Here is a 56470-nt window from a genome sequence, read left to right on the forward strand (position 1 = left end):
TGCCTGCATTGACGGTGACCGCGTTGGCTTCCGCATGCTCCATTTCCGGAAATTTGCGCATGAGAGCTGCGTGCTCCTTGAGTCCCGCTTCAGTGCCGAGCATCATCTCGTGCCGGATTTTCCCAGTGTTCTTTACAACGAACTTGACCGTTTCGCCGCGCTTGACCGTCAACTGACTCGGACTGAAACGCATCAAGTCACTCATTTCGACGTTGACCGTCCGTGTGACGTTTGCGGCGTTGCCGGGTTTGCCGACGGGAAACGTTTCATCATCGCCGTGCGAATAGGCGGCGGAGGACGCGACGCAGAGAAACATCGCTGAAGTAAGCAATACGAATTTCATGTTATTCCTTCAAAAAATTGAGAAGTCACAAGGTGCTGCCGACAAGGCGAGTGAATTTCCCTGCGTCATCTCTAGCGATCACGAGCAGGACGGAGCCCTTCCACCACGAATTCGTGGCCATGCGGCTGAATGGGGTGATTGGTCATGTTCCGATTCCGCGGCCTGCGGGAAAGCACCGATGCCGCGCGATCCTGAACCTCCACTGTCGGCGATTCGCCTTCAGCAGCGAGCCAGACCCTGCTCCCCGGCCTCCGTTACCCGTCACCCCTCTCACGACACGAGTAACGGGTGGGACGTACGCCAGACTGCTAGACCGCCGTTTCCCATCCTGCTGCGCGAACTTACCGTCCGCTTGCAGTCATCTGATCGCTCCCGCGCCACGCCTGCTCAATCTGCTGGAACCGGGCTTGATTACGCGCGATGGTTGTGGCGCTGGGCGGATAATCGTTTTTGTTAGCCGGCGCGAAGCCCGCGCGCTCCGCCTGCAATAACTCCGCTCGAACCTGTGCCCGCGTCTTGCCGTCCGGATTTGGCGTATCGGCCGAGACAGAAGCTGGCTCCGCCGACTGGGGACCGGTTACGGGGTTCATGTGCGGGTACTGGTTACGCCCGGATCCGTTATGACCACCACCGCCGCCGGCGAACGCCGTGACGGCCGCCGACAGGAGCAAGGTTCCGAATACCGAGTGTTTGATCAGAATGAGATGTTTCATGATTGACTCCTTGAATAGGCAAAATCGCAATGCGCAGCGCGCATCGACGCACAAGCGACCGAGGTGCCAATGCGCGGACGAAAGCCCTGCGGCTACGACCTCAGCGTCTTATGAAAAATCGCGAAGTGTTTCAGCCGGATCCAGATGGCGCGGCTGTGCGATGCAGGCGGAGCTGGCGTCAATCGTAGGTAAGACGGCGGTCCCGTCCTGTGAACGAGGCCAACCTGAACGGATGGAATCGTCCGTCCGCAACCATCAATCGAAAACACGTCCGACGTCAGCAGCCAGGGGTCAATTGCGAAATACCTGAAACAGGATGCGAGCGGGGGGAGAAGCGGAAAGGAGAAGGGGCTGCTGCCGCGTCGGCAAGCGCGGGTGAACGGCTAGCGCAGGTATCGTGGAGCCGCCCCAAATCAGCGGTATCCAGACGAGCGGCGACGGCTTTGATCGTGTGACACGACCGGGCTGTGCCGGATTGTCGCAGTGGCCGTGCCAAACTGCGGCGGTCTGGTGATCGTGCAGGTCGCCATGTCCATCAGAGGCGATGGCCAGCACCGCTTGATTCGTTGGGGTGGAATGCCGCGTCATCGCACAGGCATACGCGGCCACCCACAGTTGGCTGAAGAACACCACAACGAGTAGCGTTACAGCACAAAACGTACGTGTGGCGTCGCGGCGCATGATAGGCTGTCAACCCGCTTGATTCGCGTTGAGTGACGCGCGCTGCAAGTCAGAGAGTGACAAAGTCGCATCCCCGAACTCGCTCGCAGCCGGCGCGCCAGACGGTTCCGTCGGGTACCCGGTTTGCCTTGCTGCCTTGTTCGTTGCTGTTGCGCACCACATTTCTTCACCTCGACTCACCGATGGAACGGAGTCCTGTCACTCCCGCGACATGCCTGTCAAAGGAGAAGCTGTCAGGTTCTTCCTGACCGCACTCGCATTGTGCTGACGGGCGACGACACGTGGCATGGGTCAACACCCTATCGATGCGGTAGGAAACCCCATCGAAGTTTGCTTGATCCTGCGGCGTTCGGACTCGGCGTCAGCCAATGGTTTGTTAATGCGGCAGCGGCTTGCAATGCCCCGAAGCAGATTGGGATAGTCGTAGCTTTTCCGTGATGCGGGAACGGCAAACAGAAGCGTGCGACTCGACGCGCAACGGCATCGCTTCAAGGCTGCATCTGGCTGGCCAGATGCAGCCGAAGTCATGTCACTCAGTGTGACAGCCGGTACAGTTCCTGATTGCGCCGAATCGTTTCGGCGCCCGGCGGATAGTCGTTCCTCCGGAATGGCAGAAGGCCGTCTTTCTGTGCCTGAATCAGTTCGGCATGAACTTCGGCACGTGTTTTACCACGCGCGCCGGAGGAATAGGTGCCGTCCGCGACGCCACCCACAGCGGTATCGTTGCCGGTCGCACCAGCAGATTGGTAGTTGGCGTCTGCAAAGGCCGGCACAGCCGCGGCGATACCGATAACAGCAAGAAGGACGGTAAGCAGCTTCATTCAATTACTCCGTTTCAGTGTTGACGGAGTCAGTTTAGGTATCGGTCTCTGACAGGACCGTGGCCACCACATGAACATTTCGTCAGATACCCACGACATGCACGACAGCGTTGCCCCCTGAGGTGAGACGTCTTCACACAGGACTCCAAAAGGATGCTGCCACGAACCTCATTGAAGTGCAGAGTGAATGGGCATAAAAAAAGGACCCGGACACAGATCCGGATCCTGTAAAAGATGGTCGTTGCCTAAAGCCAATCAAGGCCAGGTGGCGCCTTCATCGAGCTGGCGGCGATGACCATCTGCGTGGACTGAAGAGGTTCTCGGGTGCGAACTAGGACGTACCGGGCAAAGGACTGGAAACCAGGATCGCAGCCGCAACCAGCACGGTTACCAGCACCACCGACTCGACGTGCAGGACGGTGGCGAAACGCTTCAGCGGTCGCCCGGGTGACGCCGATGCAGTGTCCGTCAACGACGTCATCAGCCCGGGCATTTCAAAGAAACGGTTGTGTCCGCCAAGCGCAGCGGCGATGAATACGAAGGCAAGCTTCAGCAGCAGCACCTGCCCGTATGCCGAGTCCAGCAGATTGCCAGGCGAGTTGACGCCGCGCCAGCCGTTGTATGCACCGGTGATGAACAGGGCGATCAGCGCGAATGTCGCCGTGTCCGATAGCGACTGGATGAACGCTGCGCCATTCGTGCGCTCGTTTCCCGGCACCCTGAAGAAACGTGGCACAACCACGTAGGTCGCGACCAGCACGAGGCCGACCCACGCACTGATGGCCAGCAGGTGAATCCAGTCCGCCCACACCGGCACACTGAACACGCCGGCGTCCACCGGGTGCCCTGCGTTGCTTCGCGTCATCGCAAAGCCCGCGAGTGCGAGCCACAGCACCGGCTGCAAGCGGATGCTGCCCGCTCGCGGCGGCATCAGTGAGATGCCAGCTACGCATAACAGGAACGCTGCGCCAGCCGCCCAGGTGTGGCCATAACCGGTTCCCTCAATCATCGAGCGTACGGCTGGCCACGCGTCGGCAAGTGTCGAGTCGCTCATCAACGCGCAATGAATCCAGAACTCAAACACCGATGCCAGAAGCGCAACGATCGCTGCAACGCGAAACGCCCGCGTCAACCGGCGACTGACGCCCGCCTGCCAGGCGGACGGCGAACGGGCCAGCCACCGTTCGCTCAGCAACGCACCGACGAGTACCGCAAAGCCGAGGTTGTGCAGCGCAACGGATGCGAGCCGCAAAACGCCGAGGAAACCGTCGTTCATCACTTCACCTTGAAGGTGTATGTGCCCTTGGTCTTATGGGCATCCTTTGTCATGACGGCCCACTGCACCGAATAGGAACCGGACGACAGCTTCGGAACGGCAAGCGTCAGAACGCGCCGATTCGACGGATCGACCTTCGCTTTTTCCTTACCGACCGGTGCGCCACTTGCGTCGGTCACCTTGATCGTGCTGAAAGTGGACTCCAGGTCTTCATTGAAGGTGAGCCGCAGCGCGTCGGGTGCCACGTCAACAGTGCTGCCAGAGGCCGGGACGGCACTCTCGAGCTTGCCGTGTGCGAACGCGGCAGCCGGCACGAGCGCGATGGCGACTGCAGTGGCCAGACCCGTGAGTTGCTTGCGAGTGAATGTTTTCATGTTCTTGCGCATCCTGAATAGTCAAATTGGGTGTTGCTTGCGATTGGTCACAACACCCAGCGAATCCTTACTTCTTCTGCAGCTTCGTCACCGTCAGTGCGCCGTCCACTTCTTCGGCCACGAAATCAATCTTGTCGCCGACCTTGACCTGCGAAATCATTGCCGGGTCCTTGACCTTGAACACCATCGTCATAGCGTCCATGCCCAGGTTTTCCAGCGGACCATGCTTGATGGTCAGCTTGCCGGCAGCCGTGTCGACCTTCTTGATCTCTCCGTGCGACATGCTGTTCTTCGCGTCGCCCGCCTGTTTCGCGCTGCCTCCGCTCATGTCCGTGTTGCCCATTTCGCCAGCCGCATAGGCCGATGCCGAGATTGCCAATACGCAGCCAACTGCAATCGATACAAATGCGTTCTTCATCACTATTTCTCCGAGGGTTAAAAGACAAAACTGCACCGGACAGCGTGCCCGGCGGAATCAAAATCAGCTGTCCGGCAGCTCGCCGGTGTATTCGTAGGCGACCGTTCCCTTGGGATGCTTGAACCAGCCCGGGTCGCGATAGTCCTTGCGCCCCAATCCCTCACGAACCTTCACAACGGTGAACATGCCGCCCATTTCGAGCGCGCCAAACGGACCTTTACCGGTCATCATTGGTAGCGTGTTGTCGGGCAGTGGCATTTCCATCTCGCCCATCGCGCCACCGGTGCTGCCCATCGCCATGTAGTCAGGCACGAGCTTGTTGATGCGTTTCGCGAGGTCCTTCTGCGGCACGCCAATGAGGTTCGGTACGGAGTGCCCCATCGCATTCATCGTGTGGTGGGACTTGTGGCAGTGAAACGCCCAGTCTCCGGGCCGGTTTGCCGTGAATTCGATGGCACGCATCTGGCCGACCGCGACGTCGGCGGTCACCTCAGGCCAGCGAGCAGCCGGTGGAATCCATCCGCCGTCCGTGCCGGCGACCTCGAAGTGATAGCCGTGCAGATGGATAGGGTGATTCGTCATCGTCAGGTTGCCGAAGCGGATGCGCACACGGTCCCCGGCGCGTACCGGCAATGGGTCGATGCCCGGAAAGACCCGCGAATTCCACGTCCACATGTTGAAATCGGTCATCTCGTTGACGCGCGGCGTAAAACTGCCCGGGTCGATGTCGTACGCGGACATGATGAACACGAAGTCGCGGTCGACCTGCATGACACCGGGATCCTTCGGATGGACGATGAACGTGCCCATCATCCCCATCGCCATCTGCACCATCTCGTCGGCGTGCGGGTGATACATGAAGGTGCCGTGCTTCTCGAGCTGGAATTCGTAGACGAACGTCTTGCCCGGGGGGATATGCGGTTGCGTCAGGCCGCCGACGCCGTCCATGCCGGACGGCAACAGCATCCCGTGCCAGTGGACCGTGGTGTGCTCCGGCAACTTGTTGGTCACGAAGATGCGAACCTTGTCGCCTTCGACCGCCTCGATGGTTGGGCCTGGGGCCTGGCCGTTGTAACCCCAGAGATTCGCGTTCATGCCCGGCGCCATTTCGCGCACGACCGGTTCGGCAATCAGGTGAAATTCCTTCCAGCCGTTTTTCATGCGCCACGGCAGCGACCAGCCATTCAATGTGGCAACGGGCGTGTATGGACGACCATTGGGAGGCGCGAGCGGCGGTTGCATCGTGGCCTTGGCCATCGTAGGCGCCTCAGGCAGCGACGCAGCACCCGCCTTGCTGACCAGGGCCGCCCCCAACAATGCGGCTCCCGAGCCGCCGAGAAAATTTCGACGTGACACCATTTCATTTACCTTCGGAATCTGTAGGCGACGCGGGTTGCATCGTGGATTGCGTCGTGGGCGCGGATGGCGCTGAAGTCATCGCGAGCGGCGGCAGGCGGCCACCGACTGCCTGCTGCAGGTCGGTCTCCGCGAGCCAATAGTCCTTCAACGCGTCGATATAGCTGTTCACAGCGCCGACCTGGTCGCGCGAATCCGACAGCAGCTCGAAGACGCTCGCGAGCATGCCGTTGTAGCGAAGCAGGAGCTCGTCCGAAATGGTTTTCCGGATTGGCACGACTTCATCGCGGTAGTGCTTCGCGACGTCGTAATCGATCACATAGGCCGAATACGACTCGCGAACTTCAGACCGCGCGTTAATCGCAGTCTCGGCGACACGGTTGACCGACTGCATGTAAATCGCTTCGGCGCGCGCAACCTTCGAGCCGCCCCAGTTGAAAATGGGAATCTCGACGCTGATTTCGTAGCCCTGCTCATGGCCGTCGGACGTCGTGAAATTGTTCTGATACCCGACGTCCAGTGCGTTGATGAAACGCGTCGCCTTGCTGAGACCCAATGAGGATGCAACACTCTGCGTCTGCAGCTTCGCGGCCTGGATGTCCAGCCGGTTCTGCATCGCGAAGCTCTCGAGGTCGTTGCGCTCGGGTCGGTTCTTGGGCAGGTCAGGCAGACGGTCGGGAAGTGTGTAATGCGTCCCGGCACCCCACAGACCCATCGTCCGCGTAAGCTTTTCCCGCGCGGACACAGACTGCTGCCGCGTTTTAGCCAGTTGAGCCACTGCGTCTGCATAGAAAGCCTGCTCACGCGCGTAGTCGAGCTTGCTGAAGTTGCCGGCCTGTTGCATCCGCAACGCCAGTTCGGCCCCAGCCTCCGCCGAATCCTTCACCTGCGTGGCATATGCCGCAGCCTGCTCGGCGGCCACCGCGTTGACATAGGCCCGTCGTGCGTCAGCGGCCACTTTGAGCATCGCATCCGCCGCCAGGAGCTTGGTCTGCTCGAAGCGGCGGCTCTCGATGCGCGTCGCCAGCGGCAACGTCAGGACATTCAATAAGCCGAGCGTGAACGTGCGGTTGATGCTCAGGTCGTTGCCCCCGTGGGTGCGGCTAAAACTGAAGCCGGGGTTCGGGAGTCGTCCGGCCTGAACCAGGTCCGCTTCGGAAATGCCGAGCTCTCCGTACGAGGCCTGCAGGCCCCGGTTGTTCAGCAGCGCAATCTGGACTGCGTCATCCATGCTCAATGGCCTGGAAAGCAGTTCCTGCGTTCGCTTTGCGACGGCGTCCCGGTCTTCGTCTGTCTTCACCAGTACGGCGTCTTTCCCAAGACGCTCCGAAGCGGTCGTCGAAACGGTATTGAAGCCGCCGTCCTTCGAAAACGTCGTGCAGCCGGCGAGAAACACCAGCGCGCTGGCAACAGCAACGATGCGGCCACCTGAAAAGAAATTCGAGGTCATTTCGCCGGTCCCTCGTGTTTGGAGCTGTGTTCGTTGTTTTTAGCGTCGGCGCTGCCAGTGGGCATCGCGCCGTGGCTCATCCCTTTCATCCCCGATGGACCCGTCACGGCCTGATTGAACTCCTGCCAGGTGGGCGCTTTCTGGTCCCGGTATGGCTGGTAGTCCGCGAAGGCAGACGGCACGCTGACCGCCGGAACCAATGCGGCAGCGTCGGTCGGGTCAGGAAACGTGGTGGTGGCGTGCACAAGCGCCGGCAACAATGCCGCCGCGCTCAGCAGCGCCGTGATAAACGTTCGCATGGATTTTTCTCGTCGTCAGTCGGTGTAGTTGTGCAGTTATCGACCCGAACGGCGAACAGGTTTTTCACCGTAGGTCCATACACAAGACACCGCCCGGAGCTTATCCGCGAGCGGGTGACGAAAGCATGGCCGCAAAATGACCAAATTTTCAGACAAGCCGAAGATGACTAAAATGTCATTTTGGCGTCATTTTCGGTTCACCTTCCGTCCGCTAGGCTGCGTGCATTAGACTCGTTGTGTCTCAACTGGCGGCCAGCGCACCACCCACATAACTTGCCATGCGCATACTGATAGTTGAAGACGAGCCGAAAATGGCCTCCTACCTCCGCAAGGGGCTCACGGAAGCCAGCTACACGGTCGATACCGCCGATAATGGCAAAGACGGCCTCTTTCTCGCAATGCAGCAAGAGTTCGATCTGATCGTACTCGACGTGATGCTCCCTGAAATGGACGGTTTCGAGGTCCTGAGGAGGCTCAGGGCACAGAAACACACGCCTGTTCTGCTACTGACGGCGAGGGACGCGATCGAAGACAAGGTAGCGGGGCTCGAGCTTGGCGCCGACGATTACCTGTCCAAGCCGTTCGCCTATGCGGAGTTTCTCGCGCGCATTCGCTCACTGCTGCGGCGGGCGCCGCGCGGTGTTCGTGACATGCTGGTGATCGCTGACCTCGAAGTGGATCTCGTCAAGCGCAGGGTCCGGCGAGGGGACACTCGCATCGACCTCACAGCGCAGGAATTTTCGCTGCTCCAGTTGCTCGCCGAACGACCGGGTGAGGTCCTCACGCGCACGTTCATTACGTCGCAAATCTGGGACATGAACTTCGATAGCGACACCAACGTGGTCGACGTCGCGATCAAACGACTGCGGGCAAAGCTTGACGCGCCCTTCGACAGAAAGCTGCTGCATACGATTCGGGGCATGGGCTATGTACTGGAGGCGCGGTCTTGACTACGAAGCCCGGTGGTCCGTACTCGCTGCTCGCGCGGCTGACTCTGGCGTTTTCGGTTGTCGCAACAGTCGTCTTCGCGATGATGGGCGCCTTTCTGTATGACTCCCTTTCGGCCGAGCTCAAGCGCCGCGACGATATCGAGATTGCCGGCAAGCTAAGTCAGTTCCTGGAACTGGCGCGTGAGGCGGGGTCCACTGAAGCGATACGTGAAAGGCAGCCGGTCTTTCACGAAGTTCTGCTCTCTCACCCAGGTGTCTACCTCGCGATTCTTGACCAGCAGAACACGGTCCTGATGGGGCATCCGGACAAGCAGGCAATCGACGCGGCGTCAATCCTTGCGCATCGTCGGGCTGACGACATTCCCTATCTCTGTCTACCAGGCGGCATCGGCGCATCACGGTGCGTGGTCGGACAGGAAACACTACCCTCCGGCGAAGCGGTTCGTGTCGTTGTTGTGCGCACCGCGGCCGACCGGCACTCCTTGCTGGATAGCTACAAGGTGCATATCTGGTTTGCGGTAGGACTTGGTGCCACTCTGGTTGGGACGCTGGGCTACGCCATTGCGCTGCGAGGCCTGCGGCCGGTGAAGAGCATCGGGCGGCAAACCTCGCGCATCGAGGGGCACAACCTGAGCGAGAGGCTCGACCTCGAGGGCGGCCCAGTCGAACTCCAGGAAATTGCGATCGCGGTCAATCGCATGCTCGACCGCCTCGAGCGGACTTTCGTGCGTCTCTCGCAATTCTCGTCCGACCTCGCCCATGACATGCGCACACCGCTCGCCAACGTCATCAGTTCGTCGCAAGTCACGCTGTCACGAAGCAGGACGACCGAAGAATACGAAGCCCTCATCGATTCCAACATCGAAGAATGCGAGCGGCTGCAGCGGATGATTGAAAACATGCTATTCCTCGCGCGCACGGACAATGCGAAGCAGGTCCTGCAGGTTGCCGAGCTCGATGCGGGAAAAGAACTGCGCCGGCTGGCGTCCTATTTCCAGGGGGTGGCTGAGGAAACGGGCGCCAGTATCACCGTAGACGGAGATACGCCGCTACATGTGGACGCCACGTTGTTTCGACGCGCTGTTAGCAATCTGGTCTCCAATGCGCTCGACCACGCGTACGCGGCTTCGTCGATCGAATTACGGGCGTTTGAGCTTCCTGGATATGGCGCGGTATCGGTTACGAATCATGGCAAGCCTATCGCGCCGCAGCACATCGAAAAGATTTTTGACCGCTTCTACCGGGCGGACCCGTCACGGCATGGGTCCGCCCGGAACGCGGGACTGGGGCTCGCTATCGTGAAGTCGATCATGGAGTTGCACAGGGGAAAAGTGGATGTCGCAAGCCACGGCGAGCGGACGACGTTCACTCTGTATTTCCCCCATGTCGCGGTCGTTTGATCGGTCTGGAAACCTTGCCACAGGCCGCGGGACCGTTCGCATTCACATACGAAACATCGATGTGTCACTTTCGAGCTAGCGTCAGCGGCGCGGCTGCCCTGCTGCGGTGGTCATCTGCCGTCGGCTTTGGCGCCGGGGCACCACCGGTCGCGGTCGGTGACAGGTTTTGAAGTGGGCGATCGGGGTCTCGCCAAAGTGTCGAGCACACGGTGCAGGTCAGGGAGCCCATGGGTGATGCGGCACGACGAATGACCAGAAGTGTTCACGATGACCGGACATCGTCTTCGCCGGCCCGACGCGACACACACTGGGCGCAACGAAAACAGCGGCATTCTGCCCGGTGGACAGTTGCCGTCAGGCAGTTCGGTATCGTCCCCGCTGATGGTAACCACGGACTATGAAGAAAATAATGCGATTTCTGACCAAATCTGGATGGATCGTTGTGGTCAGAACGGATGGGCCACGATGGGTATTACCAATGCGGCTGGCGGTCGGCGTCCTGCTTCTTTTCCCTGTCGGTAGCGGCGTCCAACAACTATTCACGTTCTATGACGTTGATAAATCCGGATTGTCTTTCGGTGTGACTGCCGTCGGCATACTCCTTCGCGCCATCGAGATCTTGGCAGGGATGGCTTTCGTTGCGGGATTGGCAATAAGGCTGACTGGGTATCCGGCTGTGATAATTTTCGTTGTGCGCGCGCTGGCCAATTCTGCGAACTCATTTGCCTGGCTGCGAGATATCGTGAACGACCTGATAGTGCCCCACGGCGATTGGGGCTTCGGCGCAATGTATCTCGCCGCAGCGCTGTTCACGAGCGAGTTGCTGGTTGTCGGCAGCGGCCGATGGTCGGTTGATTACTGGCTTTCAAAGAAACTCGCGGCTATCGGGAAGCCCAATTCCAGGCCGTGAGAAAACAAAAAGAGTTTCGTTCAACAGGCTCCGCAGTCGGAACCCCTAAACTTTTTTTCTCCTTTCTAGTTAGCATTCCTGTACATACACTATCCTGCCGACGCGATTCCCTTACATGACAGAACCTATCCCGACCCTGCGACCTGTCAGCCACTCCAGACGCCGGTCTCATACGGCCGCAGGCTACCCGCCCTGCCTTGCGAAACCAGTTAACTCCAGCCGTCGAGATCTTGCGGTGTCAGAACGGGTCAGAGGAGGAAGCATGGCGTGCCCGGTACGTATCCCGCCCCGCTCAACCTGAGTGAGTTCTTAGTTGACTCGCCCTTCGGTCGTCAACCTGTCACTCCACCACCGATTGCGTGCGGTAAGTCAGTACCGCTGTCGCTACCGTGACGCCTGACAATTCCCGTAACGTTCGACGCACGCCGGGCGGACGTCTTCGCCTGCCCGGCCCGAAACCGCGCGACATAGCTGGAGGCGGCATGCCGACCGGTGGCCGGTTGCACGCGAGCAGTTCCGCATATTCGCGCCGCTGCGATGCATCGTGTGAGCCCGTCGCCGCTTTGCCCATTGCCAGCGGATAGCCGGGCGGAGCGGCCCACAACTGCACGCCAGCAGGCGGGTTGTGACGCTGCTAATCCCCTAGACATTTTCGGACGCGTAGGTTTAGCCAGCCATGGGTGGACATCAGTCACCGCCGAGCGTGCGATGCCGAATCCACCCGTCCAGCGAGAGCCGGCCGGCCCCGCGCGCCAGCAGCACCAGTAGCATCGCCGCCCACTGAATGTGGGTGGGCCATGCCTGCGGGTAGACGAATATCTCGATGACTGTCGTCATGCCGAGCAGCACCGCGGCCGTCGGCCGAGTGAGCAGACCGAGCGCCAGCAGCACGGGTGACGTGAGTTCGATCGACACGGCGATATAGGCTGCCACTTCCGGCGGCAGGAGCGGCAGGCGGTACTCGTCGGTGAACAACGCAACGGCCGTATCCCAGCTGGCGAGCTTGGTCATGCCCGAATTCCAGAACACCGTCGCCACCGCCAGCCGCAACGGGATGGCGAGGAACCAGTAAGGAATGCGCTCGAGCCAGTGCAGGATACGCCCGTACAAATTGAAGGCCGGCCCGCGCGCCGTCGACGCAATCGGGTGGTTCATGGCAACTCCGTTAGTGGTTGAACTGGCCCAGTATGCGAAGCCAGGCTAAACCCGGCAAAGCACCCTTGTCTCAGGAGACCGGCCAGCGCAGTCGTGGCATCGATGCCGGGATGATCGTCGAGGGCAGACCCCAGCGGGCATCCCGAACATAGCGCACGGGCAAAGCGCCAGACCGTCTCGTCGACGCGGTCAACCTCGACGCCCGGGATCCCGCGCTGAACCATCAGGCACGCAGGACCGCACGACAGGTCAATCGCTGCCAGCGCTGCGTCATCGTCCATGAGTACGGCATGCCAGATCAGGTCGGCGGGGTATCCGGTGCGAACCATGCTGACGGACGGGTGACGCACAAAGCGGATTCGCGCGTAGTCAGCGGCGTCGACCGAACGTAGCGACGCAATTGTCAGCACCGGCGTATCGGCCGCGTGAAGGGCGCGGCTGACGGCCCATTCGAGTCGTGCCACGTCGGGCAGGTACGGCACCGAAGCGGCCGGAGCAAACCGTTCGAGAAAGCCGGCAAAATCACCACCGAACTCATCGAGATAACTGCTGCGGGGTGGCTGCTGCGCGATGAACCCGCGCGCGGCCACGTCGAAGAATTCAACGCCCACCAGCCGGTCGACGGCCGGGTAGGACAGACGAAGCGCACGAATCAGGGTTTGCGCGAAGGTGTTCCGGTAGACCGACAGACGTTCTCGCGGGGCAATCCCGTCGGCAACGATGTGCGCCATGGCATCGACATCGTCGCGATCGACGATACTGCGCCGCACAGCATCCTGCAGTTCACGCAAGGACAGCATGATCGTTCCCTTGCGTTAAGTGTGCGAGGCAATGCGCGGCGTGCGCAGCCTCCTCGAGCAGCACGTCCAGCGCAGGAATCTGGGTGTCCCACTCGATTAACGTCGGAACCGCGCCGAAGCGGGTCAGCGCTTCGTCATACAGCGTCCAGACGGCCGGGGCGACACGCGAGCCGTGGTCGTCGATGCGCAGCATGGCGCCGGAATCGAGCGTGACGACCGAGTGGCCAGCCAGATGAATCTCCCCGATCGCGGCCGGCGGCAGTGCCCGCAAATAGGTCGACGCATCCCAGCCATGATTCTGCGCACTGACGTAGATGTTGTTGACGTCGCACAGAATCCCGCACCCGGTCCGCGCGCTGACGCCCGATAAAAATTCCCATTCCGGAATCGTCGAATGACTGAATTGCAGGTAGGTCGAAGGGTTCTCGACCAGAATGCGTCGACCCAACCGGTCCTGCGTCTGTTCAACGTGCCGGCAGACGACGTCGAGCGCCTCTTCCGTCATCGGCAATGGCAGAAGCTCGGCGAGATACGTGTGCCCGACCGCGCTCCAGGACAGGTGCTCCGAGATCAGGCCAGGTTCGATGCGCTCGCTTGCACGGCAGAGGCGCTCGAGATGCGCCGGGTCGAGCCCGTCCGCACTGCCCAGCGACAGGCCGATACCGTGAAACGAGACCGGATAGTCGCGGCGCAGCGTTTCCAGATAGCGTAACGGTGTGCCACCTCCCATGTAGTTCTCGGCGTGCACTTCCAGCCACCCGACTGGCGGACGCGTATCGACGAAGACCTGATGATGCGGGAAGCGCAGCCCGACCCCCGCTGCGGGCGGGATCGGGCCGGGCGTCACGCGCAAACTGGAATGAGACAGGCTCATGGCCGCGCTCGTCATCGATCAGCTGGGTTTCAACGCCCCGCCTGCAATCTTGCCGCACACCCCTGCCGGCAGCAGCACGAACGATTTCGTTTCGCGTGCCTGGGTGGCCTGTCCGGCGCAGGAATGGGCGCCTTCGGCGCAGTCGTTCTTCGCGACCGCATTGATCCCGTAGCATTTCTCGAGGTGATTCTTCTGCATTCTCGCCATGTTTTCCTTCACGATCGGTGGCGCATTCGACATGTCCTGCGCGCCGGCCGACCCGCCCTGCATGGCGAGTGCCAGTCCCATCGCGGCGGACAACGTGGTGGCGGCGAAAAGTCGATGGTCCATACCCAACCTCCCCAGATGAACGGCCCCGACATGAGACCGGTATCCAATACTTCGCCGGAGGCGGAAAAAGGTTACAGGGGGACAGGTCGATCAGGGACGGCACATTCGGCTGCCCCTTCTTCACCATCAGGCGAACCGGATCAGTGAAGACTGCGCAGCGTCCACGCCGGCACCAGATAGCGCCGGCACAGTGTGAGGACAGCGGTGAACAGCAGCACGCTGCCAAATTGCCAGACGATTACCATCAACGCCGCATCTTCCCTATGGAAAAGCCGCAGCCCCACATTGGCGAGCGCAGCGGCCGCGAGGCTCCCCCACAGCACGGCATAGCGAGCACGCAGACGCGCGCCGCGCCGGATCGCGAACACGATCGCCAGGGCCGGCACCGCGCCGGTCATCGCGATGGCCGGCAGACACATGAGGTCCGAGTGAAACTCCATCCCGCTTACCCCCAGGCGCACCCACTCGTCCCAGCACTGACGACCCAGAGTCGCTATCCAGAGGGCCAGCGGGGCCACGGGCGCCCACAGCTTCCAGCGCGGTTCGCCTGGAACGCACGTGACGAGCGCGGCCCAGCCAGCCACTAACGCCGTGGCCAGCGATGCCAGTTCCTGAGTCAGGAAAACCGGATCGGCAAGCTTTGCCCCGATATCGGGGCGGAGTCGCATCGCGACCACAATCAGGGCCGTGACCGGCACCGACACGGCCAGCCAGCCGATCAGACGCCAGGCAGGGGGGCGCAGGGGGCGGACCGGCTTCAGATCCCCAACGAGCGCGTCGATGAGTTCGTCTGTATTCATGTCAGGTCCTCCCGAGCAGTCGTGCGCGTAGTGCTTTCAACGCCCGATGGGTCGCCACCTTGAGGGCTGCAATGCTCATTCCGGTCGCCGCCGACGCCTCCCTGAGCGACAGTTCCCGCTGCTTGAGTAGTTCGATTGCCTGTCGCTGGCCCGGTGGCAGTGCGGCGATAGCCTTTCTCAGCGTTTCCCCGTCCACCGGAGTCTCATATTCATCATTCGCCGGTTCGAGCGGAAAGGTTACGTCGAGCGTGTCAACCGCAAGCTCTCTGCGGTTCGTCCGTGCGCGACGCCTCACGCCGTCCACGAGGCGCCGCCGCAGGATCGCCATCAGCCACGGCATGACCGGACGAGCCGGATCATAGGTATGGCGGATCACATGAAGCGTGAGCAGCGTGTCCTGCACCACGTCCTCGATATCGGCGGTGCTACCTGTTGGCCACCCCTGCCGGGCCACGCGGCGCAATAAAGGGGTTATCTCGAGGAGCAGTCGCGTGTAACTCGCCTGATCGCCAAGCTGGGCCGCAGCCATCAACGACACCAGATGTGAATCGTCTAGATGCATCGCACAGATCGTCCTCAGACATCACGATGTCAGGCGCGCCCGGGCGCCTGAATGAGCGGGCACGCGCGGGCTTCAGCTGATCGCGACGGCGCGGTCACTTCGGCAAGTGTATAACCTGGCACTTTCGCGTTCTCATGCGGCGGCCACAAGAAGATGATTTTTTCCTGATGCCAGGGCGAAGCAATCCCTAACCGGCATGGCGCGGTTCTTCGCCTCGTTGCAATGAGGCAATCAGTGGGCATGACACACTGCCCCTGCGCGAATGGCACGCGCACACGAGTTCGGCCAGCACGGCCTCCATGCGCTGAAGGTCCGCGAGCTTGTCCCGGATATCCCCGAGCTTGTGCTCAGCCAGACTGCTCGCCGCATCGCAATGCGTCCCATCTTCCAGCCTCAGCAGGTCGGCGATTTCGTCGAGGCTGAAGCCGAGCCGCTGGGCGGATTTGACGAACCGCACCCGCGTGACATCCGCCTCACCGTAGCGACGAATGCTGCCCGACGGCTTATCCGGCTCGAGCAGCAACCCCTTGCGCTGATAGAACCGGATGGTTTCCACGTTGACGCCAGCCGCCCTGGCGAAAGCGCCGATGGTCAACCCCTCACGATCGTTCTCCATACCGCTTGACTCCGTACACAGGTACGGAAGTAAGGTTACGCTACTCATCCAGAATTCGAAAGGTCAAGTGCATGGCTGAACAGGGAAACGGACGCGGGGCGCTCTTCACCAGCGGGCTGGCCGCGGTCCTCGCCTCGACCTGCTGCCTCGGGCCGCTGGTGCTGGTCGTATTGGGTTTTAGCGGGGCCTGGATCAGCAATCTGACCGTGCTCGAACCATACCGGCCGATTTTCATCGGCGCGGCACTGGTGACACTGTTCCTTGCCGGGCGGCGCATTTTCCGGCCAGCGCAGACGTGCAAACCCGGTCAGGTCTGTGCAATCCCACGGGTGCGCGCCGCGTACAAGTTTATGTTCTGGATCGTGGTCGCGCTGGTACTGGTCGCGCTCGGCTATCCCTATGTGCTGCCGTTGTTCTACTGACCGGAGGTTGTCATGAAAAAGCTGCTTGTTGCGTTCGCGGTTGCCCTCGTCGCTGTTCCGGTCTGGGCCGCGACGCAGACCGTCACGCTGGCCGTGCCGGGCATGACCTGCGCGGCCTGTCCGATCACCGTGAAGAAGGCCCTCAGCAAGGTCCAGGGTGTGATTCGCACCGATGTCAATTTTGACAGGCGCGAAGCAGTGGTCACGTTCGATGAGGCGAAGACGAGCATTGCGGCGCTGACTCGGGCGACCGCGAACGCGGGCTATCCGTCCTCGGTGAAGCAATAGGCCTCGCGGTCGGGATCAGCACGATGAGCGTGCTGACACGCATCGCCGATTCGGCGCGGATGGTTGCGGTCTGCCCGAAAGGCGCGGATAAGGTGGGGCGCCGCTGACCGTAAAAGAGAGGAGTCTTTGGATGGCCGAATTGCGAATTGACGGGATGACCTGCGCCTCGTGTGCCGCCCCTATCCGGTCCGCACTGGAGAACGTACCCGGTGTGATCTCGGCGGCAGTGTCGTATCCGCAAGGCACCGCGAGCGTCAGGACCCAGCCCGGTACGTCCGTGGATGCGCTCACCTCCGCAGTGGCCCGGCTTGGTTATCGCGCTGCGCTGGCCGAGGGGCCGTCGACGAACGCGCCGGCCGGACAGTACGACAATGCGCTGGGGTGGATCGAGGGCCATGAAAAGGCGCGCAGCGTGGCCGGCAGGCTCCGCATTGCCGTGATCGGCAGCGGGGGCGCCGCGATGGCGGCTGCGCTGAAGGCGGCAGAAAACGGCGCTCACGTGACGCTGATCGAGCGCGGCACCCTCGGCGGCACGTGTGTCAACGTCGGCTGTGTGCCGTCGAAGATCATGATCCGCGCGGCCCATATCGCGCGTCTGCGGCAGGCGAGCCCGTTCGACGGGGGCGTCAGTGCCGTGGCACCGGCGATCGACCGGCCGCGCCTGCTCGCCCAGCAGCAGGCGCGCGTGGACGAACTGCGCCACGCCAAATACGAAGGCATTCTGGACGCCAACCCGAACATCAGTGTGCTGCATGGGGAAGCGCGCTTCACGGGTACCCATGCACTCGCCGTCGCGCTCACGGCCGGTGGCGAACGCCAGGTACCGTTCGACCGCTGCCTGATTGCCACTGGCGCCAGCGCAGCGGCCCCGCCGATTCCAGGCCTGCAGGACACGCAGTACTGGACCTCCACCGAGGCGCTCGCAAGCGACGCGATCCCGAAGCGCCTGGCCGTGATCGGCTCGTCGGTGGTGGCCGTCGAGCTGGCTCAGGCCTTCGCCCGTCTGGGCAGCCGCGTCACCATCCTCGCGCGCAACGCCCTGCTTTTCCGTGAAGACCCGGCCATCGGCGAAGCCGTCACAGCCGCCTTTCGGGCGCAAGGCATCGTCGTGCTGGAGCAGACGCAGGCGAGCCGCGTATCGCACGTCGATGGCGAATTCGTCCTCGCCTCGAACCACGGCGAGCTGCGGGCGGACCGGTTGCTGATTGCCACGGGACGGTCGCCTAACACCCGCGGCCTGAACCTGGCGAGTGCGGGCGTGCAGCTCGACGAGCGCGGCGGCATCGTGATCGACAGCAGCACGCGCACTAGCGCGCCCGACATCCATGCGGCCGGCGACTGCACCAGCCTGCCGCAGTTTGTCTACGTCGCGGCGGCGGCCGGCACGCGCGCGGCAATCAACATGACAGGCGGTGACGCGCGGCTCGATCTCTCCACGATGCCCGCCGTGGTGTTCACCGACCCACAGGTGGCAACGGTCGGCTACAGCGAGGCAGACGCACATCACGCGGGCATTGAGACCGACAGCCGCACGTTGACCCTCGACAACGTGCCGCGCGCCCTAGTGAACTTCAACACACGCGGATTCGTCAAGCTCGTGGCCGAAGCAGGCAGCGGTCGCCTGATCGGCGCGCAGGCGGTGGCCCCTGAGGCGGGTGAAATCATCCAGACGGCGGCAATCGCGATCCATGCACGGATGACCGTACAGGAGCTCGCCGACCAGCTGTTCCCCTACCTGACGATGGTGGAGGCTCTGAAGCTTGCCGCACAGACCTTCTCGAAGGACGTGAAGCAGCTCTCGTGCTGCGCCGGATAACCAGGACGCAATGATGGACTTTGCACGCTACACGGCGGAACTCGTCGATCGTCTTACGATGGCCTTCCGGTCCGAAGGGCTCGAGGAGCTTTTTGTCGTGTTGTTACGCGAGCTCGCCAGGGGAAGGCCGGTTTCGCGTGGCACGCTCGCGCTGGCCCTCGACTGGCCCGTTGAACGCGTGGCAGCTGTACTCCAACAGGCCGTCAGTACCGAGTGGGATGACGACGGCAACGTCGTCGGCTACGGCCTGACGCTGCGCGAGACCGCGCACGCCTTCGAAATCGACGGCCGGCGCCTGTACACGTGGTGCGCATTTGACACCCTGTTCTTCCCCGCCCTGATCGATCGGACGGCCCATGTGGTCTCGCGCTGTGCCGCGACCGGCGTGCCGGTGGCGCTGACGGTCACGCCGACCGCGATACAGGATGTCGAACCGGCCGGCGCGGTCGTGTCGCTGTTACTCCCACGGGACACCGCCGATATCCGCGCGGCCTTCTGCTGCGATGTGCATTTCTTTGCCTCCGCCGCTGCGGCGCACGACTGGACCTCGAAACATGCTGGCGTGGACATCGTGAACGTCCACGACGCCTTCGGCGTGGGCCGCGAGCTTGCGCAACGGCTATTGCAGGCTGCCCGGCTGCGAAACACGAAGGACGCGGACCACGCGTAATTCCGCCATTTCCGGATCACCTCGCTGCTCCCGCTGGCGCGCCAGGACGAACCTGACGGGGGGCGCCATGTTTCTTCTCGACGACGCCTGGATTCGTCCCAGGCAACGCGACAGCACCCAGTACGCTCGACCGGGCGACGCGTCATTCGTCTCGCGGCGCGAGATGACTTCAAGCGTGCGAAGCAGGTACTAGGCAACTTCGAGGTCAGGAGTGCTCAAATGCCATCCGCACCTCGTCCTGTAGCGTGTATCGGACGGCGCTTGCGTCTTTGCGGGAGAGAGTCCTTGGTTTCCGTGAGAATGGGCGAGAGCATTGTCGGCGCATCATGTCAGTGCCCTCAAGGTTCGAAGGTGATGGTCCCCCTCTGCACAATAGTCGGCCGATGGATGGCGCGCACTACGCACGCGAGCAATCGACGTGCATTCCACGGGGAACATTACTGACTCCCTGATGACAACCCTGTCGCTCCGGAAGGGATTTCGGAGCGAAAGAACCGGAGGGAGCACACGGCAGCCGTTAACTCAACTGCGGCAAATACTCCCAATGCGGCCCCGAAACCGAAGCGAAGCACCTCCCCGAAGATGAGACTACCCAGACCGAAGCCAACGAACAGGGTGAAGACATTCAAACCCATGGCTTGTCCTGGTCGCTTGGCCCCGAGTGAAGTGACAATGCCCGCGAAGAGTGGCTGGGTCATGTCGTAGCCCAGGGACAGCACCATCGCCACGACCGGTGCAAGGATCAGCGGGAAATCCAAAAGCAGAACCGCAGCGCCAAGCGTGCTGAGTCCAAGCCCGATCGGCAACAGTCTGGCACGTCCCCACTTGTCCGCTGCGCGGCCGATCAGCGGCCCGAACAGGAAGCCCGGCACGCCGTAGCCGAGTAACGCCAGGCCGATCCCGACCGGCCCAAGGCCATAGTGTCGTTCGAGATACACGCCGAGCCAGGTGAAAACGCCGGAGTGGAACATCGAGTTCACAAAGACATAGCCATAAGTGCGCTGCCCCCGCGGCGTGCCAAGCAGGTTCATGTAGCCCCGAAAGAGATCGCCGAGCGTACCGCCGACCGGCTGCATCGCAGTGGCAATGATCCGGCGATAGGGCAGAAACAGCAGCAGGACAATTCCTCCCGCCGTGCCGACAGCCAGGAAAAGCCCTCGCCAGCCGATAAATGGCACCAGCATCGCGCCCAACGGCGAGCCGAAGGCCATCCCTCCCGCCATCGCGCCAAACAGCCACCCAAGCGGGCGGCCTCGCTGTTCGTACGGAAACAGCCTGGCGACGAGCACAAGGGCGAGCGGCACGACTCCGCTGGCGCCCAGGCCCGTCACGATACGCCACAGCGCGATCTGCCCGATGGAGGTCGCTGTCGCCGTCAACGCCGTAAGCGCCCCGAACGCCCCGAGGGAGGCGAACATGACGCGCTGAACACCGAGCCGATCGGCCAGAAGGCCGTAGATCAGCGTCGCGATCCCATACGGAATCAGGTAGGCCGGCACAACGAGGCCGACGGTTTGTACCGAAGTTCCGAACGTCTTCGAAAGTGCCGGTATGATCGGCGCGACCATGTACGCCTGGAAAAAAATGAAAAAAGTGGCGGCCGAGAGCATCCGAAGCAAACGCTCCCGTTCGTGATGGTCAGGGGTGGGTGGTACGACGTTATGCATGATATGGTTTTCGCAAAATCAGGTGATGGGTCTGGCCTAAACCGCCAGCGCCGGAATGACGATGAAATACGCGTTCAGCATGTACAGGCCGGCCAGCACCAGCGTGGCAGCACCGGCCACTTCGAACGCCTTCTGGTAACGCTGAAGCATGGCCAGGCTCTCCAGCCAGCCCACCGCCGCGGCGCCCAGGATGACGGGAACAGCCCGGCCCATCGCAAACGCAAACAGGAGGGTTGCGCCGAACAGCGGCGAGCCGATCCCGGCTGCGATGCCGAGCAGCACCACGAGAGCGGGCGTGCAGAACGGGCAGACCGCAACGGCAAAAGAGGCGCCGAGTACCACGGCCCCCCATCCGCTGCTGGCGCGTTTTCCGCGAAGGGAAATCGACGGCAGCGGCAGCCTGATCCAGCCGGGCCACATCAGGCCCAGCAGGATCAGTACGGGCCCGAGGACCACGCCCCACTCCCGGCCGACCAGCTTCGCTACCCAATGGCCGCCGAAGCCGGCGATTAGCCCCAACAGCGTCTGGACGATGACCATGCCCAGAATGAACAGGCCGCCATACAAGATTGCTGTTTTCGGTTCGCGCGCCTTTGTGACGTATGCGAGCGAAACCGGAATGGAGGCCAGCGCGACTGGGTTGAAGGTGAAAACAAACCCCAGCAGAAAGCCGATTCCGAGCGATGCCAGGCTCGCCTGCTCGAGCGTCGCACGCAGTGACTCAATATCCATTTAGTGCGTCCAGGGCATGTTCCATTGTTATCCTGCTCCGATGGTGGATGGGTCGCCCGGTATCGTTGCGGGGCGGTGAGTCACGTGCGTTGACGGTCAAGTCGCCGCGTCAATGCCTCGCGAAGCTGTGCGGCGCTGGGCAGTTTCGCGAAAACCAGTTCGCCATCGATCGCCATCGACGGCGGCGTCAGCACGCCCAGTTTCACGGCGTAATCCAGTTCGTCCAGCAGGTTCACGTCGCGCCAGGTCACCTGATGCTCGCCGAACGCTTCGGCGATTGTTTTCAGGCTATCCCGCGCACGATCGCAGTGGCTGCAGCCGGGCGTCGAGAAAACTTCGACCTTGATACTCATGGCAGTCGTCCGGAGTTAGTGGGAGTCGCGATGCTGGTTTGCCATGCTGGACTCCAGCGCCGCCAGAATGGGGCAGTCATCCAACGGTTGGTCTTCGGCCGTGCAGATCCCGATCAGTTCGCTCAACGCCTGCGACATCGCCTGCATCGCCCTGATCTTCTGTTCGAGCTGCAATTTCTTTCGAATCGCGAGGCTGCGCACGTCGCTGCAGCAAGAGCTGTCATCGGCCTTCAGCTCGAGCAGTTGCCGTATTTCCGATAGCGTCATGCCGCAGTGCTGGGCGTGTTTGATGAAGTCCAGGCGGCGCACCGCGTCCTCGTCATACAGCCGATAGCCGGCTTCAGTCTTGTTCGCGGGCATCAGCAACCTTTCATCCTCGTAGAAGCGGATGGTATCGGCGCTGACCTCGGCAAGCTTCGCGAGCTTGCCGATGGTCATCCCGGCGCGTTCCTGCGCCGCCTCAATCAACGGAACGGTCCGACGCCGAGACCCTGCCGCACGGTTGTCCGTTGCGGAGGGTTTGCCGACGCCAGGACGGCCGGGCTTCCTCGAATTAGTGGGTGTTCGCACGAGTGCGTCCTCCAATAGCTATGGTTGTAGCCCGCATGCCGGTTTCCAGCCAAACTTCGGTTCGTCTCAATTGCGAGGTCTTAGAGTTCAATTGACGACCCGGGTCTCGTAACCAACGTCACCCAGGCATTTCGCTAGTGCGGCCAGTTCTACCTTCGTCGTGTCAAATAGCACTTCGATACGCTGGTCAAGAGCCTGCGCACGAACCTGTCGCACGCCCTGCAGCGTGGTGAGCAGGCGCGTGACGCGCTGTTCGCATTTCTCACAGTTAAGTCGCTGCTCGCCGGTAACTTCGAGGGTGACGGATTTGAACATCGCTAAAACCCTCCATTCATGACACGGTCGCTGCGGGAGACGCTCCCGTCACGACGCAATCGCCTGGGACGGCATCTGAGGCGCGTGGCCCACCGCCCTGATTGCTTCGAAGAAATAGCCGCCGCGGCCCCACAGCGAGTTGATGAAAATCGCCGTCACGCTCGCCGCCATCGCGACCATCCCCCATACCGGATAGATCAGGCCGGTGGCCGCCGCCGGAATCCCGATGCCATTGAACAGGAAGGCAAGCGAGACGTTCTGCACGATCTTCCGGTAGCTGTTGCGGCTGACCGCATGGGCCTCGAGGACGGCGCCGAGCCGCTGGTTGAGGATGATCACGTCGGCCGATTCGATCGCGATGTCCGCACCACTGCCGAAGGCGATGCCGACGTCGGCCTGCATCAGCGCCGGCGCATCGTTGATGCCGTCGCCGACCATCGCCACGCGTGCGCGCTGCTGCAACTCCCGGATCAAGACGGCTTTCCCGGCCGGCAGCACGCGCGCATGCACCTCTTCGATTCCCGCCGCGCGGGCGAAATGGCGTGCCGCCTGCTCGTTATCGCCGGTGATCAGACTCGTGCGGATGCCGAGCGCGTGCAGGCGGCGCACGGTCTCTGCGGCGTCGGGTCGCAGCGCATCGCCGAGCGCCAGCAGACCGAGCAACACGCCATCCCGCGCAAGACCGATGACCGTCAGTCCGCTCGCTTCGAGTTCATTGATGCGCGCGTCCTGAGCCGCGAGATCCACACCTTCAGCCGCGAGAAACACCGGGCTGCCGACCATCAACCGCGTTTCACCGAGGCGGGCCCGGACGCCGTGACCCGCGACGGCCTCGAATCCTTCCACCTCGGACAGCGCGATGCGGCGTTTAAACGCTTCTTCCACCACGGCCCGCGCGAGCGGATGCTCGGAGAACGCTTCGACGGCTCCCGCGAGTGCGAGCAACTCCGCTTCTGCGCACGCCACGGCGACGATCTCGCGCAAAGCGGGGCGGCCCTCGGTCAGCGTGCCGGTCTTGTCGAATACGACGCGATTCACGCGTCGCAGCGCCTGAAAGGCCTCACCGGTACGCATCGGTACGCCACGCTCGGCGGCTTCGCCCGCGCCGCGAACGATGGACAGCGGGGCCGAGATGCCTACTGCACACGGATAGCCCATGACCAGCACGCTGAGGCCGGCAAACACGGCCCGTTGCAGATCCGGCGCGCTTCCGACCAACAGGGGACCAACGAGCCAGAAGAGCGCCGCCCCGGCCGCCGTGAACAGCACGAGCGGTGTGTACACGCGCAGCACGCGGTCCACGAGATGCAGCAGACCGGGCTTGAGGGCGCGGGCGTCTTCGACGCTGCGCACCACCTGCCTGAGAAAACTTTCTTCTCCCACCACACTGACGCGCACGAGCAGCGTGCCGTGACCGTTCAGCGCGCCACTCACCACCCGGTCGCCGGCGCGCTTTTCGACGGGTAGCGGCTCGCCGGTCACCAGCGATTCATCCACGTCCGATTCGCCTGATTCGACCTGTCCGTCGACCGGCACCCGCCCGCCCGGGCGAATGCGTACGAAGTCGCCGACGCGCACCTGTTCGAGCGGCACTTCCTGTTCCTGACCGTCCCTGACGACAAACGCCACGTCAGGCTCAAGATCAAGCAGCTTCTTGACCGCCTGCGAACTGCGGGTTTTGACGATCAGCGACAACCACTCGGAAAAGATGTGATAGCTGAGCACCATCACGGTCACCGCGAAAAACGCTCCCGTCGGATAGCCGGCGGGGTGTAGTGCCAGGCCGATTGACCCACCGGCGAGCCCGGCAAAGGCCCCGAACTCAACCAGCACGTGCTGGTTGAGGATGCCGCGGCGCAGCGCCATGACAGCCATCCGCACGATGTGCTGGCCCACGCCGAACACGAGCATCAGCGCGAGCGCGCCGGTCAGCCACGGAACGGTCGCGCCGAACGTGCCGCGCAACTTGAAATAATAGATACCGGTGCCGAACATCGCGAGCAGCGCCGTGCCGCCCATCGCGCGTTGCAGGCCGTAACCGCGCAATACGACGAAGGCAAAGGCGACGAGGCTGGCAATAGAAAACACGCACAGCGGGAACCATGCACTGTCCACCGGGTAGCCGACCAGGCCCATCGAGGCAATGCTGGCCGCGAGGGCGGTGAGGAAACGTCCACGCTCGCGTACCAGTGCGCGCTCTTCCTCGTCATAGGGGCGCAGCTTGCGCGGATCGGAGACCGTATAGCCGATGTCCTTGAGAGTCTGCAGCAGATCCTCGGCACGGGCCACGCTCGGGTCATACTCGATCAGCGCCTGTTCATGGGTCAGGCTGACGGCGACCTTCTCGACGCCAGGCCGCTTGCCCAGCGCCTTTTCGATCGTGCCGGTGCACAGCGAACAGTGCAGCCCGCCGATGCGCGCCCGGATGCGCCGCCGGCCAGGCAGAGTCGACGGCTCTTCGCTCCAGAAGTGCGGAACCGATTCACCGGACGTTACTGTAGTCATGGCGAGACCCCCACATCGAAACCTATGTGTTTCAATCTTTCCTGTACCTGCTCTCCCGTAACCCGGGCCGGATTAAATGTGACTGCGATCCGCTGCGTCTGCGCTTTGACCGTCACGTCTTGTACCCCGGACATGCGTTGAAGCGCGAAGTGAATGCGGGTCTCGCAGCCGCTACAGTGGCTTTTCTCGTCTCCGGTTACCGTGAAATCGATCCGGTGTGTCATGAACTGTTCCTTTCGGTGTGGCGTGCGGTCGAAGCCTTGCCTGGGTCGACACTCTCCTTCGTCAAATCAGGAGTAGACCAGGGTTCAGCTGTACCGCGATGTACCAATGCTAGACCTTGGAGCACACTCCAGAGTCAAGAAGAATCTTGTTCGCGCGTCAACGATGGGTTGCCTTGCTGGAGACGACTTTGACGCTGCCGGCGCTCTTGCCGCTGACGGTGATCGGCTTTTTATCTGCTGGCCCTTCTCGTGCCTCGATCTCGCCCCGGCGGCCTCTGGGCCAGCGTGTTTGGCACACCGCCGTGCTTCTCATTTGCCGCCTTGGTGATCGGCTCGATGGTCTACAGCCTGCCCTTCGCCCTGCAACCCATTCTGTCTGCGTTCAGGCGCATCGACGCGGCAACGCGGCCTCCATCCATCATCGCCAGTGCGCTTTCGCAGTCGAGGGAAACGATATGAAAAAAAAATCGGCCGGCGGCAGTCGATGCCGGCGCTGTCATCGGTGCTTTGGGTGGCCCCGTCGGTCTCCGCTGAGCAGAGTTTCGTCTGCCGCAGCTAAGGGAGGCGTTTCTGTTCACAGCGCTGGAAGCCGTCATTCTCAACAAGACGATGAACCTGGTCGTCGTCGCGTCAGCTCTGCCGTTCCGCGCGCGGGCAGTTCCGTTCGATGCGGCCTTGGCCTATGGGCGAGTTATAACCAAGTGTTGGCGGGACGCCTGCTGGGCCCACTGCTCGGTATTGTTGTTTGGCCATGAGGCCGCGCACCACGGTCCTTTGCCAGTGAGCCGTGTCGTGCAAACTGTGCTCGGGCTTGTCGCCGGTGTCATCATCGGCACGGTCGCCCTTTATGATGAGTGTTGCGGGCGGGGAAACTCTTGATTCAGCCCTCGTGCTGCTCTTCGGAATCGACCTGAAGCTGGCCAGGAGCCTGAGTGTGGTGGTCAGCTTGCCGATCATGCTGACCGGCTTCGCATGTGGGCGACCGTGAGGTAGCCGACCACCTGGCGCGGACCGTAGCCGCCCGCTCGAAACCGTCATGACAGGCTCGAAAGCAATGAGTCGATTGCGCCGCCCTCGAGCCGGTCTTGTCGTGAAGGAACCGGACGTCGCTTTCACGCGTGCCGGGCTGAAATGCTTACGCCTAACCCCATTGACATGTCATCACCCCGCTGGCAGCACATGATGTACACGACGCGCGCTCATGCCTGGGTGCAGGTATAGTTAGCTCATCGTCGGCGCTTTGCCGGCCCGGAAAGTCCAGGGAGATTTTTGTGCGTATCCACGGTGCGACGGGCACGATGACGCTCATGTCGGAGACGGACGATGCACATGAGCGCGAGACTCGAGGGTTGCGCCTGGAGGCGTCGGTAGATGGCAGAACCGTCGTGCTGACCGATATCGATTGCAGAAAACCTGGCATTCTTCGAATAGTCCGCTATGAGATAACAGCCGCCGAGTTAATCGCAGCGATTCGTGCGCGCGGAACCGAATTATTGGTTGAATCCCGTAGTCGTGAACCATAGCGCGGTGAGTCTCGCGACGGATTGAATGCGCGGTGATTTCGTGCTGATCGCCGATGACCTCGACCACGACAGAAGGCGATCCGCAATGCCAGTTCTGCTCGTTGCGATCCAGCGAGATGGCAGGAATGGTGCGCTGCCGATTTCGGTACAGCGCTAGCAGCCTGGGACGTGTGCCGTGGCGAGTGCAGGAACGCCCGGGCCCATATTGACGACGAACTGAAGGCGCTGCGGTTCGTGCTGGCCCTGACCGCCAGCACGTTCTCCCTGCGCAGGAGCTCGGCGAGCTTGACCTATCGCCGCGTTCCACATGACGCCGGAGCGGTTGACGTTGCCAATGGTTTGGACGATTTCCCTTGCGCCAAAGTCGCCGCGACGTTGCGCTGCCAGCCGCTGAAGGAAGAATACGTCGCACCCAGAACCTGTTGCGGCGACACCGCGCTCCACCCTTGGTGCTGGAAGTACCTGAAATACATTGCCGTCATGCTGTACTGGGACGGAGACCAGTATGAATTGGCGGCCAGCGCGATCCGGTAAAGCTCGTCCACCGAAGCACCTTGGGAGGCGGCCAGTTCCAGCAGGCCGAGCAGAGCCGAACCATGATTGCAATCCTGAAACAGGGTCGAATTGTCGCAACAGGGCCGGAACGATCCGGTTGCGACATCGAGGACCCGTGCCTCCTGGGAGCGGCTCAGACCAACGGTATCGATGCGGTTGAAGTACACGTAGCCGTTCGGCTCCCGACCGAGCGTCCAGCCTCCCGTGCTGGCAAACGAGGGGAGCTGGATGGCATCGATCGGGCTTCTCCCGTTGAAGCCCGTTCTCGTCGACAGCCCGAGCGCCCAGAGCAGGTGAAGCAGATGCGGCGCGGTTTCCGCACTGAGGACGATCGGTTCGGTGGATGGTGCCACGAACAGCCATTCGACCCAGGCAGGCAGAAGCTGCCCCGGAGAGGTCACGGCCCGGTATTTGTCCGGATCGAGCGCGCCGGCCGCCACCAGCTTCCGGATTGAGTCGCCGAAGACGACCTGTGTCCTGATCCCGCGGCGCGGGAGAACTTCATCCATATCGATCCGGAAGTGCGCAGACGGACTATCGGGACGGATCCCGGCGGTCACCGCACCGCAATAACCCACCCCCGCAGTCAATGCAAAGATGAAATCCCGACGCGTGAAGCCGGCTGCCCGGTGTTCCGGGATTGATTGTTTCATGGCAGAGGCCCCCGCTCTGTTCCGCCGTTGACGCCCCCTGCGCCAGCGGCTTCTGTGCCCGCTTCGACCGGCGAGTCGTATTTCTTTTCAGATATGGCCGCAGTATTCCAGAGATGTTCTGGCATGCAAACGTTCGCCACCGAGCACCCGCGTGCAGGTACTGACTACCGGGTCGGTCGGGCACTCCCCTCGTACAGAAAACTCATCGGCTTGGGGCCGGGCGCGTAACCCGTGTCGATCTGGTCGATGCTGAAGCCGCCACTCTCGATCATTTGCCGGATGGGCCGGTTCAGGTGGCAGCCGCCACTGATGCACTTCCAGGCAGGCGTCAAGCGGTTCTGCCACTTGCATACGCTCTCTTCGGGCGCGAGACCGTGCTCGGCGAATAGCAGGTGTCCGGCTGGCTTCAGTACTCGGCGCATTTCCTCCAGCGCGCGCATCGCCTCCGGGATCGTGCACAGGGTCCAGGTAGTGACGACCGTGTCAACGCTCCTGTCTTCCAGCGGGATGGCCTCTGCCGACGCGTCCAGAAAAGTCACCGGTCGCCTCGCCTGCTTCGCGTTGTGCCGCGCCATGGTCATGAGTTTGGGATCGGGCTCAAGTGCGAGAATCTCTTTCACACCCGCCCCATACAACGGCAGATTCAGGCCTGACCCCGCGCCGATCTCGAGCACCGTGCCCTCGGCGCTGCCAATGATCCGTTCCCGGTAGGGCAGAAGAAACCGGTTGCGCATCACGAAGTCGCAAAGCGAGGGCAGAATGACATTGCGATAGAGACCCATCCCGTTATCCTCATTCAGGTCAGCGCTGCAGGTCGACAAAGCGCTCGCCTTGCGACGTGTTCGCGAACACGTACCTCGTCGCCAACTTAACCCAGCGGCGCTCTGTCTCCATTCGACAACGCGAGGGGGCAGCGGTTTCACCTGCTGTCGCGTCGCCCGTTGCGCAGGCGAAGACGGGCAGGATCATGTCCGCGTCGCCTGCCTACGTTCTGTGCCCGCCTCCATGCGCATCGGGGCTGTGGCCGGCGCCTGGTCCGATACCCCAGCTGGGCATAGTTCGATTGTGTCGATGGTGGCCGAACCCGGCCGGTCGCGACGGGCAGCAGGCACTCCATTCCGGCCAGTCGCTCTGCTCGAAAGCAGCCCTTCAGGATCTGCTGCACCCCGCGCAGTCGTCATCGCGGCCCGAGCCCCTACATGGGCGGCACAACCCCATCCTTCTCCACTACGATAGGTTGCGCCACCAACGCGCCCTGCTGCGCGGGCGTCGCCACCACGAATACCGTCTAGCCCGGCGTGAGGTCGCCGCGCGTTGCCGGGGCGAAGGTCACGACCGGCACATTGGCCGGCACGGTCACCCCTTGTACGAGAGCGTCTGGTCGCGACCGCTGATGCCTTCAACGACGGCATCTACGTTCCCATTCGTCATCGTACAGTTCGGACCGAGGTCCCACGCGTAGTACCCCTCACCCGTGCCGCGGGGCGACTTCCGGGAAGAGCAGAACTTCGGTCGCGGTCAGCTTGCCGTTGGCGCCCGTCATGGCTGCCGTGCCTACAACAGAACCGGGCCTGATCCCGGACGGATTGATCGCCCTGACTGCCGAGACCGTCACGGCGGGTTTGACTTCAATGGACACGGTTTGCCCGCTGCGGCGGTGCACCTTCAGCGCATCGCCATCGAGTGCCACGGGCTCGCCACGAATGCGCTCCGGCTTGACCGTCGGCGTCTCGAGCGTCCCGCCAGCGCAAGCGAGGGTGGCCAGCGTAACGCCGAGATTCATGCGAATTGAGATGGATGCTCCGTCGATGTCGGAAGAGATAAAGGCGGACCGATCCGGCTCAGGAACCGCCGGGCCGGTTGTCCTCTGGGTTGCGGTCCGAATGTCGACGATCGCCGTAGCGGTCACCCGCCGTTGTGTCAAGGCAGATTGTTTTGTGTCAAACACGCCTGTTCATTCGCAACGGGCCTTCTTGCTGCGGAATACTGACGTGCCGCGCACGAAGCTTTTCCGATCCAGCAACGCAAGTCTCGTTCGGAAAGTCGCGTTGCGTTCACGATCCTGGGGAGGCGAATTGCTACAAGACATAGCGATCCCATCCTGCGTAATGTTCGCCGCTGCGCCTGCCGCGCGGCAGACTCAGGGCGGCCAGCACCAGTCCCGCAGCGACGCTGGTCCACGACGCAGCCAATGAAGCACCGGACAGCAACCACGGAGCAATGACCAGCCACGCACCCAGGATCACGTTGACGAATCGTAGCGGCCGTGCAACCTCGGCCGTCGCAATGATGGCGACCGTCACGACGAGCGCACCGACGGCGTGATCGTTGTTCGCCATCACACCTGTCGTTGCGAAGAGCAGACGCGTAAACATCAGCAGCACACCAATCCCGACGCTGACCACCAGCGTCCAGGGCAGGGTCGCTCCGCGTCCCATGTCGATGAAGGCCGCACGCATGGACCCGAGCTCGTCCCCGGTCCCCACGGCGCCGCCCGGCATCGCGTCGCCCATCAGGAAGGTTCGCCAGAACGGCTTGCCGGCGCGGCGACTCCAGAGCAGAAACTGTCCCATTGCCACCAGTTCGTCGAGCGCAAAGGGAATCATGACCAGCATTGCCAGGGCGGCAAGCAGGCAGAGTGTGCACCAGGTACCGATTACGATCGGCTGGATGACGATGAAGTAGATACTCACGATGCCGAGCGGAACCACCAGGATGCCGAAGAAGGTCACCATCCAGGGCATTGTGCGCCAGCGTGTACGACTTCCCATCGCGGCCATGAGGATTTCCAGCGCGTAGCTGACGGCGCCCAATCCCGCATCCGGAATGGGCCACGCTTTCGAAACAGCGGACGTGATGAGTCAGCTGGCGCGCAATGATCAGGCCGACGAGGCCCATTGCGATGATCGGCAGCCGTTGCGTCCACGTAGACGGACAGTAGGTCCATCCGGGCGGAACTGTTGAGGTATCCATCATCCCTTCCATGCTCATCCCCGGCATCATCGGCACGAGGACCGCCAACGCTATAACCAGCATGCCGATGACCAGGTCGTTGTTGTACGCTGCGGCACCTGGTGCCCAGAAAACCAGCGGCGCAAACAGTAGCCACAGGCCGACGACGGCATTTACCCATGGCGCCCAACTGGTTCTGCGCGAAAGCGACAGCGTCCCAAACAGCATTACAAGCGCGCCGCTCACGACATCACTCCAGCCGAGCATGGCAGCGCGCCATTGCGGTGAAGCAAGCCCGCGGTCGACGGTGACGTGCTGGAGCGCGGGACTGACGAAAAACGTTGTGTCGAACATTCCGAAAACGAAAGGGCTCGCGACCAACCATGCGCCCAGCCCGATGTTGACGAAATGAGTCCAGAGCGTGCGCCGATGCTCGGCCGACATCATCTCCGCGTGCTTGCGCGATGCCCGTTGCTGCGCCGCAACTTCCTGAATCTGCCGGGCTTCGACCGGGCTTTCCGGGGATGCCGCGCGTGTCTCGCCGGCTACCAGCGCCTCGTTGAGCCTGTTCTGTCCATACCATCGCGTGGGCGCGGACTTTAACGCGTCAAGGATCACTGGCAGCGAATCTCGAAGGGAATGCGCGGGCACCCAATCGAGCGTCGTCCGGGCGCGCGTCACGTCGAGCTCGTAATGATCATCCGCGAGGTCGACCATCCACGGTTTGATAAATGAATCTTCGTCGAGGACCTCGTCTTCGAACCATGCTCCGATTTTCGCGAACGGTTTTGGCACCTGCTTCGTCTCCCACGTGTCTCCGTGCAAGGTCTGCGCCACGGTCTGCTGCACTTCGCCATAGCTCATGGTGTCCGGTTCGCCCACCAGCAGGGTGAATTCAGACGGTAACGTTTTGCGTTTCTCGATCAGCCGAAGCAAAGCATCGCAAACGTCTTCCAGATGGACGAACGCCTGTCCGCGACGGATATCGCCAGGGTAAAAGTGACCCAGCACGTCGCGTTCGCGAATCCTGGCGATCTGGTGCGCCAGAAACGTGTTGCGTCCGTCGTCGTCGTAGACGCCTGCCAGACGCAACAGGACGACAGGAATGTCACCGTGCTGTTCACGGATCAGAGCCTCAGTTTCGACTTTGGACATCGGATAGGGCCAGCGCGGGTCGATCGGCGAGGATTCGGTGATGGGCTCACCCGGTTCTGTCGGCGCATGGACGAGCATGGTGCTGCTGAAGATGAACTGCTCGACTTCGAACTGCCGGAGGTAACGCAACAGGCGTTCCGTGCCCCGGACAGTTATTTTTTCGTACTCCGGATTGGGCTCCCCGGACAGGTCATAGTAGGCAGCCAGATGAATCACGGACGCGATCCGGTTCCCGTACGCGATACGCACTCTCTCAAACGCGGCGTCCACTCCTTCGTCCGACGTGAGGTCGATACAGACGCATTCCGCATCGGGGGGAGGTTGATGGGAGGCCACGCGGTCAAAACCGACTATCGTGAATTGGCCCGCGAGTCTGTTGACCAGTGCCGATCCAATGAAACCGCTGGCTCCAGTGACAATGACGACGGGCAGGTCATCCATAGCTCACTCCACGATGATGGGTGTGGTCAAGTCAAGATAGCGCCTCAGGGGCGTCATCTGGAGGTCGGCTGGACCACATCATCTGGTGAGCCGTCGGTCCATGCCCCGCAGTGCGCAACAGACCGCCTCGCGAGTTGCCAACGGGACGTTGAAACAGCAACCTGGCGGTCGCCCCGATGTGGGTCTGAATGAACAACGAATCCAAGCTCTCGAACGCGACGCCGCGAGGTTTGCGTCCCATGCATCTCGCAACGACCGTACCTGGCTGGCCCCAGGTGCGAACCACAGCAGCGAGCCGCCAGAAGAGCTCACCAGGACCCTGGCGCGGAAGCCGGCGTCAAGAGGGCTTCGCAGGCAGAACGCCGCACGTTGGGCGTTTTGCCTGCGTTACCAGTGCCAGACCTGGTCGTGGGCGGCGAAGAGTTCCGGCAATCGCTCGTGCCCGACCTTCCTGGCGCCCGGGATGACCTCATCGTCGGCAATGCCACGCTCGACAAGGTCGTCGGTCAGGACGTAGACATTGATACCCTCGTCCATCAGGGATGCGATGTCGCTCCCGATCCGCGGCGGCCGGGTCTGGTCCCAGGAACCGAAAGACAGGCCCGACGCGTCCTGCCCTTTGACCGCGTAGTTGACGGCATTCCCCCGAAGAAGCACGGACAGTTCGGCACCCGCCCCTTTCAACGCCGCAGTGAGCCACACGATCGTGTCATCCTGTTCCTCCAGCGTCGCGCGATAGGCGCTCTCCACGATGTTAAGTGCTTTCATGACCGCCTCCTCAACGTGTCCCGATAACGAGCGTGTTATCCGACGCCTGTGCCATCTTCCAGAAGTCGCCCGGCGAGCCTCTGCGCACCCCTTCCACCGCCTCACCGACGCCGCGTTCGTCGACACACAGACCACAGTTCACCCAGTCTATCCTGCCGCCGTTCCGTTCGGCTTCCCTGATCAGGGAAGCAACCACATCCTTCGGCAAAAAGTGATTCTCGTCCTCCGCGTCCCGGCGATGCACGGGATTCGGATGGGCCTGCTGCCTTGCAAACGTCATGCCGACCGCGCCTTCGTAGGCGAACACATTGACGGTATAGCCGCGTCGGGCAGCGATATCGATTAGCCGGAATGCAGTGGTGGACCGCGCGCTCTCGTACGGCGCGTCCATCAGGGCGATGGTAAGTGTCCTGCTCATGACGCTCTCCCTGCTCAGTGCCACAGCGCTTTCGCGCCGTCGGCAAGATGGTCGACCACTACATCGAGCGGCGCCGCCTCGACGCCGGCCAGCAGCCGATCGGGCGAGATACCGCGCTCGCGCAACGAGAAGTCGTCAGCGAGTACGGTAACGTCCGCGCCGACGAGCGTGGAAAATCCGGTGTCGCGGGCGCCCGCACGCACCGGCAGTACGCCGTTCTGCACCAGGAATATTGTCACCTCGTTGCCGTCGGCCCGCAGGCGTAGCGCAAGGTCGGCAAGGAACCCGACATCATTCGATTCGAACGGGTCACGCGATTCGATCAGCAGATATTTCGCCATTTCTCTGTTCTCCTTGTGATGACAGGTCGTGACAGCAGCCCATCACGGGCGCGCCTGCCGTTGTTGCAGCTGCGAAACCTGAGACGTACGCCCAATGTTCTGTTGGACTAATGGCCAAACGCAGCATGCCGAACAGTCGCGAGTGACAATCTCATTCAACAGCACTGAGGCGAGGCCCCCGACCGCCGGGAAACCGGATCGCGGTGCATGCCGGTTTCGACCGTGTGCGCTGGACACATGCCATACGGGCCGTATTTGCAATCGTTTTTCGTGCACCCGCCCCAGTAGGTCGGTTCGTTGGTGAGGCTGCGTGGCAATCGGCGGACCGATGAACAACCGCGGCAAGATCGGGCGGCCCGCTCCGCTGGCGTACGGGCGCGCAATCACAGCCGAACCCGGTTCAGCCGCAGCGCATTCATTACCACGGACACCGAACTGAAACTCATGGCCGCAGCCGCGATGACCGGTGAGAGCAACAGGCCGAAGAACGGATACAGCACGCCGGCCGCAAGCGGTATGCCGAGCGCGTTGTAAATGAACGCGAAGAACAGGTTCTGCCGGATGTTGCGCATGGTGGCGCGGCTCAGGCGCCGTGCCCGCACGATCGCCCGCAGATCACCCTTGACCAGCGTGACGCCAGCACTTTCCATGGCGACGTCAGTGCCCGTGCCCATGGCAATTCCGACGTGCGCCTGGGCGAGCGCGGGCGCGTCGTTGATGCCGTCGCCCGCCATCGCCACGATACGTCTGTCTGCCTGCAAACGCTTCACTACTGCGGTCTTCTGCTCGGGTAGCACGTCGGCGAACACCTGGTCGATGTCGAGCTTGCGGGCCACCGCGTCGGCGGTCACGCGGTTGTCGCCGGTGAGCATCACGACCTGTAGCCCCTCCGCGTGAAGCGCGCGGATCGCTTCCGGTGTGGTGTCCTTGATCGGATCGTTGACGCCGATAAGTCCCGCCGGCTCGCCATCCACTACCACGAACATCACGGTCTGGCCTTCCGCTCTCATGGTCGCCGCCTGCCTGTCCAGCGCGGCGGCACCGACGCTGAGCGCGTCCAGCAGGCTGCGGTTGCCGATGCCTACTTCATGGCCATTCACGACGCCGGTCACGCCCTTGCCCGTGAACGACCTGAAGTCGGCGACCGGCAACAGCGCCAGCCCCTTCTCCTGCGCGCCAGCGACGATCGCGCTCGCCAGCGGATGCTCGCTGGCTCGCTCGAGGCTTGCGCCGAGTTGCAACACCTGATGATCATCAAATCCCAACGCCACCATCACGGCCGTGAGTTTCGGCTTCCCCAGCGTGAGCGTGCCCGTCTTGTCCACGACCAGCGTGTCCACCTTCTGCAGGGTCTCCAGCGCCTCCGCGTTCTTGATAAGGACTCCCGCACTGGCGCCGCGGCCCGTGCCGACCATGATGGCCATCGGCGTCGCGAGCCCCAGCGCGCATGGACAGGCGATGATCAGTACCGCAACCGCGTTGATGATCGCATGGGCCATCCGGGGTTCCGGCCCCCAGCCGCCCCAGACTGCCAGGGTGATGAGGGCAGCGACGATTACGGCCGGAACGAAGTAGCCGGATACGACATCCACCAGTCGCTGAATCGGCGCGCGGCTACGCTGGGCTTCGGCGACCATGTGCACGATCTGCGCGAGCAGCGTCTCGGCACCCACCCGTTCGGCGCGCATGACAAGGGAGCCGGTGCCGTTCAGCGTCGCGCCAATTACGCGCTCGCCTGCCTGCTTTTCGACGGGAATAGGTTCGCCCGTCACCATCGACTCGTCGACCCCGCTCGTCCCTTCTGTCACCACGCCGTCCACCGGGACCTTCTCGCCCGGTCGCACCCGCAGCAGGTCCCCCGGTCGAACCTGCTCCAGCGGAATGTCCTCTTCGCGCCCGCCGTCCCGCACAATGCGCGCAGTTTTCGGAGCGAGACCGAGCAGCATACGGATGGCGGCGTTCGTATGGCTGCGCGCCCGCAACTCCAGCACCTGACCGAGCAGCACCAGCGCCGTGATGACAGCCGCTGCTTCGAAGTACACCGGCACGCTCCCGTCGGGCATCCGGATACTGGACGGGAAGACGGACGGCATCAATCGCGCCACTGCGCTGTAGCCCCAGGCGACGCCTACGCCCAGAGCGATGAGCGTGAACATGTTCAGGCTGCGGTTGACCACCGACTGCCAGCCGCGCACGAAGAGTGGCCAGCCACACCACAGAACGGCCGGTGTGGCGAGCCCAAACTCGAGCCACTGCAGCGTGTCGTGTGAGATGAGGCGCGACGCGGCGGCTGGCCAGAGATCGGCACCCATCGCCATGAGGAACACGGGAAGCGCGAGCGCGACGCTGGTCCAGAAGCGCCGTGTCATGTCTGCCAGTTCCGGGTTCTCCTCTGTGGGTGCAGCAACCTTCGGTTCGAGCGCCATGCCGCAGACTGGACAGGCGCCGGGGGCGCCGCGCACGATCTCAGGATGCATCGGGCAGGTATATTCGGCCGGCGTGACTGAAGCCAGGGCGGGAATTTCAGGTTCCAGTGCCATCCCGCACTTCGGGCAGGTGCCAGGTCCCGGCTGGCGGATCTCCGGATGCATCGGACAGGTATAGCTGCCGACTGCGTTGCCTGCCGCCGGTGCTGCCGCGCCGGACGGCGGATGCGCGATGTATCTGGCAGGATCCGCCTCGAAGCGCTGCAGGCAGTGCGCCGAACAGAAGTGATACGTCCGCCCCTGATGCGATGCGTGAGCCTCCGCAGCATTTTCCTCGACGGTCATCCCGCATACGGGATCAGTGTTCACCATGATCGCTCCTTCCCTCCTCGACGCGCTGCGTGCGTCCTGTTGTCGAAGCCGCGCGCTTCTTCCAGACGGCTGCGCTCCGGGGCGCAGCCGAACCCGTGGTATTACAGTCCGCCGCATTTACAGCACGGCAGCGGGAACTATTCTTTGCCCGCCGGTCGCCGCCCGTGCCGCGCCCGCGCCGGACTCGTCACGATGCTCCTGACGTGAACCCATGTCGTTCATCACGAGTAGCATCGACAAAGGGCACACCAGAAACAGCAAGGCGGGCTCGAGCCTGATGAGGAGGCTCCGGAATGCGGGGAAGGCGCCATATGCGACCGCGAGCGCGGCCAGGCCGACGCTGGTCGCAAGCACCGCTTTCGTGCATTTCACCGTGTGACTCCTCGCGCGATCTCCCGTTGCCTCCAGAGAGCGCCAACAGGTATGTCACGTCGACCGCAGGAACGGGATGCCCTCGGTCGCCTGCGTCATGCATGAGGCTTGCCGCCCGAGGCCCTTGCAGCGATTTCGCGAGCTTCACGCACCCGCTTGGCTCCCTGCAGCGTCTGGACCGCGGACGAACGGAACAACATCAGCATCGGCACGGAGGGCATCAGTCCTTGCCCGCGGGCCGCCGTTCGGGTTCTCGCGTGGTGCTCGAGCCTGACTCGTCACGATGATCCTTGGACGAATTCATACCTTTCATCATGAACAGCATCGACAACGGGCACAGCAGGAACAGCAGGTAAGGTCCCAGGCTCAGGACAGTGCTCTGGAATTGCGGGAATACGACATATGCGACTGCCAGCACGGCCAGCAGCCCGGCGCCGGTGGTGAGCATGGTTTTCGTGCACTTCATGGTGTTCCTCCTGTATCGATCTTCTGTTATGCCAGGAGATCGGTGAAGACGGGCACGTCATTTCGACATGTCGGGTCTGGATCCTGTCGGCATCGGCGCGGATCATGTTCTCCATCGTCCGCATCGCGTTTGGGCCGCCCGTCCATACCATGGTGGCTTCCCTGACGTTCACGGCGCTCTCTTTGCCCCTTGCAACATCCGGCCCGCGACCGGTCGGCCGGTGACACGGGTAGCGGAAGTGGCAGTTCCGCTGGGTGGCCCCATCCCGGACACCTGCAAAGGGGCGGGGCCCCATCCACGATTTCACTCTAGACGTTCCTCCAATTGGAATGTCAAGGCCTTTCAACCGCACCCAACTGCACAACAGACGAAACCATCTGAGGCTCGACGTCGTATGAAGAAAAGGTGTCGCGCCGGCAGCGCGACCTTCCTCCAGGGATCACGATGTCCGGGCAGGATGACGTCGCAACGGATCAGATTCGCACTGCATCATGCCGGTTTGACCCCAATCACGGCCCCCGCGATCAGGGAACGGGGCGGCCACCGGAAAGCATGCCTTCAGGCACCTGTTCCTAGCACCCTTTTGTCCGATTAACCGGGGTTGCTTCGACCTGGCCCGGCAAAGGCGTTTTCATCATCGCCAACCCGATGCCTTGCCGCCATCTGGCATCGCCCGCTGCCTCACTGAGCTGCCGGACACTTCAGCGTAGCTTCGAAAGAGTCGGATTTACCCCGTGGACAGTGTTTCGCAGTCCGCACCGATCGCGAGATGAGTGGTACGCTACAGATACGTCGGCGACGGAGTGACGCTGAAAAACGCGACGCATAAAACCGATCGAAAGAAGTTCGTGACCAGCCACCGTAGGCGAATCTGAACCATTCGGTTCTGATGGCCGCCGACATGGACACGAAGTACGAAGGTGCAGTGATGGTGAGGTTGATGTCCTGGGCGAAGTCGCACAACGTGAAACGCACGGGGCTGCGAGTCAGATCGCATGCGACGGGAATCCCGGGCTTCCCGTTGCGTCCGCCGCGCGCGCGCGGCATCTGGCTCGCTTTCCTGCTCGCACTGACGACGCACGCGCTGCTCGCGTTGTTCCTGTTCAATGGCATCCGCTGGCAGAGCAGAACACCTGCGCGCGCGGATGCGCAACTGTGGTCTGCGGTGCCCGACATGGCGCCGCCACACCCGCAGGCGCCGCCCGCCCCTGCCCAGCTGATCCCGCCGCCCACACACGATGAACAGGCCGACATCACGTTGCGGGAAAGGCAACGCCGGAAACAGGTCGCCGCGCCACGCGCGGCCCCGACAAAGCCTGAGCGGCAGACTGCCGGGCAACAGCAGCAGAGCCAGCTGAAACGCGAACAGGCAGAGCAGCCGCTAACCACAGCGCAGCGAATGGCCGAACAGCAAAGAGAACTGGACGTGAAGCAGATGTCGCAAATGTCCCGGGAACAGGCGAAACAGGCGGCTGAGCAGGAACGTACCGCGAGGCTCGCTGCATTGCAGGCCATGGCCGCTGAACAGCCGTCAGCGAAGGGTGGCCTCGCGAACCGCGGTACTGGCTCCGGCGGTACGGCACCGTCGGCCGATTATGCCGACAGGGTCAGGCAGCGCGTGCGGCCGAACATCATCGCGCCGGGCGCCATCGAAGGGAATCCCGTTACCGTCATCGCAGTGCGCCTAAGGCCGGGCGGGGTGCTGCTTGGCGCCACTATTCAACGCTCGAGCGGCAATGCTCAATGGGACGATATCGCGTTGCGCGCCGTCCAGAAATCCGATCCGATGCCGCTCGACGTCAACGGTCAGACGCCGGCAAGCTTTCTGATTACGCTGCAGCCGAAAGACGGAGGCGGCTGATGGCGCACTGTCTGCGGGCGCAACCGGGTGCGCCTGTCGCGCAGATCAGTCAACAATCCTGGTGCTGTTTCTCACGCATCTTCCTGTGCATGAATACAACGCTTCGTACCCAGGAATACAACGCTTCATACCCAGGATGCGGGAGTGAATGTAGCCAGTTGCGCCTCTCGCCTTCGAACGCAAGAGGGCGCGCACTGCCCAGGCTCGACTGCCGGGGCGCGGCACATCACGTCCGTCTCGAAGAAGCGGGGTTGCGCGCAAAGAAAGCCAGTCGCGTCGGCGAGTTCGTTGCAATTGCCGCCGTTGGGTGTCGGTACGCCGGGCGCGGTGGGCTCGCGACAAGACTTGCCGCACACTCAGGCGCAGCGTCCGGTGTCCGGTGGGTTGGCTCCCCAAAGCGCCTCGGCGGAAACCGCCCCTCCAAACTCGTTGCTGCCTGCGTCCCGACACTCCGCCAGCGCTTGCGCCACGCGGTCGGGAAACACCATCTAAACGCTTCCTGCGCGCCTGTATGCCCACGCCATCACGGCCAGCCCCCCCAGAATCATCGGCAGCGACAGCCACTGCCCCATCGACATGCCCAATGCGAGGAGGCCCAGAAAATCGTCCGGCTCGCGCGCGAATTCCACCGTGAATCGCGCGAGACCATAGCCGGTCAGGAACATGGCGGACGCGGCGCCCACCGGGCGTGGCTTGCGCGTGAAAAACCACAGCACAAAAAACAGTACGATGCCTTCGAGCGCGATCTCGTACAGTTCGGAAGGATGACGCGGCAGCATGTGGTACTGCGCGAACACTGCGTCGAGATTCCATCGAGACGCGAGTTGCGGATGCGCCGCGAACCATGCAGCATCGTCTTTCGCTGCGGTGGGGAACAGCATTGCCCACGGCGCCTGCGGATCAGTGACGCGCCCCCACAGTTCGCCATTGATGAAATTGCCGAGACGCCCTGCGGCAAGACCGGCGGGCACCATCGGCGCGACGAAGTCGGTGACCTGCAGCCAGGTGCGTTTGCGTTGATACGCAAACAGCACCATCGCCAGCGTCACGCCGAGCAGGCCGCCGTGAAACGACATGCCGCCCTGCCAGACCTTGACGATGTCGAGCGGATGCGCGACGTAGTAGTTCGCCTTGTAGAACAGCACATAGCCGAGCCGCCCGCCGAGAATCGTGCCGACGATGCCGTAGAACAGCATGTCGTCGATGTCCCTGGCGGTCCAGCCCTGCGCGGCGACATGTGGCAGACGCAACCGCAACCGGCCGACGACGATTGCCGCAATGAACGCCACCAGGTACATGAGGCCGTACCATCGCACGGCGACCGGTCCGAGATGAATGGCGATGGGATCGAAGTTCGGGTGAATCAGCATTGACAGGCAACCTCAAAGGCCCGACCCGGCAGCAACAGGGCTTGACGACACCATTCGCGTGACCGCCCTGACGGCAGAGATGGCAGCCCGTGGCGCGCACGCCCGCAGTTGCCTTTGCATGGTGCTGTCTGTGTCATAGGTTTCGTTGCTCAATGGCGCGTCATGCCGCTGCCCTTGAAGCCGGCTTTCCAGAGCAGCGATTCATATTGCTGCGACATCACGTAGGATTGCACCTGCGCCATAAAATCCATCGTCACCACGACGATAATCAGCAGCGATGTTCCCCCAAAGTAGAACGGCACGTTCCAGCGCAGGACGATGAATTCCGGTAGCAGGGCAACCAGTACCAGATAAGCGGCACCGGCCAGCGTCAGGCGCGTCAGGACCGTGTCGATGTAACGCGCGGTCTGCTCACCCGGACGGATGCCTGGCACAAACGCGCCGCTCCTCTTGAGGTTGTCGGCCGTTTCCCGGCTGTTGAGCACCAGGGCGGTGTAAAAGAAGCAGAAGAAGGCGATCGCCAGTGCGTACAGCACGACATAGACCGGCTGACCCGGCGAAAGCTGGCTGGCGACATCCTTGAGCCAACGCGTGTTCTCACCCGTGCTGAACCAGTTCGCGAAAGTCGCCGGGAACAGGATGATCGACGACGCAAAGATCGGCGGGATCACGCCGGACATGTTCAGTTTGAGCGGCAGGTGCGACGCCTGGCCGCCGTAGAGCCGGGTACCCACCTGATGCTTGGCGTAATTCAGCAGGATCTTGCGCTGCCCACGCTCGACGAACACCACGAAAAAGGTCACCGACACGACCAGCGCACCAATCACGATCGCCGAGAAGATAGCCATCGAACCCGTGCGCACCAGCTCGAACAGGCCGCCAACCGCGTTGGGCAGGCCCGCCGCGATACCGGCGAAAATGATGATCGAGATGCCGTTGCCCAGGCCCCGCTCGGTAAGCTGTTCGCCGAGCCACATCAGGAACATCGTGCCCGTCAGGAGCGTCACCGCCGTGGTCAGGCGGAACAGCAGGCCCGGATCGATCACGAGACCAGGCTGGTTTTCCAGCGCCACCGCGATGCCGAACGCCTGGAAGGTGGCCAGCACCACAGTGGAGTACCGGGTGTACTGGGTGATCCTGCGCTGGCCAGCCTGGCCTTCCTTGCGCAACGCCTCCAGTTGCGGCGAAACGATCGCCAGCAATTGCATGATGATCGATGCGGAGATGTAGGGCATGATGCCCAGCGCGAAGACCGTGAAGCGCGACAATGCGCCCCCTGAAAACAGGTTGAACAGGCCCATGATGCCGCCCTGTTGATGCTGGAACAGTTGTGCCAGCCGATCGGGGTCGATGCCCGGCACCGGGATGTGCGCGCCGATCCGGTAGACGACCAGTCCCAGCAGCAGGAATATCAGCCGGCGGCGCAGATCGCCGTATTTCCGGCCGAGCAAACTGGTATAGCGGGGAGTCTCAGAATTCGCCATGAACACCTCCGTGTTGCCCCGTGCGCAACTCAGCCTGCGGGCTCTGCTGTTGCCGCGGCCGGTTTGATCACTCCACCGAGGACCCGACCCGTCGCGCCTGCCACTTCAACCCTCGCGCATATGTCGGCACCGACAATGCAGGTCTGCAGCAAAGGGGGCACGCTGATCCGCGATCCGTGCTTAACCAGTGATTCTGTGGCGTGCATGGTGGTTATCCCTTGTCAGCCAGGGGTCGACAGGGGGTGGTGCGATTCCGGACAGCATCGATCCTTCACCTCGCCATTCCGTTTCGCAATGTCGGGTAATGCTGGTCGTTTGGCGTCTGCGCAGTGCCGGACCAGGTGCCTCAGGCAGTCACGCATGGCGCGAAGTTCTTCGAGGCGCCCGTTTAACGTGTTGATGTGCTCGAGCGCGAGCGTTTTAACCTCATCACTGGTGCGATCAGCGTCCTGCCATAGTCCGAGCAGACGCTGGATCTGCCCAATCGTAAAACCAACGCGACGGGCGCAACCGATGAGCCTCAGCATGTGGGCGTCCTGCTGGCCGTACACGCGATAACCGGCGGCGTTGCGCGAGGCGGGACGCAGCAGGTGAATGCTGTCATAGTAGCGAATCAGTTTGGCTGAAACGCCGGACACCCTGGCTGCCTGTCCGATATTCATGCTGCCCTCGTTCGTCCACGCGTCCCGTACAGTCCGGTGTCCGGGGGACCTCTGCTGACCCCTTACGCACGCCAGCCCCACGCGCCCATCGCCGCATGACGCCCGATAGCCGGTAGAGAGATCGGGCGATGCCGACACCTCCTTACTTCAGTTCAGCGTACAACGTTCCACCATAGGAAAGTCAAGGGCTTTCCGTGCGCCGGGATGCCCCTCCGCATCGAAAATAACGCTCAGGCGGCTGCGCGATCCGACGCGATGCCAGCGATCGGCGCCCCGCTTACTCCCCACGGTCAGATGGCACGCAACCCGTAAAACCGACGCAGGAAGAACGACCGTCCAACCGGTGACGCCATGCCACTGATCCATCTGCCGGCTGTTTCAGCTGACCTGCTGGATGCCTGCGAGCAGCCAGCCTTCTCCCCGCTTCGCTTGCCTTGACAGGGTCCACATTTCGGAAAACGGTTCGGCTGCCGCGCTCGCCGTCTCGCGAATCAATCCGTGGAAACGCACGGTCGCAAGGGACTCGTCGCCGCGCTCCTCAACGCCGACCATTTCCGCATCGAGTTGCACGACATCGGTGTGGTTCGGCGTAACGCCGCGCTGGTCGAGATCGACCTTGATCTCGGCAAACATCTCCGGCGTGGTGAATCCGCGGATCTCATCGAGGTCACCCTTGTCCCACGCCGACTGCATCCTGACGAAGTAGACCGTGGCATTGTGCAGGAACGCTTTGGTGTCGAAACCGGCCGGCAAGCCCGAGGGTTGTGCCGGGCTGACGATGCCGGGCGTCGATGACGCTTCAGCCAGCGGCGCGTTGTAGGTCCCGGTTGGGGGGGCCGCGGACGTATCCTGTACCTGCTGCGGCCATGCACCGTGCGGCGCGGACTTTATCGCTGGCCTGACGCCCTGCGTGTACCACGGCATGCCGCCAGCGCGGCGGCGGGCAAGAAGGCGAAATACCCAGACGGCGAGCATTGCCAGCGCCGCGATAATCAGAAGATTCGCCATCACTCCCGCGAGCGCACCACCCAGCCCGAAGTGCGACAGCAGCGCTGCAATGCCGAGCCCGGCGGCGAGACCGGCAATCGGCCCGAGCCAGCGGTTGGGCGATGGCTGGGGCGTGGCTGCAGGTGGCGTAGCGGGCGTGGCCTGTTGCGTGCGCGATGGCGACGTTGGCTGGACCGGCGTGCTTTGCTGGCGTTGGATCGATTGCGATTGTCGGCCGAAACTGCGGCCGCCTCCGAGCCGCGCTGCATCCGCTTCGTTTGACGCGACGACACCGATAGTGAGCACAGCGGCCATGGCGAGCACCACCACACGGTTCAGGGAAACCCACCCGAACACGCGACTTAACCGATTTGATTGTGGACTGTCCATCAAACCTCCTTGTGAGGTAACGGATTGGAACTCGACTGTCCTGACGACTACGGGATCAGGCCGCCTGCAGTTGCTGCGGCCCTCGCATGCGAGGGCTCACAGGTCATTGCTTAAGTTCACCTTACAACTTTCCACGATAGGAAGGTCAAGCTCTTTTCATCATCTCGCCGCTGTCCCCCGAAGTGGATCGCGGTGCAGCGTTGAACCGGATGGCCATGCGCGATCAGGAAGATGGGCATGTCAGCGTTGCGCATCAGGCGCCTGACGAAGCCGACGTAAGACGGGATGCAGAACTAGTCGTCAAAACACATGAAATCTCGTTGGCCGCGCGGCGGCCACAAGCGTGGTGCGCGGCGCTGGCTGACCACGTGCATGGGTCGTCGCCGATGGACTCAGCTGGGCTCCCGCCAACACTCAGATCCGGAATCATTCACTGGCCGGGACGCCTCAATCGCTCCGCTGCTCGCCATGTCCTGATGGTTCTGGAGGACGGGACGCACATGGAAACAGGGTAATGCCCTACGCAAAGACGCTTGACTTTCCAATCGAGGCAAACCCCAGACTTTGAACCATGGTCGACCCTGCGGAGATTTCCATGTACCGATGCGCGGCAGAAAGCAGGCGATGCGCGCACAACGCCTGCGTGATTGCGAACGCCGATCAATGCCGTCGACCGCGAATGCAAAAGTCGGCATCGATCTGGGCGCCGCGAGGTGTTGATGCACAGCATGCGCTCCATAGCCGTACTGGAGACCGCGACGGGTCAAGCTGTACCCGCAATCAGAGCGATCGCCCTTCTGCGGCCGGCGGTCACCCTCGAGAGCGATGGCATGTTCAGCTCGCTGGGCATTCCTGAAAAAAGTCGGGCTTGAGATAACGCCGCGGGGCAGTAACCGCCGACCTCGAGAATCCATCAGCACCCGACAACATCATTTGCGCGGCGGCGCTTCCTCCTGTCACAGCGAGGCCGGCGCGCGACAGCAGACGGATGCCATACCGAAGAAGGAAATGAATAAACCCCCTACATCACAGAGCGTCGATTGCCTGGTCATCGGTGCGGGCGTCGCGGGACTTACCGCGGCCACCTACCTTGCCCGGTATCGTCGCAGCATACAGGTCATTGACGCGGGCGAAAGCCGCGCCTCGTTGATTCCAGTTTCACATAACTGTCCGGGGTACCCGGACGGCATCGCGGGCAACGATCTACTTGCACGGCTACGCACACAAGCTTTGCGTTATGGCGTTAGCGTGACTGCTGCGACGGTGGGAGAACTTAGCAGGCAAGAGGACGGAACGTTTCTGGCGTCGACTGCGCACACCTGCATCCAGGCCAGAAAAGTGCTGCTTGCTACTGGCGTCGTCGACATCGAGCCCGCTCTTCCCGATCTGAAGGACGCCGTTCATCGGGGCCTGGTGCGCCACTGTCCTATCTGCGATGGCTACGAGGTTATAGGCAAGAGAGTGGCGGTCATCGCGCAAGACAATGAGGCTCTGAAAGAAGCCCTGTTCATTCGGACCTACACGGCTGACCTGACGCTGTTCACCCTTGGTCACAAGGGAGCATTTTCCGGCACAGATCGCCAGAAACTCGAAACAGCCGGAATTGCCGTCATCGAAGAGGGAATTCCCGCGCTGCGTATGGAAGGAGATCGGATCGCCGCCCTGCAAACTCACGGCGGCAAGGAGTATCAGTTCGATTCGATTTACTCTGCTTTGGGCGACACGGTGAGGTCAGACCTGGCCTTGGCCCTGGGCGCGAGTCACGCCCCCGACAGGACCTTGATTGTTGACCAGCACATGATGACATCCATCGCCGGTCTATATGCGGCAGGTGACGTGGTACATAGCCTCGATCAGATCGCCGTGGCTTTTGGGGAGGCAGCGATCGCTGCCACATCCATGCACGATCGTCTGAACACGGAGGGCTGGGTGGCCGGCTACCGGGACGGCGGCTGACAAGGCGCGTCCCGCCACCGATGAGTAGGCGGGTTTTTATAACCAGTGAGTACGAAAGCATCATGAACTCATGCGGAAAAGACGAAAGAGAAATTGCCTCCGGTCGCAAGAAGGTGGCCCTGATCTGCCCGACCATGTGGGACGATGCGGAACTGCCCGGCGTGCTCGCAACAACGGGCTATGAGGTCATGCCTTATGGAACGGACGTGAGTGAACACCCAGACGGGTTCGATGCCTTGAGCTTCATCGATAACGCGGTCGCCGCGCTGCGCATGGCCGGGCTGCATGGCGTCATGGCGTCGGACGATTATCCGGGCAGCATCCTCGCGGCAGCGATCGCGCAACGCCTTGGACTGCCGGGCCCGGGGTCGGGAAAAGTCCTGCTATGCCAGCACAAGTACTACTCGCGCCTGGCCCAGCGCGCCGCGGTGCCGGAAGCAGTGCCATCGTTTGCGCTCGTCCGTGGCGACGGGGGCGCCGAACAGCCGCAGATACCGATGCCCGCTTTCGTGAAACCGGTCAAATCCTTCTTTTCCATCCTCGCGCAACGTGTCGACACCCCGGACGAGCTAAGGCGACTGGCGAAAGCCGCGCGGCCGCATCTGCACAGCTTTGTCAAACCGTTCAATGTCCTGCTGCAACGCTTTACCGACTTTCCGGTGAACGGGAGTCACCTCATCGCCGAAAGGGTGCTCGACGGCGCCCAGGTCACGGTCGAGTGCTGCATGTATCGCGGCGAGTTCATGCTCGTCGGCATCACGGACTCTGTCATGTATCCGGGCACGATCAGCTTTGCCCGTTTCGAGTATCCATCCCGACTGGGAGAAACTGTTCAGCGAAAGATGTCAGCCATCGCCGGGCGTTGTGCGCTCGCAATCGGCCTCGACAACTGTTTGTTCAATGTCGAGATGTTTTATAACGAGAAAGCGAAGACGGTTCATATCATCGAAATCAATCCGCGGATGTGTCCTCAGTTCGCGGATATGATGGAAAAGGTGAACGGGGTCAACACATACGAGATCGCGCTCGCGATTGCAAGCGGTGTTCGCCCAGTGACGACGCGTAAAGGCGCGCGCTATCGCGCGGCGGTCAGCTACGTGCCGCGGCTATTCGAAGACAGGCTCGTGCGGCAGGTCCCGGATCAAACGGAAATAGACGATCTCCTCCTGCGCTTTCCCGATGCGCGGTTCAAGCTGCTGTGTGCAGCGGGCCGCCGACTTTCGTCTGAACTGCAGGACGGCAAAAGCTATCGATATGCACTGCTTAATATGGGTGGCGAGAGTCGGGCTGACGCAGTCGTTCGCTGTGAGGTCGCACTTCGAGGATTAACGTTCCGGTTCGACGATCCGGTGCAGTCACAGTCCGCGCGTGCCATTTCCGCCGCAAATCGGGAACTCACTGAACCCGACCCGACGACCATGAGCGGCTGACCTGCCTGGACGGCCCGCTCCAGCGCTTTGAGCATGCCCAGAATTTCTCAGCGCCAGCCTTGCCGAAGCGAGCAAGCCGATCAAAACCGGGCACGGCTCGTTCGTTCGACTTCGAACCCAACTTGGGTCTGGCGAGTGCCACCCCATCAGGGCATCAGGTCCGGCCTAACGCGTTGGGAGATTTGTGTCATGGCGTGAGCAATTGGCACCCCCCCTTCCTGGCGTCGTCTCAGGCTGCGGAAATGTCCTCACGCAACGCGTCCACGGTGCATGCGGTCCGGACATCCTGGACCGCCTCCCGGCGATACCTGCGAGCGGATTGTCAGGTCGAAACGTTCGCTAGAACGCGCTACGGTACGCAAATAACCCCGGCAGTCCGCCAGTCATAACAAATAGAACGCGTTGTCCAGCGTGATATTTCCCAGTTTCCACATCGTGTAAAAGGCCTGCGAACGCCTTTCCGCCATATACAGGATCAACGAACAGGCCTTCGGTTGAGGCCAGCAGACGGACCGCGTTGCGCATGCCGTCAGTAGGTATCCCATATCCATCACCCAACTGCCCGCCCTCGATTGCGACAGCGTCGTCAGAAACTGTCAGTTCGGGATCGATGAGCCTGACGGTTTGATTCGCCTTGTCGAGCGTGGCGGACCGAGCCTGGTCGGGCTGGCTATATACGGTGTGCCCAACGATGGACGACGGGGATTTGCCGAGCGCTACGACACCGGCGATCAGCCCGGCATGCATTCCGCCACTTCCGTTGGGCACGACGATATGATCAAACAACAGCCCTGAAGCGTCAGATTGCTCTGCGATTTCCACCGCACAATCGGCATATCCAAGACAACCGACGGGACTTGAACCGCCGAGTGGGCAGACATACACGCTGCGCCCTTCCGCGCGTAACGTATTCGCGCGATCTTCCGCGAACGCCAGTGCGTTAGCGGAAGCCGGAAGATCGTGGACATGGGCGCCGAGCAGGCTATCGAGCAGGATGTTTCCGTTTTCGATGTAGTCTTCGTCATAACGCGGAACCAATCTGGTCAGGACGAGCTCACATTTGAGTCCTGCCCGAACAGCTGCGGCCGCGGTAAGGCGTGCGTGATTTGATTGTCGCGCGCCCACCGTGATGATCGTATCGGCACCACCCGTGAGTGCTTCACCAATCAGGAATTCGAGCTTTCGAAGCTTGTTGCCCCCGCCACCGAGGCCGTTCAAGTCCTCTCTTTTGACAAAAATCTCGGCTCCACCGAGATACCTGCTCAAGCGGGACAGATGTTGAATGGGCGTCGGTCCTTCAAGAAGAGCGAAGCGACGAAATTTTGACAGATCCAGTCTGGAAACAGGAGGCATCGTGGCGGTCCATAAGGAGAAGTCTCGTTACCGGGCGCGCACGAATGAATGCGCCGACGGCGTGTGCGTTGCGCAGCGAGATGCTATCCGGTGCCTCGTTTGGTCGAAACAGTCGTCCAGCATTTCCCACTCTGAACGTGGGTGTCTCCCCGGCAAGCAACACGAGGACAGGAGACGGCAACGCGCCGCGTCCATTTCGGACCAGGTCCGCTCCTAGCTCCCGTTGCTCCAGTCGTCGCCGCCGCCCGTGTCGATCTCGCCACCGCCGCCGCCGCCGCTGGTGTCATTCCAGTTGTCGCTACCCTGCCCTGCGTCGATACCGGCATCGCCGTTGTGGCGACGCTCGCCCTCGCCCCACACCTCACGCTCGATGACACGGTCGCGATGACCACCGAGCAGTTGCCCAAGCAACATGCCGGTCACCAGGCTGCCCAGGCCGCCCATGCCGCCCAGCCAGCCGCCGGGTTGCTGGAAGACCACCGCGGGCCGCGCCGGCGGCCCGGCCGCCGGATGGTGGCCGAAACCCTCGGCTTCCTGCGCATATGGCGATGGACCGCTCATCGGCCCCGCAGTGGTGGCCACGGCGTCTGCCGCATTCGGATCGGGACGGCCCTCGGCACGCGCCTTCAGGCCGTTGATACGCCGGGCGAGTTCTTCGAGGCGATAGCCGGGCACCGGATTGCTGCTGTTCGACAGCGCATCGGCGAGTTCTCGCAGTTGCGTTTCGACGTCCTCGACCTCATGTTCGAGCGCTTCGTGGCCGGCTGTGACCGAAAGGCGCACGTCGAGTTTTAACGCGCGCACTGCGTTTAACAGGTCGGTCGCGCGTTTGAGCTGCGCACGGCGCTGATCGGTCGCGCGAGCGTCGTCGTTCAGGCGCGCCCGGCGCAGTGTCCACCGCACCACCAGCACGATGCTGGCCAGCACCATCGCAAGGCCGAGCCACATGCCGATCGAGGGGCCACGCCTACCGAGCGACGCAGGCGCGAGCGGGTGTGGCGTAACCGCTGCGCGGGGGGTAACGTCGGTCGTCATGCCGGCCGCCGGACTGGCCGACGCGCTACCTGGGTCTGCGCGGTTTACCTCCGCCTGCACGCGCGATTCGATCACAGTGAAACGCGAAGGATCGCGCGCAAAGCGCAACTGCGGATCCAGCGCTCGGGCCTTTTCGAGGTCGCCAAGCGCATCGGCCGGACGGCCCTCGCGCTCAAGAACCTGACCGTACAGGTAGTGCGCCCGCGCGCTGTCCGGATGAGTCTGCAGGACCCGCGCGAGTTCAGCATCGGCTTTCTGCCAGTTGCCTTGTGACATCGCGCGTTCGACGTCGCTTGCGCCCGGCAGCGCTACTGCGGCGGCCGACATCGCCAGCGCGCCGGCGGCAACGACCGTTGCGAGAAATTTCTTCATGACCACACGGAACGCGCAGGCGTCCCGTCCTTCGTGCTTCATCGTCCCGGGTCAGGTACGCGCGGGCTGCATCGGATCTTCGCCGCACGCGCCATTCCGTTCATGTTTCCCATCGCGCTGAGGAGCGCTGCCGGTCGTGTCAGGGCCGTGCAGGCGGGTCGAGCTGCTTTTTCAGGGCTTCGAGCCGGTCGTCAACCGACGGCCCTTTCGACAGCGCGACAAGGCGGTCGTCGAGCGCCTTGCCGCTCCTTTCGTCCGCCGAGTTCAGCCGCGCGTCCGAGCGCGCGTCTTGCAGCTGGACCTTATCCTCAAGCTTCCCAAAATCCTCCGTGAAATTCTTGCCACCGATGCCGCCCAGCACACTCGCTGCGGTGTCCTTCGCCTGCGCGATTTCCTGCTTCGCCTGCAGGATATTCGAGCGCGCGTTCAGGTCATTGCGGCGTTGGCGCATCTCGGCAATCTGGGCTTTCAGATGCTCGACCGATGGTTCGAGGGTCGACAGTTCCTTTACGAGCGCGTCGCGTTCCGCCTCGGCGTTCGCCTGCGCGGTCAGCGCTTCACGCGCGAGCGCTTCGTCGCCGCCTTGCAGTGCCCGTTTCGCGCCATCTGCGTATTTCTTCGCCTTGTCCGCGGCGACGTCACGTTTGCTTTGCTGCATGGCGACCTGCGCTTCGATCTCGATCAGCGAGTTCTCCGCTTTCGCCATGCTGTCATCAAGCTCGCGAACGATCTGGCGCGCATCACGCGAGGGGTCCTGGACCGAGTCTGCGGCATCGTTCAAAAGCCCGTTGAGCGTCCGCGAGATTGTGTTAAGCAACGACATGAAATCCTCCTAACAATGAATGACAGCGCAATGGTGCTCCTGCGGCGCCGACACGCCCCGGTGTTCCGGTCGCTCGTGCAGTAACTTGTCTCGCCGACGGCCCGCAGCCGGCCTATGTCCACAGACTTCCGGGAACCACCGGTCTGCGCCTATCGCGCCGCTTTCACCCCACGTGCGACACGGCTATTTCGGTCGGTTATTGCCGATCAACACATATTCACTGTAGAGCTTCCGGTTGTGGAAAGGTCAAGGACTTTTGGTGCAAACCCGTCAACTGAGGATATGCAAGCGAGTTACGAGGTAAGTCAGGGACACCCGTTTTTTCAATCCCGGCAGAGCCGAGCCCATGTCCTTAACTGGCGTCGACTCCAGTCTTGTGAGATCGCGATTTGCAGACAACCACACAGACTGGAACTTGGGTGACCAGCAGCCGTGAAACATCGTGCGACTATGATCCTAACGAGATGTGGCACGTGCGTCTGTGGCTATCAAGGTGGCAAGACTTGCGTCATATCAGTTGCGCATTGAACCGAAGGCGGCGTCGATGTCAACGCCGCCCGCGTCCATCGTTGTCGGTGCTGCTGTTACGTCGGCTGCGACACAACCCGCAAATACGGCTTGATCGTCTTGAAACCCTGCGGATATTTCTTCTTCGCATCATCATCGGAAACGGACGTCGGGATGATGACGTCGTCGCCCGGTTTCCAGTTCACTGGCGTGGCAACTGCGTGCTTCGCGTTCAGTTGCAGCGCGTCGAGCAGACGCAGCACCTCGTCGAAATTGCGGCCCGCGCTCATCGGATACACGAGCATGGCCTTGACCTTCTTGTCAGGGCCGACGATGAACACCGAGCGCACCGTGGCATTGTCCACCGCGGTGCGCGGACCACCACTTGCGTTCGGGTGGATCATGTCATAGAGCTTCGCGACCGTCAGGTCCGGGTCGCCGATCAGCGGATAGTTGACCGCGTGCCCCTGGGTTTCTTCAATATCGCCGACCCATTTCTGATGGTCGCTGACGGGATCAACGCTGAGTCCGATGATCCTGGTGTTACGCTTCTCGAATTCCGGCTTCAGGCCGGCCATATATCCGAGCTCGGTGGTGCAGACCGGCGTGAAATCCTTCGGATGCGAAAACAGAATGGCCCACTTGTCCCCGATCCATTCGTGAAACCGGATCGTTCCTTCCGTTGTTTCGGCCGTGAAATCGGGTGCTTCCTCGCCAATACGAATCGACATGTCAAACCTCCAGTACGTGTATGAGTCGAAGTGACCCCGCAGCGAAACAGCGGGCACTCCGGGTTGAGAAACACGAATATTCATTGTGCGCCTTTCCCGGGACGCGGCGAACCTGGATGATGTCCGTGAGCACAGGGGCGGAATTCGCGCACTCGCCGATCTGCCGATTGCGATGAGCGCCGCCCGAAATCACCGCACTGGTGGGCTTGCATCGCTCAGGCACTCCCGATGTCCACGGTATGTCCTTCCGCGCGCCAGCGCAACATGCCGCCCGCGAGGTTGGCGACACGATCGAACCCGGCCTGCTGGAGGATGATCGTGGCCTGAGCCGAACGCCCTCCGGCCCGGCAAATGGTCACGATCGGGCGGTCCTGGGACAGCTCGCTGACCCGCTGTGCCAGTTCACCCAGCGGAATGAGCGTGGCGCCACCGATGCGTCCCAGCGACCCGACGAACTCTATGGGTTCCCGCACGTCGATCACCTGGACCGAATCCACGTTTTCTTCAAGCCATTGCGCCTGAACCTCCCATATGCCGGCAAAGGTATAGTTCAACGGAGCCCAGTCCGGATCAGCCGTCTGTGTCGGATCATTCGCAGTGAGGCCGCATTTCAGATTGGCGGGAACCGCGACATCAATCTTCCGGGGATGCGGCAATCGAAGGTTCGCCATGTATCCGACGAAGTCGTCCTCGCTCAGTTCGCCGCCTAACCTCGGATTGAAGCGCCGTTCTTCGGCGACACTCGTTGCGGTCAGCCCCCGATAATCGTGGGCGGGGTAAAGCAGACATGCTTCCGGTAGCGTGAATATTTGACGACGCACCGATTGATACATGGCACGCGGATCGCCGTTCTGGAAATCGGTGCGACCGGTGCCTCGGATCAGCAAACAGTCACCGGTGAAGGCCACGCTTGCGTCGTCCAGCACAAAGGTCAGGCATGCATGTGTATGACCGGGCGTTGCACGGACTTGCAGATGGCGCGTGCCAAATGCAATTTCATCACCGGGCATCAGATAACGGTCCGCGCCGACTGCTCCGCTTGCCGCCGAGACGCCGATCCGGGCACCGGTTCGACGCTTGAGCATCCAGCCGCCCGTGACGTGATCCGCGTGGACATGAGTGTCGAGCGTATAAAGCAACCGCAATCCGAGCTCTTCGACGAGCGCCGCATCCCGGCGTGCCTGCTCGAACACCGGGTCAATGATCACCGCTTCGCCGCTGTTACGGTCGGCAAGGAGGTATGTGTAGGTTGCCGATTGCTGGTCGAATAGCTGCCGGAAAATGAGCATGGTCCAACTCCCTGACCCCGGCGAGGAGCCGTTGAGGGTCGCATACACAAACTTAACTGCGCTTGCCAACGCGACCCGCGTTGTTGCTGGTCAACGACCTGAACGCCAGTTGGCGGCGCTCCATTGACGGATGTCCGGAGTCCGCCAGGCCGTCGACGCAAGTCAGACAACCACCGTCGCAATGCCGAAAAGAAAACCGGCGCGGTCGACAACACCTAATGAATCACCCACTACTCCGCTACCCGGCTATTGCCTTTGATTGCTATCGCCCGGTGCGGATCACAGCCGTGTAGCCGGCAACCGAAATGGCGCGGACAATCTCGCCGGATGGCACGTCCGAAACTACCGTCACGCATTTCGCACCCACATCCACGGTGACCGAAGCCACCGGGTCTGCTTCCCTTACGGCCTCGGTGATTGCGCGTGCGCAACGCCCACAGGTCATATCATCAACTGAGAACTGCATGATCATGCTCTCCCGTTTTACGCCAGCAAATGGGCTGGTCACGTACTGAGGCGGCCAGCGGTCGGGACGATGGGCGTTCAGCCCATTGGCCGGCGATCGTCTATAGGCGTATCCGTTTCTGCATCAACGGGACGGACGTCGTCTGCCTCGATCCGTTGTATGCCCTGCAAAATCGCGCAGCCCGAACGACTGTCCCCGGCACACTGCTGCGCGAGTTGATCGAGCGAATCGCGCATGGACGTTAATTCGGCAATCTGCGCGTTCAGTTCTGCGATGTGTTTCAGGGCGACGGCCTTGACGTCGGAACTGGCCCGATCCTCATCTCGCCACAGGGCCAGCAACTGCCGGATGTGTTCGATGGGGAAGCCGAGCGCGCGCGACTGCCGGATGAAACGCAGCACGTGAACGTCGCCGTCCTTATAGATCCGGTAGCCACTTCCACTCCGCCCGTGTGGCTGGATCAGGTCAATGCTTTCGTAGTACCGGATCATCTTGACCGACATTCCGGTAGCCCTCGCTGCCTCTCCAATGTTCATTGTTGTTCCCTCTCTTGATGGTTATCCGTAGACTCAAGCGCGCCCTTTACGTTCACCCGGCGGACACCAGCGCGTGAGCAGGAGTGCATTGCCTACGACGCTGACGCTGCTGGCCGCCATCGCGGCGCCCGCGATCACAGGGTTAAGCAGCCCCAGGGCGGCCAGTGGAATGCCGATGACGTTATAGGCAAATGCCCAGAACAGATTCTGGCGAATCTTGTTCCACGTGTGCCGGGACAGATCGATCGCATCAGCCACCAGAGACGGATCACCCCGCATCAACGTAATGCCCGCCGTGTGCATCGCTACATCGGTCCCGGTCGCCATCGCAATCCCGACATCGGCGGCCGCCAGCGCCGGCGCATCGTTGATGCCGTCACCGACCATCGCGACGACACGATTACCGGCCTTGAGTGAATTCACGGTCGCGGCCTTGTCCTCGGGCAACACGCTGGCAAACGCTTGATGAATGCCCAGTTCGAGGGCGACTGCGTTCGCGCTGCCCTGGTTGTCGCCTGTCACCATCACCGTGTCGATGCGAAGCGCGCGTAACCGTTTAACCGCGTCACGCGCGGTATCTTTCACTGTGTCGCCGAACGCGAGCGCACCGACCAGGCGCGGTGCGCTGGTGACGTCCGCCAGCCAGGAAACCGTGTTTCCTTCGCGCTCCCAGTCGCTGGCGATAGCGATCAGGGAGCCCATGTCGACCCGCGACTCATCCATGAGCCGGGCGTTGCCAAGCCTCAGCTCGCGTATCATGCCGGCGTGCGACAGATGGGCAGCCATGCCTCGCCCCGGTAGTGCCTGAACCCGGTCGGCGACGGCAAGCACGCCCCCGTGGCGCGAGGCGGCCGCAAGCACTGCAGTAGCAAGGGGATGTGAGCTGCCGGCCTGGATGCTGGCGGAGAGCGTCAGCACCTCGTCTTCAGTGGCGCCCGCCGCGGCGACATAAGCCAGCAACTCGGGTTTGCCCTCCGTGAGCGTGCAGGTCTTGTCGAAAGCGACCACGGTGATTCGATGGGCCACCTCCAGCGCTTCGGCATCCTTGATCAGGATGCCGCGCCGGGCACCGGCACCCGTGCCCGC

The 56470-nt window shown here is 62.2% G+C and carries 57 protein-coding genes and 2 pseudogenes (2 of these 59 only partly in view); 11 read left to right on the top strand and 48 right to left on the bottom strand.

Going from position 1 to position 56470, the window contains the following annotated elements; genetic code table 11:
- The 10 genes from HWX91_RS31700 to HWX91_RS31745 form a co-directional block, all read right to left on the bottom strand.
- A protein-coding gene (locus HWX91_RS31700; protein ID WP_028197046.1) for a cupredoxin domain-containing protein crosses the window boundary here: on the bottom strand, positions 1–343 show its 5' portion. 146 nt of this gene lie to the left of the window's left edge; only the first 343 of its 489 coding nucleotides appear in the window; its start codon is at positions 341–343; its stop codon lies off the left edge, out of view.
- Positions 344–684: 341 nt separating this feature from the next.
- A complete protein-coding gene (locus tag HWX91_RS31705; RefSeq protein WP_052660735.1) occupies positions 685–1056 on the bottom strand; it encodes a DUF4148 domain-containing protein in 372 nt (123 codons plus the stop codon).
- A gap of 291 nt (positions 1057–1347) precedes the next feature.
- A complete protein-coding gene (locus HWX91_RS31710) occupies positions 1348–1737 on the bottom strand; it encodes a hypothetical protein (protein WP_127837896.1) in 390 nt (129 codons plus the stop codon).
- 533 nt (positions 1738–2270) lie between these two features.
- Positions 2271–2558, bottom strand: a complete 288-nt coding sequence (locus HWX91_RS31715) for a DUF4148 domain-containing protein (protein ID WP_081833080.1) — start codon at positions 2556–2558, stop codon at positions 2271–2273.
- A 331-nt stretch (positions 2559–2889) separates the two neighbouring features.
- Positions 2890–3834, bottom strand: a complete 945-nt coding sequence (locus HWX91_RS31720; protein ID WP_028197048.1) for a copper resistance D family protein — start codon at positions 3832–3834, stop codon at positions 2890–2892.
- Entirely contained in the window at positions 3834–4208 is a 375-nt protein-coding gene (gene copC / locus HWX91_RS31725; RefSeq protein WP_028197049.1) for a copper homeostasis periplasmic binding protein CopC, read from the bottom strand. The genes HWX91_RS31720 and copC overlap by 1 nt, the downstream gene beginning before the upstream one ends.
- A 67-nt stretch (positions 4209–4275) precedes the next feature.
- Positions 4276–4626 carry a copper-binding protein gene (locus tag HWX91_RS31730; protein WP_028197050.1) on the bottom strand — a complete coding sequence of 117 codons (351 nt, stop codon included), beginning with the start codon at positions 4624–4626 and terminating at the stop codon, positions 4276–4278.
- 63 nt (positions 4627–4689) lie between these two features.
- Positions 4690–5985 carry a copper oxidase gene (locus tag HWX91_RS31735; RefSeq protein WP_028197051.1) on the bottom strand — a complete coding sequence of 432 codons (1296 nt, stop codon included), beginning with the start codon at positions 5983–5985 and terminating at the stop codon, positions 4690–4692.
- A gap of 1 nt (position 5986) precedes the next feature.
- A complete protein-coding gene (locus HWX91_RS31740; protein ID WP_028197052.1) occupies positions 5987–7432 on the bottom strand; it encodes a TolC family protein in 1446 nt (481 codons plus the stop codon).
- A complete protein-coding gene (locus HWX91_RS31745) occupies positions 7429–7731 on the bottom strand; it encodes a hypothetical protein (protein WP_028197053.1) in 303 nt (100 codons plus the stop codon). The genes HWX91_RS31740 and HWX91_RS31745 overlap by 4 nt, the downstream gene beginning before the upstream one ends.
- Positions 7732–8009: 278 nt before the next feature.
- Between HWX91_RS31745 and HWX91_RS31750 the strand changes: the two genes are divergently transcribed.
- From HWX91_RS31750 to HWX91_RS31760, 3 genes are all read left to right on the top strand, one after another.
- On the top strand, positions 8010–8681 hold the full coding sequence (locus HWX91_RS31750) for a heavy metal response regulator transcription factor (RefSeq protein WP_028197054.1): 672 nt from the start codon (positions 8010–8012) through the stop codon (positions 8679–8681).
- On the top strand, positions 8678–10081 hold the full coding sequence (locus tag HWX91_RS31755; protein WP_028197055.1) for a heavy metal sensor histidine kinase: 1404 nt from the start codon (positions 8678–8680) through the stop codon (positions 10079–10081). The genes HWX91_RS31750 and HWX91_RS31755 overlap by 4 nt, the downstream gene beginning before the upstream one ends.
- A 409-nt stretch (positions 10082–10490) precedes the next feature.
- Positions 10491–10991 (top strand): DoxX family protein, encoded by a 501-nt coding sequence (locus tag HWX91_RS31760; RefSeq protein ID WP_235429547.1) that lies wholly within the window; start codon positions 10491–10493, stop codon positions 10989–10991.
- Between the two features lie 687 nt (positions 10992–11678).
- Here HWX91_RS31760 and HWX91_RS31765 read toward each other — a convergent pair.
- The 7 genes from HWX91_RS31765 to merR all read right to left on the bottom strand — a co-directional run bounded on the left by HWX91_RS31765 (position 11679) and on the right by merR (position 16128).
- Complete coding sequence (locus HWX91_RS31765; protein ID WP_028197057.1) at positions 11679–12146, bottom strand: DoxX family protein; 468 nt, start codon at positions 12144–12146, stop codon at positions 11679–11681.
- On the bottom strand, positions 12143–12946 hold the full coding sequence (locus HWX91_RS31770; protein WP_028197058.1) for an HvfC/BufC N-terminal domain-containing protein: 804 nt from the start codon (positions 12944–12946) through the stop codon (positions 12143–12145). The genes HWX91_RS31765 and HWX91_RS31770 overlap by 4 nt, the downstream gene beginning before the upstream one ends.
- A complete protein-coding gene (bufB, locus tag HWX91_RS31775; RefSeq protein WP_042275255.1) occupies positions 12930–13820 on the bottom strand; it encodes an MNIO family bufferin maturase in 891 nt (296 codons plus the stop codon). The genes HWX91_RS31770 and bufB overlap by 17 nt, the downstream gene beginning before the upstream one ends.
- Before the next feature lie 18 nt (positions 13821–13838).
- A complete protein-coding gene (locus tag HWX91_RS31780) occupies positions 13839–14150 on the bottom strand; it encodes a BufA1 family periplasmic bufferin-type metallophore (RefSeq protein ID WP_028197060.1) in 312 nt (103 codons plus the stop codon).
- A 140-nt stretch (positions 14151–14290) separates the two neighbouring features.
- The gene (locus HWX91_RS31785) at positions 14291–14950 is read right to left on the bottom strand and encodes an NrsF family protein (RefSeq protein ID WP_028197061.1); all 660 of its coding nucleotides are present in this window, start codon (positions 14948–14950) and stop codon (positions 14291–14293) included.
- Between the two features lies 1 nt (position 14951).
- The gene (locus HWX91_RS31790) at positions 14952–15512 is read right to left on the bottom strand and encodes a sigma-70 family RNA polymerase sigma factor (RefSeq protein WP_028197062.1); all 561 of its coding nucleotides are present in this window, start codon (positions 15510–15512) and stop codon (positions 14952–14954) included.
- A 187-nt stretch (positions 15513–15699) separates the two neighbouring features.
- Positions 15700–16128, bottom strand: a complete 429-nt coding sequence (gene merR, locus HWX91_RS31795; RefSeq protein WP_028197063.1) for an Hg(II)-responsive transcriptional regulator — start codon at positions 16126–16128, stop codon at positions 15700–15702.
- Positions 16129–16199: 71 nt separating this feature from the next.
- On the opposite strand from merR, the gene merT reads away from it, so the two are divergent.
- The 4 genes from merT (at position 16200) to merB (ending at position 19324) form a co-directional block, all read left to right on the top strand.
- Positions 16200–16550, top strand: a complete 351-nt coding sequence (gene merT, locus HWX91_RS31800) for a mercuric ion transporter MerT (protein ID WP_028197064.1) — start codon at positions 16200–16202, stop codon at positions 16548–16550.
- Positions 16551–16562: 12 nt separating this feature from the next.
- A complete protein-coding gene (gene merP, locus HWX91_RS31805; RefSeq protein ID WP_028197065.1) occupies positions 16563–16838 on the top strand; it encodes a mercury resistance system periplasmic binding protein MerP in 276 nt (91 codons plus the stop codon).
- A gap of 130 nt (positions 16839–16968) precedes the next feature.
- Positions 16969–18654, top strand: coding sequence for a mercury(II) reductase (merA, locus tag HWX91_RS31810; protein ID WP_028197066.1), 1686 nt, complete (start codon positions 16969–16971; stop codon positions 18652–18654).
- 10 nt (positions 18655–18664) lie between these two features.
- On the top strand, positions 18665–19324 hold the full coding sequence (gene merB / locus HWX91_RS31815; RefSeq protein WP_244144169.1) for an organomercurial lyase MerB: 660 nt from the start codon (positions 18665–18667) through the stop codon (positions 19322–19324).
- A gap of 437 nt (positions 19325–19761) precedes the next feature.
- On the opposite strand, the gene HWX91_RS31820 is transcribed toward merB, so the two are convergent.
- From HWX91_RS31820 to HWX91_RS40535, 8 genes are all read right to left on the bottom strand, one after another.
- Positions 19762–20991: an MFS transporter gene (locus HWX91_RS31820; RefSeq protein WP_042275150.1), complete on the bottom strand. Its 1230-nt coding sequence runs from the start codon at positions 20989–20991 to the stop codon at positions 19762–19764.
- Positions 20992–21027: 36 nt separating this feature from the next.
- Positions 21028–21723, bottom strand: a complete 696-nt coding sequence (locus tag HWX91_RS31825; protein ID WP_028197068.1) for a cytochrome c biogenesis CcdA family protein — start codon at positions 21721–21723, stop codon at positions 21028–21030.
- A gap of 80 nt (positions 21724–21803) precedes the next feature.
- Positions 21804–22076 carry a thioredoxin family protein gene (locus tag HWX91_RS31830; protein ID WP_042275152.1) on the bottom strand — a complete coding sequence of 91 codons (273 nt, stop codon included), beginning with the start codon at positions 22074–22076 and terminating at the stop codon, positions 21804–21806.
- A 15-nt stretch (positions 22077–22091) separates the two neighbouring features.
- Entirely contained in the window at positions 22092–22514 is a 423-nt protein-coding gene (locus HWX91_RS31835; protein ID WP_028197070.1) for a heavy metal-responsive transcriptional regulator, read from the bottom strand.
- Positions 22515–22733: 219 nt separating this feature from the next.
- A complete protein-coding gene (locus tag HWX91_RS31840; protein WP_028197071.1) occupies positions 22734–22961 on the bottom strand; it encodes a heavy-metal-associated domain-containing protein in 228 nt (75 codons plus the stop codon).
- Between the two features lie 48 nt (positions 22962–23009).
- On the bottom strand, positions 23010–25466 hold the full coding sequence (locus HWX91_RS31845) for a heavy metal translocating P-type ATPase (RefSeq protein ID WP_028197072.1): 2457 nt from the start codon (positions 25464–25466) through the stop codon (positions 23010–23012).
- A complete protein-coding gene (locus HWX91_RS31850; protein WP_028197073.1) occupies positions 25463–25690 on the bottom strand; it encodes a cation transporter in 228 nt (75 codons plus the stop codon). Before HWX91_RS31850 ends, HWX91_RS31845 begins: the two co-directional genes overlap by 4 nt.
- Positions 25691–26320: 630 nt before the next feature.
- On the bottom strand, positions 26321–26647 hold the full coding sequence (locus HWX91_RS40535; protein ID WP_028197074.1) for a hypothetical protein: 327 nt from the start codon (positions 26645–26647) through the stop codon (positions 26321–26323).
- 341 nt (positions 26648–26988) lie between these two features.
- Here HWX91_RS40535 and HWX91_RS40960 point away from each other — a divergent pair, with 341 nt between their 5' ends.
- Positions 26989–27213, top strand: a complete 225-nt coding sequence (locus HWX91_RS40960; RefSeq protein ID WP_253958857.1) for a hypothetical protein — start codon at positions 26989–26991, stop codon at positions 27211–27213.
- Between the two features lie 290 nt (positions 27214–27503).
- Here HWX91_RS40960 and HWX91_RS31855 read toward each other — a convergent pair whose 3' ends face one another.
- From HWX91_RS31855 to HWX91_RS31900, 11 genes and pseudogenes are all read right to left on the bottom strand, one after another.
- Entirely contained in the window at positions 27504–28421 is a 918-nt protein-coding gene (locus HWX91_RS31855) for a hypothetical protein (protein ID WP_028197075.1), read from the bottom strand.
- A gap of 164 nt (positions 28422–28585) precedes the next feature.
- Positions 28586–29203, bottom strand: coding sequence for a class I SAM-dependent methyltransferase (locus HWX91_RS31860; RefSeq protein WP_028197076.1), 618 nt, complete (start codon positions 29201–29203; stop codon positions 28586–28588).
- Between the two features lie 413 nt (positions 29204–29616).
- Positions 29617–30216, bottom strand: a pseudogene (locus HWX91_RS31865) (hypothetical protein).
- Between the two features lie 283 nt (positions 30217–30499).
- Positions 30500–31234, bottom strand: a complete 735-nt coding sequence (locus HWX91_RS41400; protein ID WP_208647854.1) for a vitamin K epoxide reductase family protein — start codon at positions 31232–31234, stop codon at positions 30500–30502.
- Between the two features lie 211 nt (positions 31235–31445).
- A pseudogene (locus HWX91_RS41405) lies at positions 31446–32969 on the bottom strand (NAD-dependent epimerase/dehydratase family protein); the annotation flags it as partial.
- A 387-nt stretch (positions 32970–33356) separates the two neighbouring features.
- On the bottom strand, positions 33357–33737 hold the full coding sequence (locus HWX91_RS31875) for a DsrE family protein (RefSeq protein WP_028197080.1): 381 nt from the start codon (positions 33735–33737) through the stop codon (positions 33357–33359).
- A gap of 10 nt (positions 33738–33747) precedes the next feature.
- Entirely contained in the window at positions 33748–34155 is a 408-nt protein-coding gene (locus HWX91_RS31880) for a DsrE family protein (protein WP_028197081.1), read from the bottom strand.
- 14 nt (positions 34156–34169) lie between these two features.
- Entirely contained in the window at positions 34170–34496 is a 327-nt protein-coding gene (locus tag HWX91_RS31885) for a DsrE family protein (RefSeq protein ID WP_028197082.1), read from the bottom strand.
- Between the two features lie 383 nt (positions 34497–34879).
- Positions 34880–37294, bottom strand: coding sequence for a heavy metal translocating P-type ATPase (locus HWX91_RS31890; protein ID WP_042275155.1), 2415 nt, complete (start codon positions 37292–37294; stop codon positions 34880–34882).
- Between the two features lie 117 nt (positions 37295–37411).
- On the bottom strand, positions 37412–37666 hold the full coding sequence (locus HWX91_RS31895; RefSeq protein WP_042275157.1) for a DUF2933 domain-containing protein: 255 nt from the start codon (positions 37664–37666) through the stop codon (positions 37412–37414).
- Between the two features lie 220 nt (positions 37667–37886).
- Positions 37887–38132 (bottom strand): DUF2933 domain-containing protein, encoded by a 246-nt coding sequence (locus HWX91_RS31900; RefSeq protein ID WP_028197084.1) that lies wholly within the window; start codon positions 38130–38132, stop codon positions 37887–37889.
- A 901-nt stretch (positions 38133–39033) separates the two neighbouring features.
- On the opposite strand from HWX91_RS31900, the gene tolA reads away from it, so the two are divergent.
- Entirely contained in the window at positions 39034–39993 is a 960-nt protein-coding gene (gene tolA, locus HWX91_RS31905; protein WP_235429546.1) for a cell envelope integrity protein TolA, read from the top strand.
- A 488-nt stretch (positions 39994–40481) separates the two neighbouring features.
- Here tolA and lgt read toward each other — a convergent pair whose 3' ends face one another.
- The 4 genes from lgt to HWX91_RS31925 form a co-directional block, all read right to left on the bottom strand.
- Positions 40482–41363, bottom strand: a complete 882-nt coding sequence (lgt, locus tag HWX91_RS31910) for a prolipoprotein diacylglyceryl transferase (protein ID WP_028197086.1) — start codon at positions 41361–41363, stop codon at positions 40482–40484.
- A 149-nt stretch (positions 41364–41512) separates the two neighbouring features.
- On the bottom strand, positions 41513–42847 hold the full coding sequence (secY, locus tag HWX91_RS31915; protein ID WP_028197087.1) for a preprotein translocase subunit SecY: 1335 nt from the start codon (positions 42845–42847) through the stop codon (positions 41513–41515).
- A 221-nt stretch (positions 42848–43068) separates the two neighbouring features.
- Entirely contained in the window at positions 43069–43509 is a 441-nt protein-coding gene (locus tag HWX91_RS31920; protein WP_042275163.1) for a MerR family DNA-binding protein, read from the bottom strand.
- 378 nt (positions 43510–43887) lie between these two features.
- Complete coding sequence (locus HWX91_RS31925) at positions 43888–44886, bottom strand: Tim44 domain-containing protein (RefSeq protein ID WP_042275165.1); 999 nt, start codon at positions 44884–44886, stop codon at positions 43888–43890.
- Positions 44887–45894: 1008 nt separating this feature from the next.
- Here HWX91_RS31925 and HWX91_RS31930 point away from each other — a divergent pair.
- Both HWX91_RS31930 and HWX91_RS31935 read left to right on the top strand, forming a co-directional pair.
- On the top strand, positions 45895–46842 hold the full coding sequence (locus tag HWX91_RS31930; protein WP_028197090.1) for an NAD(P)/FAD-dependent oxidoreductase: 948 nt from the start codon (positions 45895–45897) through the stop codon (positions 46840–46842).
- A gap of 20 nt (positions 46843–46862) precedes the next feature.
- Positions 46863–48272, top strand: a complete 1410-nt coding sequence (locus tag HWX91_RS31935) for an ATP-grasp domain-containing protein (RefSeq protein ID WP_081833083.1) — start codon at positions 46863–46865, stop codon at positions 48270–48272.
- Positions 48273–48611: 339 nt separating this feature from the next.
- Here the strand turns inward: HWX91_RS31935 and HWX91_RS31940 are convergent, their stop codons facing one another.
- From HWX91_RS31940 to HWX91_RS31975, 8 genes are all read right to left on the bottom strand, one after another.
- Positions 48612–49625, bottom strand: coding sequence for a D-cysteine desulfhydrase family protein (locus HWX91_RS31940; RefSeq protein WP_042275166.1), 1014 nt, complete (start codon positions 49623–49625; stop codon positions 48612–48614).
- Positions 49626–49838: 213 nt separating this feature from the next.
- On the bottom strand, positions 49839–51032 hold the full coding sequence (locus HWX91_RS31945) for a tetratricopeptide repeat protein (RefSeq protein WP_028197092.1): 1194 nt from the start codon (positions 51030–51032) through the stop codon (positions 49839–49841).
- 139 nt (positions 51033–51171) lie between these two features.
- Positions 51172–51855, bottom strand: coding sequence for a PspA/IM30 family protein (locus tag HWX91_RS31950; protein ID WP_025496319.1), 684 nt, complete (start codon positions 51853–51855; stop codon positions 51172–51174).
- A 584-nt stretch (positions 51856–52439) separates the two neighbouring features.
- Positions 52440–53093 (bottom strand): peroxiredoxin, encoded by a 654-nt coding sequence (locus HWX91_RS31955; protein WP_025496318.1) that lies wholly within the window; start codon positions 53091–53093, stop codon positions 52440–52442.
- Between the two features lie 215 nt (positions 53094–53308).
- Entirely contained in the window at positions 53309–54382 is a 1074-nt protein-coding gene (locus HWX91_RS31960) for an MBL fold metallo-hydrolase (RefSeq protein WP_025496317.1), read from the bottom strand.
- A gap of 262 nt (positions 54383–54644) precedes the next feature.
- Positions 54645–54854 carry a heavy-metal-associated domain-containing protein gene (locus tag HWX91_RS31965; RefSeq protein WP_252890980.1) on the bottom strand — a complete coding sequence of 70 codons (210 nt, stop codon included), beginning with the start codon at positions 54852–54854 and terminating at the stop codon, positions 54645–54647.
- A gap of 71 nt (positions 54855–54925) precedes the next feature.
- On the bottom strand, positions 54926–55384 hold the full coding sequence (gene cueR / locus HWX91_RS31970; RefSeq protein ID WP_025496315.1) for a Cu(I)-responsive transcriptional regulator: 459 nt from the start codon (positions 55382–55384) through the stop codon (positions 54926–54928).
- Between the two features lie 33 nt (positions 55385–55417).
- Positions 55418–56470, bottom strand: partial view of a heavy metal translocating P-type ATPase gene (locus HWX91_RS31975; RefSeq protein ID WP_025496314.1) — the 3' end only. Its footprint extends 1395 nt past the window's final position; the window shows 1053 of its 2448 coding nt (coding positions 1396–2448); the start codon falls outside the window, past its right edge — the gene reads right to left on this strand; it ends in the stop codon at positions 55418–55420.

Origin of the sequence: Paraburkholderia fungorum, from assembly GCF_902833645.1 — a bacterium.
GTDB lineage: Bacteria > Pseudomonadota > Gammaproteobacteria > Burkholderiales > Burkholderiaceae > Paraburkholderia > Paraburkholderia fungorum.

Excerpts from the sequence above, each read along its gene's own strand:
- HWX91_RS31835 (WP_028197070.1), bottom strand. The coding sequence starts at position 22,514 with ATGACCATCGGCAAGCTCGCGAAGCTTGCCGAGGTCAGCGCCGATACC.
- HWX91_RS31735 (WP_028197051.1), bottom strand. The coding sequence starts at position 5,985 with ATGGTGTCACGTCGAAATTTTCTCGGCGGCTCGGGAGCCGCATTGTTG.
- HWX91_RS31780 (WP_028197060.1), bottom strand. The coding sequence starts at position 14,150 with ATGGACCATCGACTTTTCGCCGCCACCACGTTGTCCGCCGCGATGGGA.
- HWX91_RS31850 (WP_028197073.1), bottom strand. The coding sequence starts at position 25,690 with ATGACACACCGGATCGATTTCACGGTAACCGGAGACGAGAAAAGCCAC.
- HWX91_RS31950 (WP_025496319.1), bottom strand. The coding sequence starts at position 51,855 with ATGTCGTTGCTTAACACAATCTCGCGGACGCTCAACGGGCTTTTGAAC.
- HWX91_RS31860 (WP_028197076.1), bottom strand. The coding sequence starts at position 29,203 with ATGGGTCTCTATCGCAATGTCATTCTGCCCTCGCTTTGCGACTTCGTG.
- HWX91_RS31900 (WP_028197084.1), bottom strand. The coding sequence starts at position 38,132 with ATGAAGTGCACGAAAACCATGCTCACCACCGGCGCCGGGCTGCTGGCC.
- HWX91_RS31785 (WP_028197061.1), bottom strand. The coding sequence starts at position 14,950 with ATGAATACAGACGAACTCATCGACGCGCTCGTTGGGGATCTGAAGCCG.
- HWX91_RS31760 (WP_235429547.1), top strand. The coding sequence starts at position 10,491 with ATGCGATTTCTGACCAAATCTGGATGGATCGTTGTGGTCAGAACGGAT.
- HWX91_RS31875 (WP_028197080.1), bottom strand. The coding sequence starts at position 33,737 with ATGAAAGCACTTAACATCGTGGAGAGCGCCTATCGCGCGACGCTGGAG.
- HWX91_RS31945 (WP_028197092.1), bottom strand. The coding sequence starts at position 51,032 with ATGAAGAAATTTCTCGCAACGGTCGTTGCCGCCGGCGCGCTGGCGATG.
- HWX91_RS31960 (WP_025496317.1), bottom strand. The coding sequence starts at position 54,382 with ATGCTCATTTTCCGGCAGCTATTCGACCAGCAATCGGCAACCTACACA.
- HWX91_RS31765 (WP_028197057.1), bottom strand. The coding sequence starts at position 12,146 with ATGAACCACCCGATTGCGTCGACGGCGCGCGGGCCGGCCTTCAATTTG.
- HWX91_RS31925 (WP_042275165.1), bottom strand. The coding sequence starts at position 44,886 with ATGGACAGTCCACAATCAAATCGGTTAAGTCGCGTGTTCGGGTGGGTT.
- HWX91_RS31710 (WP_127837896.1), bottom strand. The coding sequence starts at position 1,737 with ATGCGCCGCGACGCCACACGTACGTTTTGTGCTGTAACGCTACTCGTT.
- HWX91_RS31890 (WP_042275155.1), bottom strand. The coding sequence starts at position 37,294 with ATGGTGAACACTGATCCCGTATGCGGGATGACCGTCGAGGAAAATGCT.
- merA (WP_028197066.1), top strand. The coding sequence starts at position 16,969 with ATGGCCGAATTGCGAATTGACGGGATGACCTGCGCCTCGTGTGCCGCC.
- HWX91_RS31840 (WP_028197071.1), bottom strand. The coding sequence starts at position 22,961 with ATGTTCAAATCCGTCACCCTCGAAGTTACCGGCGAGCAGCGACTTAAC.
- copC (WP_028197049.1), bottom strand. The coding sequence starts at position 4,208 with ATGAAAACATTCACTCGCAAGCAACTCACGGGTCTGGCCACTGCAGTC.
- HWX91_RS31730 (WP_028197050.1), bottom strand. The coding sequence starts at position 4,626 with ATGAAGAACGCATTTGTATCGATTGCAGTTGGCTGCGTATTGGCAATC.
- HWX91_RS31720 (WP_028197048.1), bottom strand. The coding sequence starts at position 3,834 with ATGAACGACGGTTTCCTCGGCGTTTTGCGGCTCGCATCCGTTGCGCTG.
- lgt (WP_028197086.1), bottom strand. The coding sequence starts at position 41,363 with ATGCTGATTCACCCGAACTTCGATCCCATCGCCATTCATCTCGGACCG.
- HWX91_RS31745 (WP_028197053.1), bottom strand. The coding sequence starts at position 7,731 with ATGCGAACGTTTATCACGGCGCTGCTGAGCGCGGCGGCATTGTTGCCG.
- HWX91_RS31880 (WP_028197081.1), bottom strand. The coding sequence starts at position 34,155 with ATGAGCAGGACACTTACCATCGCCCTGATGGACGCGCCGTACGAGAGC.
- HWX91_RS31820 (WP_042275150.1), bottom strand. The coding sequence starts at position 20,991 with ATGCATAACGTCGTACCACCCACCCCTGACCATCACGAACGGGAGCGT.
- HWX91_RS31790 (WP_028197062.1), bottom strand. The coding sequence starts at position 15,512 with ATGCATCTAGACGATTCACATCTGGTGTCGTTGATGGCTGCGGCCCAG.
- HWX91_RS31885 (WP_028197082.1), bottom strand. The coding sequence starts at position 34,496 with ATGGCGAAATATCTGCTGATCGAATCGCGTGACCCGTTCGAATCGAAT.
- HWX91_RS31705 (WP_052660735.1), bottom strand. The coding sequence starts at position 1,056 with ATGAAACATCTCATTCTGATCAAACACTCGGTATTCGGAACCTTGCTC.
- HWX91_RS31715 (WP_081833080.1), bottom strand. The coding sequence starts at position 2,558 with ATGAAGCTGCTTACCGTCCTTCTTGCTGTTATCGGTATCGCCGCGGCT.
- merP (WP_028197065.1), top strand. The coding sequence starts at position 16,563 with ATGAAAAAGCTGCTTGTTGCGTTCGCGGTTGCCCTCGTCGCTGTTCCG.
- merR (WP_028197063.1), bottom strand. The coding sequence starts at position 16,128 with ATGGAGAACGATCGTGAGGGGTTGACCATCGGCGCTTTCGCCAGGGCG.
- merB (WP_244144169.1), top strand. The coding sequence starts at position 18,665 with ATGATGGACTTTGCACGCTACACGGCGGAACTCGTCGATCGTCTTACG.
- HWX91_RS31940 (WP_042275166.1), bottom strand. The coding sequence starts at position 49,625 with ATGCCTCCTGTTTCCAGACTGGATCTGTCAAAATTTCGTCGCTTCGCT.
- HWX91_RS31825 (WP_028197068.1), bottom strand. The coding sequence starts at position 21,723 with ATGGATATTGAGTCACTGCGTGCGACGCTCGAGCAGGCGAGCCTGGCA.
- HWX91_RS31750 (WP_028197054.1), top strand. The coding sequence starts at position 8,010 with ATGCGCATACTGATAGTTGAAGACGAGCCGAAAATGGCCTCCTACCTC.
- tolA (WP_235429546.1), top strand. The coding sequence starts at position 39,034 with ATGGACACGAAGTACGAAGGTGCAGTGATGGTGAGGTTGATGTCCTGG.
- HWX91_RS31830 (WP_042275152.1), bottom strand. The coding sequence starts at position 22,076 with ATGAGTATCAAGGTCGAAGTTTTCTCGACGCCCGGCTGCAGCCACTGC.
- HWX91_RS31935 (WP_081833083.1), top strand. The coding sequence starts at position 46,863 with ATGAGTAGGCGGGTTTTTATAACCAGTGAGTACGAAAGCATCATGAAC.
- HWX91_RS40535 (WP_028197074.1), bottom strand. The coding sequence starts at position 26,647 with ATGATCGGCAAGCTGACCACCACACTCAGGCTCCTGGCCAGCTTCAGG.
- HWX91_RS31770 (WP_028197058.1), bottom strand. The coding sequence starts at position 12,946 with ATGCTGTCCTTGCGTGAACTGCAGGATGCTGTGCGGCGCAGTATCGTC.
- HWX91_RS31965 (WP_252890980.1), bottom strand. The coding sequence starts at position 54,854 with ATGATCATGCAGTTCTCAGTTGATGATATGACCTGTGGGCGTTGCGCA.
- HWX91_RS31845 (WP_028197072.1), bottom strand. The coding sequence starts at position 25,466 with ATGACTACAGTAACGTCCGGTGAATCGGTTCCGCACTTCTGGAGCGAA.
- HWX91_RS31740 (WP_028197052.1), bottom strand. The coding sequence starts at position 7,432 with ATGACCTCGAATTTCTTTTCAGGTGGCCGCATCGTTGCTGTTGCCAGC.
- cueR (WP_025496315.1), bottom strand. The coding sequence starts at position 55,384 with ATGAACATTGGAGAGGCAGCGAGGGCTACCGGAATGTCGGTCAAGATG.
- bufB (WP_042275255.1), bottom strand. The coding sequence starts at position 13,820 with ATGAGCCTGTCTCATTCCAGTTTGCGCGTGACGCCCGGCCCGATCCCG.
- HWX91_RS40960 (WP_253958857.1), top strand. The coding sequence starts at position 26,989 with ATGACGCTCATGTCGGAGACGGACGATGCACATGAGCGCGAGACTCGA.
- merT (WP_028197064.1), top strand. The coding sequence starts at position 16,200 with ATGGCTGAACAGGGAAACGGACGCGGGGCGCTCTTCACCAGCGGGCTG.
- HWX91_RS31855 (WP_028197075.1), bottom strand. The coding sequence starts at position 28,421 with ATGAAACAATCAATCCCGGAACACCGGGCAGCCGGCTTCACGCGTCGG.
- HWX91_RS31930 (WP_028197090.1), top strand. The coding sequence starts at position 45,895 with ATGAATAAACCCCCTACATCACAGAGCGTCGATTGCCTGGTCATCGGT.
- HWX91_RS31920 (WP_042275163.1), bottom strand. The coding sequence starts at position 43,509 with ATGAATATCGGACAGGCAGCCAGGGTGTCCGGCGTTTCAGCCAAACTG.
- HWX91_RS31955 (WP_025496318.1), bottom strand. The coding sequence starts at position 53,093 with ATGTCGATTCGTATTGGCGAGGAAGCACCCGATTTCACGGCCGAAACA.
- secY (WP_028197087.1), bottom strand. The coding sequence starts at position 42,847 with ATGGCGAATTCTGAGACTCCCCGCTATACCAGTTTGCTCGGCCGGAAA.